At 51.8% G+C, this 57,671-nt stretch carries 44 protein-coding genes, 1 tRNA gene and 1 rRNA gene (1 of these 46 running past the window's edge); 25 read left to right on the top strand and 21 right to left on the bottom strand.

The window, feature by feature from the left end:
• The 3 genes in view from leuC to leuA are tightly spaced (at most 21 nt apart) and all read right to left on the bottom strand, a layout consistent with a single transcriptional unit that may run on beyond the window.
• A protein-coding gene (leuC, locus tag BZG20_RS09050) for a 3-isopropylmalate dehydratase large subunit (RefSeq protein WP_077578792.1) crosses the window boundary here: on the bottom strand, positions 1–364 show its start. 1,058 nt of this gene lie to the left of the window's left edge; 364 of the gene's 1,422 nt are visible here — the first part of the coding sequence; the start codon lies at positions 362–364; its stop codon lies off the left edge, out of view.
• Positions 365–385: 21 nt separating this feature from the next.
• Positions 386–1,480, bottom strand: coding sequence for a 3-isopropylmalate dehydrogenase (gene leuB / locus BZG20_RS09045; RefSeq protein ID WP_046074262.1), 1,095 nt, complete (start codon positions 1,478–1,480; stop codon positions 386–388).
• Positions 1,481–1,482: 2 nt separating this feature from the next.
• Positions 1,483–3,045 (bottom strand): 2-isopropylmalate synthase, encoded by a 1,563-nt coding sequence (gene leuA / locus BZG20_RS09040; protein ID WP_046074261.1) that lies wholly within the window; start codon positions 3,043–3,045, stop codon positions 1,483–1,485.
• A gap of 524 nt (positions 3,046–3,569) precedes the next feature.
• On the opposite strand from leuA, the gene BZG20_RS09035 reads away from it, so the two are divergent.
• The 5 genes from BZG20_RS09035 (at position 3,570) to ilvN (ending at position 9,826) form a co-directional block, all read left to right on the top strand.
• A complete protein-coding gene (locus tag BZG20_RS09035; RefSeq protein ID WP_046074260.1) occupies positions 3,570–4,106 on the top strand; it encodes a phosphatase PAP2 family protein in 537 nt (178 codons plus the stop codon).
• On the top strand, positions 4,106–5,233 hold the full coding sequence (locus tag BZG20_RS09030; protein ID WP_046074259.1) for an MJ1255/VC2487 family glycosyltransferase: 1,128 nt from the start codon (positions 4,106–4,108) through the stop codon (positions 5,231–5,233). Before BZG20_RS09035 ends, BZG20_RS09030 begins: the two co-directional genes overlap by 1 nt.
• A 171-nt stretch (positions 5,234–5,404) precedes the next feature.
• Entirely contained in the window at positions 5,405–7,192 is a 1,788-nt protein-coding gene (locus tag BZG20_RS09025) for a long-chain fatty acid--CoA ligase (protein ID WP_108743423.1), read from the top strand.
• A 418-nt stretch (positions 7,193–7,610) separates the two neighbouring features.
• Positions 7,611–9,329, top strand: a complete 1,719-nt coding sequence (locus BZG20_RS09020) for an acetolactate synthase 3 large subunit (protein ID WP_077578790.1) — start codon at positions 7,611–7,613, stop codon at positions 9,327–9,329.
• A complete protein-coding gene (ilvN, locus tag BZG20_RS09015) occupies positions 9,329–9,826 on the top strand; it encodes an acetolactate synthase small subunit (RefSeq protein ID WP_046074256.1) in 498 nt (165 codons plus the stop codon). Before BZG20_RS09020 ends, ilvN begins: the two co-directional genes overlap by 1 nt.
• A 60-nt stretch (positions 9,827–9,886) precedes the next feature.
• Here the strand turns inward: ilvN and treC are convergent, their stop codons facing one another.
• The 5 genes from treC to pykF all read right to left on the bottom strand — a co-directional run bounded on the left by treC (position 9,887) and on the right by pykF (position 16,629).
• Positions 9,887–11,551 (bottom strand): alpha,alpha-phosphotrehalase, encoded by a 1,665-nt coding sequence (gene treC / locus BZG20_RS09010; protein WP_077578789.1) that lies wholly within the window; start codon positions 11,549–11,551, stop codon positions 9,887–9,889.
• 58 nt (positions 11,552–11,609) lie between these two features.
• Positions 11,610–13,028: a PTS trehalose transporter subunit IIBC gene (treB, locus tag BZG20_RS09005; RefSeq protein WP_046074254.1), complete on the bottom strand. Its 1,419-nt coding sequence runs from the start codon at positions 13,026–13,028 to the stop codon at positions 11,610–11,612.
• A gap of 151 nt (positions 13,029–13,179) precedes the next feature.
• Positions 13,180–14,136: a trehalose operon repressor TreR gene (gene treR / locus BZG20_RS09000; RefSeq protein WP_077578788.1), complete on the bottom strand. Its 957-nt coding sequence runs from the start codon at positions 14,134–14,136 to the stop codon at positions 13,180–13,182.
• 284 nt (positions 14,137–14,420) lie between these two features.
• Positions 14,421–15,098, bottom strand: coding sequence for a hypothetical protein (locus tag BZG20_RS08995; protein ID WP_077578787.1), 678 nt, complete (start codon positions 15,096–15,098; stop codon positions 14,421–14,423).
• A 118-nt stretch (positions 15,099–15,216) separates the two neighbouring features.
• Entirely contained in the window at positions 15,217–16,629 is a 1,413-nt protein-coding gene (gene pykF, locus BZG20_RS08990) for a pyruvate kinase PykF (RefSeq protein WP_077578786.1), read from the bottom strand.
• Between the two features lie 633 nt (positions 16,630–17,262).
• Here pykF and BZG20_RS08985 point away from each other — a divergent pair.
• The 4 genes from BZG20_RS08985 (at position 17,263) to BZG20_RS08970 (ending at position 24,057) form a co-directional block, all read left to right on the top strand.
• Positions 17,263–18,654: a sensor domain-containing diguanylate cyclase gene (locus BZG20_RS08985; RefSeq protein ID WP_197075742.1), complete on the top strand. Its 1,392-nt coding sequence runs from the start codon at positions 17,263–17,265 to the stop codon at positions 18,652–18,654.
• Between the two features lie 233 nt (positions 18,655–18,887).
• A complete protein-coding gene (gene imuA / locus BZG20_RS08980; protein WP_077578784.1) occupies positions 18,888–19,577 on the top strand; it encodes a translesion DNA synthesis-associated protein ImuA in 690 nt (229 codons plus the stop codon).
• Positions 19,577–20,980 (top strand): DNA polymerase Y family protein, encoded by a 1,404-nt coding sequence (locus tag BZG20_RS08975; protein WP_077578783.1) that lies wholly within the window; start codon positions 19,577–19,579, stop codon positions 20,978–20,980. The genes imuA and BZG20_RS08975 overlap by 1 nt, the downstream gene beginning before the upstream one ends.
• 11 nt (positions 20,981–20,991) lie before the next feature.
• Complete coding sequence (locus BZG20_RS08970; protein ID WP_077578782.1) at positions 20,992–24,057, top strand: error-prone DNA polymerase; 3,066 nt, start codon at positions 20,992–20,994, stop codon at positions 24,055–24,057.
• Here the strand turns inward: BZG20_RS08970 and BZG20_RS08965 are convergent.
• The 4 genes from BZG20_RS08965 to BZG20_RS08950 all read right to left on the bottom strand — a co-directional run bounded on the left by BZG20_RS08965 (position 24,054) and on the right by BZG20_RS08950 (position 28,170).
• Positions 24,054–25,304 carry a multifunctional CCA addition/repair protein gene (locus tag BZG20_RS08965; RefSeq protein WP_077578781.1) on the bottom strand — a complete coding sequence of 417 codons (1,251 nt, stop codon included), beginning with the start codon at positions 25,302–25,304 and terminating at the stop codon, positions 24,054–24,056. The genes BZG20_RS08970 and BZG20_RS08965 overlap by 4 nt on opposite strands.
• Before the next feature lie 157 nt (positions 25,305–25,461).
• Positions 25,462–26,094: a TIGR04211 family SH3 domain-containing protein gene (locus tag BZG20_RS08960; RefSeq protein WP_152796022.1), complete on the bottom strand. Its 633-nt coding sequence runs from the start codon at positions 26,092–26,094 to the stop codon at positions 25,462–25,464.
• A gap of 110 nt (positions 26,095–26,204) precedes the next feature.
• Complete coding sequence (locus BZG20_RS08955; protein WP_046074246.1) at positions 26,205–27,461, bottom strand: inorganic phosphate transporter; 1,257 nt, start codon at positions 27,459–27,461, stop codon at positions 26,205–26,207.
• Positions 27,462–27,489: 28 nt separating this feature from the next.
• A complete protein-coding gene (locus BZG20_RS08950; protein ID WP_046074245.1) occupies positions 27,490–28,170 on the bottom strand; it encodes a TIGR00153 family protein in 681 nt (226 codons plus the stop codon).
• A 223-nt stretch (positions 28,171–28,393) separates the two neighbouring features.
• Here BZG20_RS08950 and BZG20_RS08945 point away from each other — a divergent pair, with 223 nt between their 5' ends.
• The 3 genes from BZG20_RS08945 (at position 28,394) to glnE (ending at position 34,814) form a co-directional block, all read left to right on the top strand.
• Positions 28,394–29,917: an inorganic triphosphatase gene (locus BZG20_RS08945; protein WP_077578780.1), complete on the top strand. Its 1,524-nt coding sequence runs from the start codon at positions 28,394–28,396 to the stop codon at positions 29,915–29,917.
• Between the two features lie 342 nt (positions 29,918–30,259).
• Positions 30,260–31,861 (top strand): methyl-accepting chemotaxis protein, encoded by a 1,602-nt coding sequence (locus BZG20_RS08940; protein WP_077578779.1) that lies wholly within the window; start codon positions 30,260–30,262, stop codon positions 31,859–31,861.
• Positions 31,862–31,958: 97 nt separating this feature from the next.
• Positions 31,959–34,814 (top strand): bifunctional [glutamate--ammonia ligase]-adenylyl-L-tyrosine phosphorylase/[glutamate--ammonia-ligase] adenylyltransferase, encoded by a 2,856-nt coding sequence (gene glnE / locus BZG20_RS08935; protein WP_077578778.1) that lies wholly within the window; start codon positions 31,959–31,961, stop codon positions 34,812–34,814.
• A gap of 47 nt (positions 34,815–34,861) precedes the next feature.
• On the opposite strand, the gene lpxL is transcribed toward glnE, so the two are convergent.
• On the bottom strand, positions 34,862–35,791 hold the full coding sequence (lpxL, locus tag BZG20_RS08930) for an LpxL/LpxP family Kdo(2)-lipid IV(A) lauroyl/palmitoleoyl acyltransferase (RefSeq protein WP_046074241.1): 930 nt from the start codon (positions 35,789–35,791) through the stop codon (positions 34,862–34,864).
• A 195-nt stretch (positions 35,792–35,986) separates the two neighbouring features.
• On the opposite strand from lpxL, the gene hldE reads away from it, so the two are divergent.
• Entirely contained in the window at positions 35,987–37,414 is a 1,428-nt protein-coding gene (gene hldE / locus BZG20_RS08925; RefSeq protein WP_046074240.1) for a bifunctional D-glycero-beta-D-manno-heptose-7-phosphate kinase/D-glycero-beta-D-manno-heptose 1-phosphate adenylyltransferase HldE, read from the top strand.
• Positions 37,415–37,492: 78 nt separating this feature from the next.
• On the opposite strand, the gene tolC is transcribed toward hldE, so the two are convergent.
• Positions 37,493–38,803 carry an outer membrane channel protein TolC gene (tolC, locus tag BZG20_RS08920; protein WP_077578777.1) on the bottom strand — a complete coding sequence of 437 codons (1,311 nt, stop codon included), beginning with the start codon at positions 38,801–38,803 and terminating at the stop codon, positions 37,493–37,495.
• 273 nt (positions 38,804–39,076) lie between these two features.
• Between tolC and nudF the strand changes: the two genes are divergently transcribed.
• The 8 genes from nudF to idi all read left to right on the top strand — a co-directional run bounded on the left by nudF (position 39,077) and on the right by idi (position 47,346).
• Positions 39,077–39,715: an ADP-ribose diphosphatase gene (gene nudF / locus BZG20_RS08915; RefSeq protein WP_046074238.1), complete on the top strand. Its 639-nt coding sequence runs from the start codon at positions 39,077–39,079 to the stop codon at positions 39,713–39,715.
• A gap of 13 nt (positions 39,716–39,728) precedes the next feature.
• Entirely contained in the window at positions 39,729–40,175 is a 447-nt protein-coding gene (locus BZG20_RS08910) for a DUF1249 family protein (RefSeq protein ID WP_077459426.1), read from the top strand.
• 22 nt (positions 40,176–40,197) lie between these two features.
• Positions 40,198–41,022, top strand: coding sequence for a 3',5'-cyclic-AMP phosphodiesterase (gene cpdA, locus BZG20_RS08905; RefSeq protein ID WP_077578776.1), 825 nt, complete (start codon positions 40,198–40,200; stop codon positions 41,020–41,022).
• Positions 41,023–41,024: 2 nt separating this feature from the next.
• A complete protein-coding gene (gene yqiA / locus BZG20_RS08900; protein WP_077578775.1) occupies positions 41,025–41,603 on the top strand; it encodes an esterase YqiA in 579 nt (192 codons plus the stop codon).
• 180 nt (positions 41,604–41,783) lie between these two features.
• The gene (gene parE, locus BZG20_RS08895) at positions 41,784–43,676 is read left to right on the top strand and encodes a DNA topoisomerase IV subunit B (RefSeq protein WP_077578850.1); all 1,893 of its coding nucleotides are present in this window, start codon (positions 41,784–41,786) and stop codon (positions 43,674–43,676) included.
• 25 nt (positions 43,677–43,701) lie between these two features.
• Positions 43,702–45,951, top strand: a complete 2,250-nt coding sequence (parC, locus tag BZG20_RS08890) for a DNA topoisomerase IV subunit A (protein WP_077578774.1) — start codon at positions 43,702–43,704, stop codon at positions 45,949–45,951.
• A 97-nt stretch (positions 45,952–46,048) separates the two neighbouring features.
• Positions 46,049–46,783, top strand: coding sequence for a 1-acylglycerol-3-phosphate O-acyltransferase (locus BZG20_RS08885; RefSeq protein ID WP_046074234.1), 735 nt, complete (start codon positions 46,049–46,051; stop codon positions 46,781–46,783).
• A 14-nt stretch (positions 46,784–46,797) separates the two neighbouring features.
• Positions 46,798–47,346, top strand: coding sequence for an isopentenyl-diphosphate Delta-isomerase (idi, locus tag BZG20_RS08880; protein ID WP_077578773.1), 549 nt, complete (start codon positions 46,798–46,800; stop codon positions 47,344–47,346).
• Positions 47,347–47,467: 121 nt separating this feature from the next.
• On the opposite strand, the gene BZG20_RS08875 is transcribed toward idi, so the two are convergent.
• The 7 genes from BZG20_RS08875 to BZG20_RS08840 form a co-directional block, all read right to left on the bottom strand.
• Positions 47,468–47,860 (bottom strand): RidA family protein, encoded by a 393-nt coding sequence (locus BZG20_RS08875; protein ID WP_069361728.1) that lies wholly within the window; start codon positions 47,858–47,860, stop codon positions 47,468–47,470.
• A gap of 68 nt (positions 47,861–47,928) precedes the next feature.
• Positions 47,929–48,417: an arginine repressor gene (locus tag BZG20_RS08870; RefSeq protein WP_077578772.1), complete on the bottom strand. Its 489-nt coding sequence runs from the start codon at positions 48,415–48,417 to the stop codon at positions 47,929–47,931.
• A 175-nt stretch (positions 48,418–48,592) separates the two neighbouring features.
• Entirely contained in the window at positions 48,593–49,597 is a 1,005-nt protein-coding gene (gene argF, locus BZG20_RS08865) for an ornithine carbamoyltransferase (RefSeq protein ID WP_046074230.1), read from the bottom strand.
• A gap of 27 nt (positions 49,598–49,624) precedes the next feature.
• Entirely contained in the window at positions 49,625–50,587 is a 963-nt protein-coding gene (arcC, locus tag BZG20_RS08860) for a carbamate kinase (RefSeq protein WP_077578771.1), read from the bottom strand.
• A 56-nt stretch (positions 50,588–50,643) separates the two neighbouring features.
• Positions 50,644–51,864 carry an arginine deiminase gene (arcA, locus tag BZG20_RS08855; RefSeq protein WP_046074228.1) on the bottom strand — a complete coding sequence of 407 codons (1,221 nt, stop codon included), beginning with the start codon at positions 51,862–51,864 and terminating at the stop codon, positions 50,644–50,646.
• 539 nt (positions 51,865–52,403) lie between these two features.
• Positions 52,404–53,846 carry a YfcC family protein gene (locus BZG20_RS08845; protein WP_046074226.1) on the bottom strand — a complete coding sequence of 481 codons (1,443 nt, stop codon included), beginning with the start codon at positions 53,844–53,846 and terminating at the stop codon, positions 52,404–52,406.
• Positions 53,847–54,356: 510 nt separating this feature from the next.
• Positions 54,357–54,848, bottom strand: coding sequence for an RDD family protein (locus tag BZG20_RS08840; protein ID WP_077578849.1), 492 nt, complete (start codon positions 54,846–54,848; stop codon positions 54,357–54,359).
• 217 nt (positions 54,849–55,065) lie between these two features.
• On the opposite strand from BZG20_RS08840, the gene BZG20_RS08835 reads away from it, so the two are divergent.
• From BZG20_RS08835 to BZG20_RS08820, 4 genes are all read left to right on the top strand, one after another.
• Positions 55,066–55,152, top strand: a tRNA-Leu gene (locus BZG20_RS08835).
• Positions 55,153–55,310: 158 nt separating this feature from the next.
• A complete protein-coding gene (locus BZG20_RS08830) occupies positions 55,311–56,768 on the top strand; it encodes a PLP-dependent aminotransferase family protein (protein WP_227486529.1) in 1,458 nt (485 codons plus the stop codon).
• 72 nt (positions 56,769–56,840) lie between these two features.
• Positions 56,841–57,053 carry a hypothetical protein gene (locus BZG20_RS08825; RefSeq protein ID WP_077578768.1) on the top strand — a complete coding sequence of 71 codons (213 nt, stop codon included), beginning with the start codon at positions 56,841–56,843 and terminating at the stop codon, positions 57,051–57,053.
• A gap of 412 nt (positions 57,054–57,465) precedes the next feature.
• Positions 57,466–57,671 (top strand): 16S ribosomal RNA (locus BZG20_RS08820); the annotation flags it as partial.

Here is a 57,671-nt window from a genome sequence, read left to right as displayed (position 1 = left end):
CGGGGCCCATCACATGCACAATGCCTTGGTAAGGGTGATTCAAGTCATACAGGGTGACACCGAACTCTTCGCAGTTTTTGGCCAGTGTTTCCATTTGGATACGCGCCATTTCTCCTGACGCGTTAATGTCTTTGGTTTCGGTGGAGACATTGTGATCCATGGTGGCGAAGGTTTTACTCACTTGGCGTACCGGACGCCCTTTTTCCCGCAGGCCATCAAAGGCTTGTGGTGAGGTCACTTCGTGCACCAAATGGCGGTCGATATACAGCAGCGGCGCTTCGCCGGGCTGCTCGGTGACAATATGGGCTTGATGAATTTTTTCGTACAAGGTCTTGGCGCCTTGCTGGGTGTTTGCATTCGACATAGCTCGTATCCTTACGGGTAATTATTCTGCGCCTTGGCGGATATAGGCGGCGATACGATCGCCCATTTGTTCGGTACTGAGGGCAGGATGGTTGCCCGCCAGATCAGCGGTCAGCTCACCGGCCGCCAGTGCTTGGCTGACCGCATGCTCAATCGCACAGGCCGCGTCTTCTTCGCCTAACGAGTAGCGTAACATTAGCGCGGCGGAGAGAATTTGCGCCACTGGATTGGCGATATTTTTACCCGCAATATCGGGCGCAGAGCCGCCGGCGGGCTCATACAAACCAAATTTACTCGCGTTCAAGCTCGCAGATGGCAGCATGCCCATTGAGCCGGTGATCATTGCGCACTCATCGGAGATGATGTCACCGAAAATATTCGAGCACAGCATCACATCAAATTGCGACGGGTCTTTAATCAGCTGCATGGTGGCGTTGTCGATATACATATGGCTCAAGTGGACATCCGGATAGTCTTTGGCCACCTCTTCCACCACTTCACGCCATAGCATTGAGCTTTGCAACACATTGGCTTTATCGATTGAGCACACTTGCTTATTACGCAACTGAGCCGATTGGAAGGCAATGCGGGCGATACGCTCAATTTCATAGCGATGATAAACTTCCGTATCAAACGCTTTTTCCTCGCGGCCTTCACCTTCACGTCCTTTGGGCTCACCAAAGTAAATCCCACCGGTTAGCTCTCGCACCACCACGATGTTAAAGCCTTTGTCGGCAATGTCGGCGCGCAGCGGGCAAAAGCCTTCGAGACCAGTGTGGATTTGTGCCGGACGCAAGTTACAGAACAGCCCAAAGTGTTTGCGCAATGGCAGCAAGGCACCGCGCTCCGGTTGCTCGGTTGGCGGTAAATGCTCCCACTTTGGGCCGCCCACTGAACCAAATAAAATTGCATCGGCTTTTTCACACCCAGCCAAGGTTTGTGCGGGCAGCGGCGAGCCATGGGCATCAATCGCGGCACCGCCCACAGGATAGTGGTGACGTTCCAAAGTGAGTGAGAATCGCTCGCTAACCGCATCAAGCACCTTCTCGGCTTGCGTCATGACTTCGGGGCCGATACCGTCACCGGGCAAAATAGCAATCTGATGTGCGCTGGCCATGGTTATACTGTCTCCTGTTTTAAGTGGGATTGTTCCTTAATCTGGGCGATTTTGTCGGCGCGATAAATGGCATTGATCACATGCAGTAGCGCTTCACCTGAGGCTTCGATAATGTCGGTCGACACCCCGGTGCCGTGATATTTACGGCCCTTGTAGTTAGCAATGATGTCGGCTTGGCCGAGACCATCTTCTCCTTCCCCTTTGGCGGTCAGATCGAATTTATCCAGTTCAATGTCATAGCCGGTAATGCGGTAGATGCACTGATAAAGGGCATCGACGGGGCCGTTACCAATCGCCGCCTCGCGTTTCTCTTCGTCGCCACATTGCAACTTGATGCTGGTGGTCGCCATTAGGCTGCCGGATTGCACGCCTAAATAGTTCAGCTTGTAGAAGTCGTCCTCTTCTTTGAGGTTGTTGAAGAACATCAAGGCTTCTAAGTCATAATCGAACACCTGACCTTTACGATCTGCCAGCTGCAAGAAAGATTGATACAAGGTGTCTAAATCGTAATCTTGTTGGTCGTAGCCAAGGTTATCCATGTGGCTTTTCACTGCGGCACGGCCGGAACGGCTGGTCAGATTAAGCGCCTTTTTGCCCAAACCAATCGACTCTGGGGTCATGATTTCGTAGGTGTTTTTGTTTTTCAGCATGCCATCTTGGTGGATGCCGGAGGAGTGGCTAAAGGCATTGGCACCGACCACGGCTTTATTGGGTTGGATTGGCATGTTGCAAAGCTGACTAACTAACTTGCTGGTGCGGGCAATTTCGGTGTGGTTCAATCCTGTTTCTACGCCTAACAAGTCAGCGCGGGTTTTCAAGATCATCGCAATCTCTTCCAGCGCGCAGTTCCCCGCACGTTCACCGATGCCATTGATAGTGCCTTCCACTTGGCGAGCGCCGGCTTGAACCGCGGCAATAGAGTTGGCCACCGACATCCCTAAGTCATCATGACAATGGACAGAGATCACGGCTTTGTCGATATTCGGTACGCGGTTAAACAAGGTCGCAATGATATCGCCGAATTCACTCGGCACTGTGTAACCCACCGTATCTGGGATATTGACGGTGGTCGCACCGGCATCAATCGCCGCTTCGACCATACGGCACAAGTTATCTATTGGGGTGCGCCCGGCATCTTCGCAGGAAAACTCCACATCGTCCGTGTATTGGCGTGCATGCTTAACGGCGCGTACCCCCATCTCGACCACGTCATCGTAGCTGCGGCGAAGCTTATCTTTGACATGGATGGTTGAGGTGGACAAAAAAGTGTGGATACGAAAGGCGTCAGCGGCTTTGAGGGATTCGGCGGCCACATCTATGTCTTTAGGAACCGCGCGAGACAAGGCACAGACACGTGCATGTTGCATGTGCTCGGCAATGGTGCGCACGGATTCAAAATCGCCCGGTGAGGAGACCGGAAAACCGGCTTCAATAATGTCTATCTTCAAGCGGTCCAAGGCTTGGGCGATCTGCAATTTCTCTTTGACGGTTAAACTTGCTGACAGCGCCTGCTCGCCGTCGCGTAAGGTGGTATCAAACAGAATGACTTGGCTGTTCTCGCTCATGGGTGACTCCCTGTTGTGTTTGCTTGGCCGCCTTGAAGGGCTCTTTAATTGGCGCTTGATATTATTTTGGCGACGTTAGATACAAAAAAACCCGCGTCTGGCGCGGGTTTTTGAGATTTGGCATTCACTGTTTTCTGCCCAAAACCTACCCGCGCGACTGGGTCACGATAAGGAGGAGGATGAGGCGTAGGTGAAACAGTGTCATGCTGATGTCCGTCAGTAAATATTCTGTTACCAGAAATAACAGAGCGATGGGGAAAGCGTCAATCTGAAAAAAACAAAACCCGTTTTCTGCGCAATATAATGGTAAAAAACTGGTTAATTAAACTGGTTTTAAAACTAAAAGTTAGATTTTTGTACTGTGCTCTGGCGCGGCTTTGTCCAGTCTTCATTATTTTTACTTGTCCCAACGTGCCTGAGCTCAAGCGGCGACGTAAATTCATCGAGATGACCCAATAACGTCACCGACCTGTCATACCGGCTGACTAGAGTTTAACCATCAGCTCGCCGCATTGGGAGGCAGGATGAGAAGCTTTACCGCGATTCAACGCTTCGACCACACGGTGTCGACACTGTGTTTATCTCACCGCTTTAGCGCTGGCACAGCGAAAATAGCCCGTGCCGTTTCCCGTTCAGGTGACGGGCCACTCTATCTGGTGATTGGCTTTACTGCATGGTGGCTTCATGAGGCGGTCGGGCTCTGGTTTTTGCTCACAGGATTGACGGCTTTTGCCATCGAACTCCCGATCTATTGGGTACTTAAACGCAGCTTTCGGCGCGCACGTCCTTCGCAGTTACCTGCCTTTATCACGCCTTCCGATCTTTACAGTATGCCATCAGGCCACACGGCCGCCGCTTTTCTGATGGCCTCATTGCTGAGCACCTTTTTTCCTTCGTTAACCCTTTTGGTGTTCATCTGGGCCAGCCTAATCGGTATTTCGCGCGTGTTACTGGGCGTGCACTTTGTGAGCGATATCGTGGTTGGCGCTGGGTTAGGGCTGCTGTGCGCGACGTTGGCACACAGTATCACTTTCGATCTTTACGGAATAACAGGTATTTAATGAAGCTTTTATACGGTGTTCAGGGAACCGGTAACGGGCATATATCGCGAGCCCGCGCCATGGCTCGTGCCTTGGCAGGATATGATGTCGAGGTCGATTTTGTTTTTTCTGGGCGGCCAGCCGAGCGTTATTTTGACATGGCGCCATTTGGTGACTATCGCACGTTTACCGGCATGAGCTTTGTCAGCCGTGATGGCAAAATTGATATGTTAGCCACCGCGCGACACAATCGTTTTACACAGCTACGACGCGATATTCGCCAGCTTGATGTATCAGGCTACGATAAGGTTATCTCTGATTTTGAACCCATCAGTGCGTGGGCGGCGCGCCGGCAAGGGGTGCCATCGGTGGCCATCAGCCACCAAGCGGCGTTTTCTCACGCGGTGCCCAAACATGGGGAAACGCTGATCAATCGCATTATCATGCGTTATTTTGCGCCAACCGACTATGCCATTGGCTTGCATTGGTATCACTTTAACCAACCGATTTTACCCCCAATTATTGATACCACTCCGGTGGATAAAGCGGTGGCATCGTCCACTGCGGAGAGGGCGGTGCTGGTGTATCTCCCCTTTGAATCTTTATCTGCAGTCAGTGAGCTGCTGTTGCGCTTTAGTCAACCTTTTATCTGCTTTCACCCCGAGGTTAATGCCCCCTACCAACGTGAAAACCTTACGCTAATGCCCTTAGGCAAAGAAAGCTTTCACACGGCGCTGCATCAGTGCCAGGGCGTGATCGCAAATGGGGGATTTGAGCTTCCATCGGAGGCATTAAGTTTAGGGAAAAAGCTCCTTTTAAAGCCATTGTCTGGTCAGTTTGAACAGTTGAGTAATGTCGCAACACTTTCTCAGCTTGGGCTAGCACACAGTATGGATAGCTTGAATGCGAGCGCGGTACGTGAATGGCTGCAGGCACCGGCGGTGGGCGCGATTGGGTACCCAGATGTTGCTCAAGCATTGGCGGAGTGGCTGGTAAAAGGAGAGTTAAGTCAGACACGTAGCCTGTTTCACCATCTATGGGCTCAGGTTGACTATCCAGAAACGGTTGAGGAGTCGATTTTGGACTTTAATCGCTCATCAATGCGCATGGATCCACACCCACTCAGGTTGCAACGCTTGATTCGGTAGTGCGATGTGCGGCGCGCGCCGATAAGCTGCTTCCACAAGGCTGAATCACGTTTTTACATTTTTGCTAGAGCATTCACTCAATTTCTCTTGAGTTTGATGGTGCGCTCGGTAAACTCGCTGTCATTATTGAGCGTACATGTGTTCGCCAAACGGCGAGCCAAGAGAGACTCCGTGAACACCCAAAACCATATCGTCACGCGCATTCGCGATCAGATTGCCGCCCAAAATGAACGCGAAGCAATCCGCTTCCAACAAGACACGCAATGGATAAGCATTAGTTGGCGCCAGCTAGGCGAACGCATCGATCAGCTGTCACGCTGCTTACTCAACGCTGGCTGTCAGGTGCAGCAAACCGTCGCCATTTTTGCGCCGAACAGCGAAAAATGGGCAATGTTGGACTATGCCGCGTTGCAAATTCGCGCCGTACCTGTGCCGATTTACGCAACTAGCACCGCCCAGCAAGCCGCACACATTATCAATGATGCAGACGTGCAGTGGATTTTTGCCGGTGACGAACAACTGGAGAGCGCGGTTGCTGCCCTTGAACACTGCCCCAACGTCAAAGGGGTGGTTGCCCTAAGTCAAGAGACGGCGGTTCCCGCGCATCCCAAGGTGTGGGATTGGGCCAGCTGGCTATTGCAAGACGATCGCGGCTATCAAGCCGAGTTAGACGCGCGCATTGACGGACGATGCATGGACGATCTGACCACCTTGATTTATACCTCCGGTACTACGGGCGATCCGAAAGGGGTGATGCTGGATTATGCCAATGTGGCGGCGCAGTTGGATGTGCACGATCAAGTATTGGCACTAAGCCCCGATGATGTCTCTTTGGCCTTTTTGCCGCTTTCTCATGTGTTTGAGCGCGCATGGAGCTATTACGTCCTTCACCGCGGGGCGGTCAATTGCTATCTCTCCAACCCGCTTCAGGTGCGTGATGCATTGGCCGAGGTCAAACCGACGGTAATGTGTGCGGTACCGCGTTTTTATGAAAAAATCCATGGCGCTATCCACGACAAACTCAGTCGGGCCACCGGCGTTAAACCGCATTTATTCCGATGGGCACTGCGCCAAGGTGAGCGTCATGCTGCGCAATTACGCACCGGCCAGTCTCCGTCTTGGTGTCAGCAATGGCAATTGGCGTTGGCCGACAAGCTGGTGCTCAGTAAGTTACGTGCGCTACTAGGTGGCAAGATGCGTTTGATGCCGTGCGGTGGGGCGCGTCTTGATCCTGATATCGGCGCGTTTTTCCACGCGATAGGCATTAACGTCAAGCTCGGTTATGGCATGACCGAAACCACCGCCACGGTTTCTTGCTGGGACGATACCCGCTTTGATCCCCAATCGATTGGCCATCCGATGCCAGGGGCAGAAGTGCGAATTGGGACGGACGATGAAATTCAAGTCCGTGGGCCGATGGTAATGCGGGGTTACTTTAATCAGCCTGATGCGACTGCCGCCACCTTTACCGAGGATGGCTTTTTGAAAACCGGCGATGCGGGGTATCTTGATGCCAAGGGCAACGTATTTATCACTGACCGAATCAAAGAGTTGATGAAAACCTCAGGCGGTAAGTACATCGCACCACAGCGGGTGGAAGGCGCTTTGGTGCGCGATCATTTTATCGATCAGATTGCGGTGGTGGCCGAGGCGCGTCATTTTGTATCGGCCTTGATTGTGCCTTGCTTCGATGCCTTAGAAGAGTGGGCGCGGGCGGCCAATATCGAATATCAAAATCGCAAAGAGCTGCTAAAACACGCCGATGTCGTGGCCTTGTTTGAAAAGCGTTTGCAGAGCTTACAACATGAATTGGCCAAATTTGAGCAAGTCAAACGCTTTACCTTGTTGCCACAGGGCTTTTGCATGCACAGTGGCGAGCTCACGCCGACCATGAAACTGCGCCGCAAAGTGATCCTTTCACGTTACCAACATCACATTGACACCATGTATCAACGTTAGTCCTGGTGCATCAAAGCGGGGGAAGGTTTCTCATGGCTGAGAATCTTCCTTTGTTTTCGTTATTTGTATGCCTTTTCCCCCTTTTTCCTCCCCACGCCTGAATAGCAAATCTGGCAAAGTGTCGATTTTATAGTGGATGTTTCCAATTTCTTCCCCCGTGGTCAGCGTAAACCAGCAACATTCACTCAACATTTAGATTAAAAATGTAAATACTGATTAGCTAATAGACAGTTTTGCAAATAAAACGTTACATTGATTGCAGCTTCATCCGAAGCAGGCCAAGTGACAATCTAACGCCGCCTTACCGCCAGTATTTGGTTCAGATGTCCGCGTGGTGAGTGACCACCAGTACATCCAAGAGTAAGGGGCAGGATTAGGCTAAAAGTAAGTCCTAACTATGCAAACAGGGAGGCGTAGAGTGGAAATGTTATCCGGTGCCGAGATGATCGTGCGTTCCATGATCGATCAAGGCGTAAAACATATTTTTGGCTATCCAGGCGGGTCGGTACTGGATATTTACGACGCATTACACGAAAAAAGTGATATCGACCATGTGTTGGTGCGCCACGAACAAGCCGCGGTACACATGGCCGATGGTTATGCGCGTGCCACGGGGGAAGTGGGCGTGGTTCTGGTCACGTCAGGCCCAGGGGCAACCAATGCCATTACCGGCATTGCCACCGCGTATATGGACTCGATCCCCATGGTGGTGTTTTCTGGCCAAGTCATGAGCGGCCTGATTGGTAATGATGCCTTCCAAGAGTGTGACATGGTGGGGATCTCCCGCCCGGTGGTCAAACACAGCTTTTTAGTCCAGCGCGCCGAAGATATTCCCAATATTGTAAAAAAAGCTTTTTATCTTGCCGCGACAGGACGTCCCGGCCCTGTGGTGGTGGACATCCCCAAAGACATGCTGAATCCGGCGCAAAAGCATCCGTATCAGTATCCTGACAGTGTGCGTATGCGCTCTTACAACCCGACCACGTCAGGGCACAAAGGTCAGATCAAACGTGGCTTAAAAGCGCTACTGGCAGCGAAAAAGCCGGTGCTATACGTCGGTGGTGGGGCCATCATGGCCGACTGCGGCGAGCAAATTCGCCAGTTGTCAGAAAGTCTAAACATCCCCGTCGTTAGCACCTTGATGGGCCTGGGGGCGTTTCCCGGCACCCATGATCACGCGCTGGGCATGCTGGGCATGCATGGCACCTACGAAGCGAACATGGCGATGCACCAAGCCGATCTGATTTTTGGTATTGGTGTTCGTTTTGACGATCGTACCACCAACAATCTAGAAAAATACTGCCCCGATGCCACCATCATGCACATTGATGTGGATCCTTCCAGCATTTCTAAAACCGTGGCCGCAGATATTCCCATCGTCGGCTCGGCGGATGCGGTATTAAATAGCATGCTCAAATTGCTGGTGGAGCAAGGTGGCAATAACGACAGCGATGCGATCAGCACCTGGTGGCACAATATTCAGATTTGGCGTGAGCGCCAATGTCTGCAATATGTCGCTGATCCTGAACGGATTAAACCCCAGCAAGTGATTGAAACCTTGTATCGCCTCACCCATGGCGAGGCGTATGTGACCTCAGACGTCGGCCAGCATCAAATGTTTGCGGCACTCTATTATCCGTTTGATAAACCACGTCGTTGGATTAACTCCGGCGGCTTGGGCACCATGGGCTTTGGGCTACCCGCCGCCATGGGGGTGAAGTTTGCGCTGCCGGACGCGCAGGTGGTGTGTGTCACCGGTGATGGCAGTATTCAAATGAACATTCAGGAGCTGTCCACCGCACTGCAATACGACATTCCGGTGGTGATCGTCAACCTCAACAACCGTTTCCTCGGAATGGTCAAACAATGGCAGGACATGATTTACCAAGGCCGCCATTCGCACTCTTATATGGACTCGGTGCCGGACTTTGCTGCGATCACAGAGGCTTATGGTCATGTGGGGATGCGCATTAGCCATCCGTCCGAGCTGGAAGCGGGCTTAGAGGCAGCCTTAGCGATGAAAGATCGCTTGGTCTTTGTCGATATCAATGTTGATGAAACCGAGCACGTTTATCCGATGCAGGTACGCGGTGGGGCGATGAATGAAATGTGGTTGAGCAAAACGGAGAGAACCTAATGCGCAGTATTGTATCGGTTTTAATGGAAAACGAGCCAGGTGCCTTGTCGCGCGTGGTGGGCTTATTCTCTCAGCGTGGCTACAACATTGAATCACTGACGGTGTCACCCACCGATGATGCGACCTTATCGCGCTTAAATATCACCACCTCGGTGGTGAGCGACGCGGACCGCGAGCAAATCGAAAAGCACCTGCACAAGCTGATTGATGTGCTGAAAGTAAGCAATGTGACTGAAAGCGATCATATTGAGCGCGAGCTGGCGTTGGTGAAGGTGAAAGCCAGCGGCTTTGCCCGCGCGGAGGTAAAACGCACCGCCGATATTTTCCGCGGTCAGATTGTGGATGTGACGCACTCGCTCTACACCGTACAGTTGACGGGTGACAGTGACAAGTTAGATGCCTTTATTCGCGCGGTCGGTGAGATCACTGAGATCATTGAGGTGGCACGCAGCGGTGTGGTTGGCATCGCACGCGGCGAGCGAGCGTTGCGTCAGTAACCAAAGCCACTGGTCGAGGTAAGGAAAATGGCACGCCAAGGCGTGCCATTTTTGTGTCGGTTAAGCGGGATGAATCAAATACACCAAGGCCTCATAGGGTGCCAGTTGCATTTCTGGCATTAAGGGCTTGGTTTCTGGGTAATTATGGCTCACCAAGTCTGCGGTCGGGGCAGGGGCGAGAGGCAAGGTCGCCGTGACCGGTTCGCCATAAAAATTACACACCACCACCAGTTGGCTGTCGCCATTGTCGCGACGATAGGCGAGCAGTTGTGGGTGGTCAGGCAACAAGTCCTGATAATCGCCTTCACGGATCACGGGTAAGGTTTTACGCAGGGAAATCAGCTTTTTGTAGTGATAGAACACCGAGTCTTTATCCGCCAGTGCGGTGTCGACATTGACGTCAACATAGTTAGGCGCAGGCTTGAGCCACGGTGTGCCTGTGGTAAAACCGGCGTTTGCTGAACTGTCCCACTGCATAGGCGTGCGTGAATTATCGCGCGAGCGTGCCGCCAGGATGGCCAACACTTCCCCTTCTGGCATGCCTTGGTCGCACAGCAGACGGTGCATGTTGCGACTCTCAACGTCTTGATAGTCATCGATACGCTGATAGCCAGGGTTGGTCATGCCAATTTCTTCCCCTTGATACACGTAAGGCGTGCCTTGCTGCATATGAATCGCAGTGGCAAGCATTTTAGCGGACGCGACCCGATACTGGCGGTCATCACCAAAGCGGCTGACCACACGCGGCTGGTCGTGGTTACACCAAAACAGTGCGCCCCAACCTTGATTATGCAGGCCGTGTTGCCAAGTGCGGAAAAGCTGTTTTAGGGCCAAGAAGTCAAACGGCGCCAGTCGCCACTTCTCGCCGCCCGGATAATCGACTTTTAAGTGGTGGAAGTTAAACACCATGGAGAGCTCTTTGCCATCCGGCGCGGAGTATTGCTGACAGTGCTCCAGAGTGGTTGAAGACATCTCGCCCACGGTGACGCTGCCGTAATGCTGAAAAATATCCCGGCTGATCTCTTGCAAGTACTCGTGGACGCGGGGGCCATCGGTATAAAAACGGCGACCATCGCCTTGATGATCGTTGGGAAAGGACTGATCTTTGGAGATCAAATTGATCACATCGAGGCGAAAACCATCCACGCCTTTCTCGGCCCAAAAGGCCATTACGTCTTTGACGGCTGCCCGCACCTCAGGATTTTCCCAGTTAAGATCGGCCTGTTCGGTGGCAAATAGGTGGAGGTAATACTGGCCGGTGGGTTCGTGCCATTGCCACGCGCTACCACCAAATTTTGATTGCCAGTTGTTAGGAACACCGCCGTTAACCGGATCTTTCCAGATGTAGTAATCGCGATAGGGACTGTCTTTACCAGTCAGCGCTGATTGGAACCAGGGGTGCTCGGTCGAGGTGTGGTTAATCACAATATCCATGATGATGCGGATATCGCGCTTATGCGCCTCGGCGAGCAGGGTGTCGAAGTCGTCCATGGTGCCTAGGCTGGGGTCAATCGCGTAATAATCGGCAATGTCGTAGCCGTTATCGACTTGTGGTGATACATAAATGGGGGTTAGCCATAATGCATCGATGCCCAAGGTCGAAAAATAGTCCAGTTTTTCGATAATGCCCGGCAGATCACCTGTCCCTGTTTGTGTGGTATCACGGAAGCTTTTCGGGTAAATCTGATAGATGGTGGCCGTTTTCCACCAGGGATGTGCGTGCATAATGTCTCTCTTAACGCTAAAAAAGCGGGGAGCGTACTCCCCGCGGACGGAATGGGAATTAGACGACCGCCAATTTGCCTTTGCTGGCCTGGCGGCGATACATAAAGGCGGTGAGTGCGATTGGCACCAAGATGGCGATTAACATCGCGACTGCGTAAACACCCCAGAATTGTGGCTGGATAGATAAGATGCCTGGTAGACCCCCGACACCAATACCGTTGGCCATCACACCGGAAAGACCACACACAATGGCGGCCAGCGCTGAGCCAACCATCGCGCACAGCATTGGGAATTTGTAACGTAGGTTAATCCCGTACATGGCCGGCTCTGTCACGCCAAGGTAGGCGGAAATCGCCGCGGGCACAGAGATTTCACGTTCGTTTTCTTTCTTGCTGACCCAAATAATGCCAACCACCGCCGAGGCTTGTGCAATGTTGGACAGGGCAATCAGCGGCCAAATAGGCGTGCCGCCCATTTCCTGCATCAGCTGCAAGTCCACCGCGTTGGTGGTGTGGTGAACACCGGTAATCACCAAAGGTGCATAGAGGAAGCCAAATAGCGCTGCGCCGATAAAGGCGAAATCACCGGTCATCGCCGTGCGAGCCAAGAAGGCGACGCCGTTGCCGATTTCACGCCCAAAGGGACCGATAAGGGTGTGCGCCAGTACCACTGAGGTGAGCAGCGCGACAAACGGCACCACCACAAGATAAAGGTAATCTGGAATAATACGTTTTAACTGGGTTTCAATAAATGCCAGTGCCATCCCCGCAAACATGGCTGGGATCACCTGTGCTTGGTAGCCGACTTTTTCAATTGAGAACCAGCCAAAGTCCCACACTTCGGGCATCTCTTTACCGATAAGGTAAGCGTTCATCAATTGGGGTGATACCAGAGTAATACCTAGCACGATACCCAAAATGGGTGTGCCGCCCATTTTTCTCACCGTCGCCCAACATACGCCGACAGGCAGGAAGTGGAAGATGGCTTCGCCAAGCAGCCATAAGAAGCCGTGAGCGGTGGCCCAAAACTCACTGATTTCGGTCAGGGTTTTGCCATCGAACATGCGTATATCGCCGATCACATTACGGAAGCCGAGGATTAGACCACCGGTGATAATCGCGGGTAAAAGGGGAACAAAAATTTCCGCGAGGTGTGAGATGGCACGCTCAGTCAGGCTCATATTTTGGCGCGCGGCTTGTTTGGCCTCGTCTTTTGACTGGCCTTCCACCCCGGTTTGTTCTTCTAGTAGGGCGTACACTTGGTCGACATTGGTGCCGATCACCACCTGAAATTGGCCGGCGCTGGTAAAGCAGCCTTTGACCATGGGGAGCGCTTCAATCGCGGCCACGTCCGCTTTTTCCGGATCGTTTAGCACGAATCGTAAACGGGTGAGGCAGTGGCTAACGGTGGCGATGTTGTCTTTGCCGCCAATATGAGTGACCAATTGGTCAATGGCTTTTTTATCTATCTGGCTCATAAGCAATCCTGTATTGCTGTAGGGTATTCATTGGTAACGTTCCCACTGATTATGGATCGTACTAATCCGATTATCAGTGGAATCGTTCCCATTGTTTGAAAACCATCACACAGAAATTTGTAACTGCCTGATTTTTGGTGTTGGTTGAAGGTTAGGGTGTCACTAGGTGGCAAGGTTGTGTCCAGTGGCTAACCACGGGATCGTCGTCATCCAGCTGCTTGAGTAGCAAGTCGGCCGCATGTTGCCCTGCTTGGTGGTAACCTAGCTCCACACTGACGGCGCGTGGAAACATAAAGCGTAGCATGTCGTGATTGCCAATGCCGCCAATAGCGATGTCTTCTCGCCCAAGTGTTTGTAGGCGTTTCGCGACCCCCAGAGCGAGGGTATCGGACGCACAAACAATGGCATCGGTCTGTGTATTGATGAGGCTATCTGTGGCGTTGTAGGCGGCATGTAAGCTCATCTCACAGCGGTGTAGTCGTGGTGAGATCTGGTGGGTTTGGCAAAAATGTTGGTAGGCACCAGAGCGGGCGAGACCTGTGGTTTCATCTCGCTCATCAATCCCTAAGAAAGCAATATGTCGACACCCTTGATGATAAAAGTGATCCATCACTTGTGCGACCGCGCCTTGGTTGTCATAGCTGACGCTAACGTATTGATCACTATCGACGGCTAGCACAACACAGTTAGGGGCGAATGGCGCTAGCGCGTTGAGATCACAGCCAGAAAAACCAAAAAAGATAATACCGTCGACATTACGGCGTTTCAGCACATCAAGGTGAGCTTGTGCTTTTTGTTGTGAGAATTGGCTTTCCATGATGGCGGCGTCATAGCCTTTGGCATACAAGGTATTGAGCAGGCCAGTCAGTGCAGTGTTTTCTGAATTGGAGCTGAGTTTCGCCACGATCACCCCCACGACGCCACTGCGTTGTGCACGCATTGCACGTGCGGATTTAGAGGGCATAAAGCCATGCTGATCGATCACGGCTTGTACTTTCTCGCGTGTGCTGTCTTTGACCCGTGGATCATCGTTTAGCACACGAGATACGGTTGATTTTCCCACCCCGGCTAAGCGGGCGATATCCAAAATGGTCAATGCTTTTGTCATCTTGCTCTCTGCAGTCACACTAAATCAGCAGCTTAGTCGCCGCCTGTTGGGGGGGTGATGATAACAGGCGTGATTGGCGCTTGCGATTTATTGATTAATTTGTAAACTATTGCCTGATTTTTGAACAGACTTCCCGCTTTAGACTGAAATGATGATGAGTCACCCATTACTACAAACAATCAATAAGTGCCTAGTACGCGTTACCACCCTGACCTTGGCGGTGATGGCCGTCAAGTTTAGTGCCATCTATTTGGTACCGTTAGCGGTATTGATAAAAACCCACTTCAAAGAAATTGTCCACTGGTAAAGGTGCCGATCCTGTCTCCGACCACAGTATTTAGCCCCAGCCAATAGTGTTGATAAGCGCGGCTGTGAGCTTGTGGTCGCGCAGAGACAAGCCCGCGCAATACTGGCATTAAGCGCTGCCAACTGGTTGCAAATTCAAAGCCGATATCAGGATGAGTGAGGTAGCGTAAATGCTGGGCGACAAGCGGCTGTATTGCGTCTGCGAGATACGGGTTGATCCCGGCAAAGAGCGTGTAATGAAGCTGCTGATGCCAGTGCGCCACGGCCGCGACGTCACGATAATCCTTGGCTGGCAGATTCTGTAGGCTGTGCAGTAAACCCAGTAGGGTCAATGAGGTCGGCTCATCCAACCGAGGCGGCAGCCTATCCATGAAAGCGCCAACCATTGCCTGTATGCCAGACGCGAGAGGTTGCCAGTCTGTCTGACTTAAGGGCATTAACTGGTATCCGAGTTGGGGTTGGTAGCTGATGCGTCCCGCCATGGCGAGTAAATGCAAGCCATCACGTGCCGTTGCTGTGGTTAAACCAAGTTGCTCGCATAAGGTGGCGACGGTGAGTGAATAATTGCCGTGCGCATTCGGTGTTAATGTGAGCTGGCGGGTTAATACTGCTGCCCAAATATGCGCCATGGCTTCTTGTGCTTTGGTTGGTTTCATTGCGCTTCCTGCTGTGCCTTCTTTTATCATGCCACTGAACGGGTGATAAAAAAACGCCCCGAACGAGTCGGGGCGTGATGGTTTGTAAAAACCGCTTAGGTCTGCAGTAAACGTCTTATTACAGAACGTGTACAGAGGTGGTGTTGGTGGTACCAGACGGCACGAGTGCGCCTGAGACCATGACCACGATATCGCCTTTGTTCGCTAAGCCTGACTCTAGCGCGATGGTTTTACCACGACGGTAGAACTCATCGGTGCTATCGATGCTTTCGATCATCACAGGTGTCACCCCTTTGGTCAGACACAAGTGGGCGGCTGTTTTCGGGTTAGTGGTGACCGCAACAATGTTCGCGGTTGGGAAGTACTTACGCACTGAGCGCGCTGACTTACCTGCTTCAGTCGCAACGACAATCAACGGGGCACTGAGCTTTTGAGAGGTATCGACCGCGCCTTTACAGACCGCTTCGGTGATACGTAGGCGGTCGCTATCAAGGCGAGAGCCTAAGGCTGGAGACATTTGACGGTCTGTGCGCTCACAGATTTGTGCCATAATGCTCACCGCTTCTAATGGATACTTCCCTTTTGCCGATTCACCTGACAGCATCACCGCATCGGTGCCGTCCATGATAGCGTTGGCCACGTCACCTGCTTCTGCGCGGGTTGGGCGTGGGTTTTTGATCATCGAATCGAGCATTTGTGTCGCCGTGATAACCATCTTGCGTGCACGGTTACATTTTTCGATCATCATCTTCTGCGCGAAGATCACTTCTTCAACGGGGATCTCTACACCGAGGTCACCACGAGCAACCATGATGCCGTCAGATGCTTCCAAGATAGCGTCAAAGTTGTCGACACCTTCTTGGTTCTCAATTTTAGAGATGATCTTGATGTCGCTACCGCCGTTTTGCGCCAATAGCTCGCGGATTTCTTCTACGTCTTCTTTCTTACGAATAAATGAGGCAGCAACAAAATCAACGCCTTGCTCGCAACCAAATTTCAGATCCGATTTATCTTTTTCAGCCAGCGCAGGCAAGCTGACAGAAACGCCTGGCAGATTAACGCCTTTGTTTTCGCCGAGCTCACCGTTGTTGAGTACTTTACAAACCACTTCTTTTTCAGTCGTTTCTAGTACTTCCATCTCAAGTAGGCCATCATCAACCAGTACTGTATCACCCGCTTTTAAATCTTGCGGCAGACCAGCGTAGGTCACGGCGACGCGTTCTTTATTGCCCACAACAGAGGTATCTGTGGTGAATGTAAAGGTTTGACCGGCTTCTAGTAGCACATCGTCGCCACCTTCCAGTTTTACCGTACGGATCTCAGGACCTTTGGTATCCAGCAAGATAGCGGCTTGTTTGCCGGTTTGCTTCATCACATTACGCAAGTTGGCGATACGCGTACCATGCTCTTGGTAATCACCGTGTGAGAAGTTAAGGCGCATGACATTCATGCCAGCTTCAACAAGCTGAGTAAGCATCTCTTCAGATTCGGTTTTTGGGCCAATCGTACATACGATTTTGGTCTTTTTCATCGACACATTTCTCCGGTCAAAAATTGAAACATAAGCCTGATGCTTTCTCACAACACACCGAAAAGTGTAATTTTACCACGCACTTTTACTACTTAAGTGGCTGTGAAAGCGAATTTTTTTGCATTTTGCAATGACGTTACCGCAGCCAGGGTTGCTGTGGTGACGTCACTGTTTATCGATCGTGAGTATAGATTGTCTGCGGTGATCTGTGTTGATCACGGGCAATAAAGGCTTCATTGACAATAAAGCACTCAATAGTGCTCCTGTCTCATGAGTCTTCCCTTCCTTTAGGGCGCGTAAATTTACCACAGCTGACGATTTAAATCATTACAACCCGATGACAGCACACTGGTGAATCAAGATATTTTTATCATGATTACGCTTTCTGTTGATGTTTCCACCTTTACCATACGACGTATTCCTTTTTGCTGCTTTTATCGGCCATCAGTGGCCATTTGCATGCTTTCTGATGTGATCTAGCTTCCAATTTGAACTGGATCATGCTTTTTTATTAAGTCTTTTGCGTTCCCTTAGAATTTATCTACCATCAAGACTCTTTGAATGGACTGTCTAATAATGTTTGCGCGCACTTTTCGACTTTTGACAGGGATGCTGCTCCTGGCCTGCACGTATGTGAGTACGTTTGCATGGGCTGACGACGCCTATCTGTCAGAAGAAAAAGACATTTTAGTCGCCACTCATTCTTCGGTCTGGAAGCCTTACAGCTACTTGTCTGATAATGGCCAACCCAAAGGCTTGTTGGTCGACTTCTGGCAAGCCTACGGCCAATATAATCATGAGCCCGTACAATTTGTGTTACTCGATTGGGCCGACACGCTCGCTTATATGAAAGAAGGCGGTAACCGTGTTCATGCGGGGTTATTGAAGTCCACCGAACGCGAGGACTACCTCGATTTTGTTGCGCCTATTTTTAATATTGATGGTTCGTTATACATCCGCAATGAAGCGCGCGGCACCAAAACAGATACGCTTGTCGGCGGTAAGGCAGTCGGTGTTGTTGCAGGCAGTTATGAGTCAAGCTATCTCACCGAGCATTATCCGGACGTTGAACAACAGACTTACGCCAATAATGAGCGGTTATTTGACGCCGCTTTCAGTGGTGAGATTGATGCGCTAGTGGCGGATAGCCAAGTCGCTAATTTTTATATGCTCACCTTTGATAAGCCATTGACGTTTGTCGCAGAGCAAATCCTTTACACACGCCCGATTTATGCGGCGGTGCCCAAAGGCAACCAAGCCTTGCTCGCGCAAGTTCGCGAGGGAATGAGTAACATACCGGCGGAAGAGCTGTTACGCATCAAGCAAAAGTGGATCAATACCGAGCGCGTCGAGGCTTACCCGGCTTGGCTTATTCCCAGTATCGTGTTGTCGGTGCTGTTAGGCGCGGTGACCTATATCTTTATCCTGAAACGCATGGTGTATAAACGCACGGTCGCATTACGCCGAGCGAATGCACGTTTGCGAGAGTTTGCTAATACCGATCCTTTGACGCAGTTATTAAATCGCCGTGGACTCGAAACCTACTTTACCCGCTTAAAGCCGAAGCTGAGCCGCCAGCAGGAAGTAGGATTAATTTTGATTGACCTTGACCATTTCAAGCAGGTCAACGATACCTATGGACATATGCAAGGCGATAAGGTGCTGGTACATCTGGCGAGCTATTTAAAGCGATGTGTTAAAAAAGGGGCCGCTGCGCGTTTAGGCGGAGAAGAGTTTTGCATCTTATGCCCGACCCAAGATTTAGATGCCTTAATTGAAATGGCTAACCACATTCGCTGCGATATTGCGGACACGGTGTTTGAATTTGGCGGCGCCGATATTCGTGTCACTGTGAGCATTGGTGCCATTGTTTCCAGTGATGTGGTGGAGGAGATAAAGCAGCTAGAGCTAGATGCGTTGATCCATGCCGCTGATCTTCTCATGTATCGCGCGAAAGACCGTGGCCGCAACCAAGTGATGCTCGCTTCTTCGCAATCCGTTAATACCCCCATCGTCGAAATATAATACCGTTTACTGTCGGGTAAAGTGGGTAATACTTTACGCTGGGGAAAGCGCCTACTTATTCCCTAGCCGCAATGGCTAATGATTGCGCGCCATCCGTCCCGAAGCTGCTGCGGTGTCACGCATGTCTTTTTCTCTTTGATGCACCATCCTCCTCTTTTCTGCTTTTTTTGTTTTCTTTCCTTGCAGCGTTTTTATCATTAAATATACTGYATGTATATACAGGTATTTTGATAATGAAAACACTCGACCAATTAGCCCAACAACACGGCCTATGGCGCGCCAGTCAGCGCCCGTTAATGGCGGAATTACCCGATAAAAAAGCGACTGGTTACACTGTCTTTGATCAGCGCCTTGGCGGGCTTCCGTCTCCAGGTGTGACGGATATCATCAGTGACTATGGCGTCGGTGAGTTGCGGCTGGTGTTACCGGCGTTGTATCACGCGAGCGGCCAGCAGGTGGTGTGGATCCGGCCACCGGTTGAACTCAACGCAGCGATGCTACATCAGCAAGGCTACTCCACAGACAACACCTTGTTGGTGTCCCCCAAAAGCGATCAAGATGCGCTGTGGGCCGCTGAGCAAGCGGCGCGCAGTGGCGCGTGTCAGGCGGTAGTGTTATGGCCATCTTCGCTCACGGTTGGACAAGTGAAGCGCCTAAAACTGGCGGCCGAACATGGCCAATGTGCGGTGGTGCTGTTGCGCCGCCAGCAGACGTACTCATTGACATTACCGGTCGATTTAAGCGTGGCACTGGCGCCTTCCGCATGTGGCGTAACGGTCACGGTGCGCTATTGTCGCGGCCAATGGCCACCGGCCCCGTTTATCCTCGATTGGCACACGCAATGGCCCGCGTTGGTGACCAGGCCGAGTAATGCAGAGAATTTGCTTGCCTTTCCTTCACGGCAACAGCGGGAGCAAGCGTGATGTCATTGTGGCTGTATCTGCATTGCCCAAGCTTGTTGTTAGATAGCCTTTATGCGCCGTCATCGGTGCAAGCAGTGGGGCTGGTCAGCGAGCAAGAAGGCCGTTTAGTGCAGCTTTCTGTGGCGGCTAGCACGCACGGTTTGAATACCGGCATGGGATTAGGGGCAGCAGCGCTTATTTGTCATCAGCTCGCAGTCTATCCTTATTGCGCCGTGAAAGAGCAGTCCGCGCTTAAGCAGCTCGCCACACAGCTTTATCCGCTGGTCGCGGAAATCAGCCTTAATCCCCCTAAAGGTTTATGGCTACACGTGTCACCGATGTTGGCGCTATATCAGGGGTTTCCCCCGCTATGGCAGGCCGTGACTCAAACGCTGGTGGAAAGTGGTATTCGTTATCAGGCCGGGGTGGGCGAAACGCCGCGAGCCGCCGAGCTTATGGCGTATGGCCATGCGGGCAAGATCAGTACCGATCCTGAGCACTTACAGGCGGCTTTGCAGCAACTGCCGTTGACCGCAGCCCCTTTACCGGAGACGGTGAAAACCCAGTTTACGCGTCTGGGCCTCTCTCAGTTAGGTGAGCTTATCGCCTTGCCCACCGCTTCGCTGACGCGACGTTTTCCGCGCACTGTGGTGGATTATCTTGCTGAAGTGAGTGGCGCCCAGCCGACGCCGCTGCGTTATTTTCAGCCACCGCTGCAATTTTTTCAGCAACGGGTTTTATTGTTTGAGCTCAGTGAGCAAGCCCATTTATTGCCCATTATCGAGAATCTCGTCTCGGCACTGTGCCGCTTTCTTGAGCAGCGTAGTGCCTGCACCCCCGCGCTGACGTTGGGCTTTAGCTTGCGTGATGGATGTGAAGAAACCTTGCCGGTGATGGCTGCGCATGGCGAGAAAGACGTCGAGCGCTGGATGGCTTTGGTGCGTTTACGGCTGACGTCATGGCAAGTGAGCCAGCCAGTGACGGCAGTGAGTGTGCGCGCTACGCAAATTGATTGCCACCAGCCTGGACAAACCGATCTCTTTAGCGCGCAGCAAGGCGAGCAAAACCGTGATGAGTTGGTCGCGACACTGGCAGCCCGACTCGGGGAGGAGGCGGTTATGCGGTTAGCGTATGTAGATCATCACCGTCCCGAGACGGCCAGCCAACATGTCCCCCATCATCATAGTGCGTCACCGACGGCCTCGGCACCCACGCGTCCACGCCCAAGTTTATTGCTGCCGCAACCCACACCACTGGTGGGTAAGGTCACCTTACGTGAAGGGCCGGAACGAATTGTCACGGGCTGGTGGGAAGGTGCGCCTATCCAGCGCGATTACTTTATTGCCCAAAATGCCCAGCAACAATGGCTGTGGGTGTTTCGCACGCCAGAAAAAACCTGGTTTTTACACGGCTGGTTTAGTTAGACGGTGAAGCGATGAGTACGTATGCCGAGCTGGTATGTTGCAGCAATTTCACCTTTCTTGAGGGCGCCTCACACCCGGAAGAGCTGGTGGCGCAAGCGGCAGCATTGGGCTATCAAGCGCTTGCGATCACCGATGAATGCTCGGTCGCAGGGGTGGTGCGTGCGTATCAAGCCCAGCGTGATTATCCGCAGCTTTCGCTGATCATTGGCAGTCGCTTTCGCCTGCACGCGTTAGATGTTGTTCTATTGTGTCCTACCCAAGCGGCTTACCAAGAGTTGTGTCGGATTATCACCAATGCGCGGCGGCGCAGTCACAAAGGCGACTACCAGCTGAGCGAGTGGGACTTGATGTCGGTGCGTCATGGCTTGGTGCTATGGCTACCCAGTGGCGCGGAGAGTGATCATCACTGGGCAAAATGGCTGTTACGTTATCATGGCGAGCGCTTGTATCTGGCCGTGCGGCGCGATCTAGCGGATAACGACCATCCGTATCTGGCACACTGTCGCATGCTGGCAAGCCAGTATGAGCTTCGCGTGACCGCGTGTGGTGATGTGTTGATGCATCACCCTGAGCGGCTGGCGTTACATCATACCTTAACGGCGATTCGGCATCGCCAGCCTGTCGCTGAATTGGGAAGGACGTTATTACCCAATGCAGAGCGCGCCTTACGCCCGCTGTCTAAACTACGCTCTCTATTCCCCCCTGAGTGGCTGGCGGAAAGTGCCCACATTGCCGCTCAGTGTCAGTTTTCCTTGGCGAGCTTGAAATACAGCTACCCCAAAGAAGTGGTGCCGACTGGCGAGCCTGCGATGGCCTATCTGCGTGAGGCGGTCAAGCAAGGCGCACAGCAGCGCTTCCCTAAGGGCGTGCCTCGTGACGTGGGAGCCATCATTGAAAAAGAGCTCGCGCTTATCGAGGCGCTCGATTATCCGTATTACTTTTTGACCATTTACGATCTGGTGCGCTTTGCCCAATCGCGTGGGATCTTATACCAAGGGCGCGGATCGGCGGCGAACTCGGTAGTGTGTTATTGCTTAGGGATCACCGCGGTGGATCCATGCAAAGTCGATGTGCTGTTTGAGCGCTTTATTAGCAAAGAGCGCGACGAGCCGCCGGATATTGATGTGGACTTTGAGCACCAGCGCCGTGAAGAAGTGATCCAGTATTTGTATCAAAAATATGGCCGAGAGCGGACCGCCTTAGCGGCAACCGTGATCCGTTATCGGCTGAAAAGTGCATTGCGCGATGTGGGCAAAGCGTTGGCGATCCCCGCTAGCCAGATTGATTTTTTTATTCAAAACCTCAATCGACGCGATAAAACCCAGCCTTGGGAGCAGCAACTTCAGCACTTGGGCCTGGATCCTAAAAGCGCGAAAAGCCAACAATGGCTGTCGCTGACCCAGACATTGATCGGCTTTCCACGCCACCTTTCTCAGCATGTGGGTGGCTTTGTGATTGCAGATGGGCCTTTGTATGAGTTGGTGCCGGTGGAAAATACGGCGATGGCAGAGCGGACGGTGATCCAGTGGGATAAAGACGATCTGGAAACACTGCATCTGATGAAAGTCGATGTACTGGCACTGGGCATGCTCACCGCGATTCGACGTACCTTTGATTTGATTGCCCAAACCGGTGGCCCTCGCTTGAGTTTGGCGGCTATCACCCAACAAGGCGACGATCCGGCGGTGTTTGCACGCATTCAGCACGCCGATACCGTGGGAGTGTTTCAAATTGAGTCGCGAGCACAAATGAGTATGCTGCCGCGGCTCAAACCGGCTTGTTATTATGATTTGGTGATTCAAATTGCCATTGTCCGCCCCGGTCCGATTCAAGGTGACATGGTGCATCCGTATCTAAAGCGCCGTGATGGGGAAGAAGCGGTGAGCTACCCGTCCAAAGCGGTTGAGCAAGTGCTGGCGCGCACGCTTGGGGTGCCTATCTTTCAAGAGCAGGTGATCAAACTGGCGATGGTGGCGGCCGGCTTTTCCGGTGGGGAAGCGGATCAGCTGCGTCGCGCGATGGCCGCTTGGAAAAAAAAGGGCGGACTGGCGCCGTTTCGCGACAAATTGATCGCTGGGATGACCGCGCGTGGCTATCGCGCCGACTTTGCCGAGCAGCTTTACCGGCAAATCTGTGGGTTTGGTGATTATGGCTTTCCAGAGAGCCACTCGGCTTCGTTTGCGGTTTTGGCCTATGTATCAGCGTGGCTAAAGCATTATTATCCCGCCGCGTTTTATACCGGCTTGCTTAACAGCCAGCCGATGGGGTTTTACTCACCGTCACAATTGATGCAAGACGCCACGCGCCACCAAGTGCCTGTGTGGCCGGTTTGTGTGCAACACTCGGGGGCGGATCATTGTTTAGAAAAGATCGGCGATCAGTGGGGCGTTCGGCTGGGGTTGCGATTAGTCAAAGGGTTGAGTGCGGCGGCAATAGACCGGTTGCTGGCCCATCGTCCAGAGACGGGATTTGCGTCTTTGTCGGCACTGCAAGGGATAAATCTTGACCGCGATGCCTATCAAGCCCTAGCCAGTAGTGGCGCACTGGCATCGCTGGCTGGTAACCGCTTTCAGGCGCGCTGGGCGCTGATGGATCAGCAGCGGCAACTACCGCTACTGGCCGCCAGTGACGATGAGGTGGCGTTGCCTCATTCACCTTCCCAATGGCAGAACGTGATTGAAGATTACGCGGCCTTGGGGCTGTCGCTCACCGATCATCCTATTCGTTTGATGGCGCAAGCCGGCACGCTGGGCCGTTTTACTCGTGGTGTTGAGTTATCACAGTGTGCGCCACAAAGCTGGGTAGCGGTAGCGGGGGTGGTGACGGGTAAGCAATCCCCGGGTACGGCCAGTGGTGTAACCTTTGTCACCTTGGAAGACGATACGGGCAATATCAATGTGGTGGTTTGGGCGGGGACGGCACGGGCGCAATCCCGTGCTTTTATGCAAGCCAAGGTGTTGAAAGTGCATGGCATTGTCGAGCGACAGGGCGAGGTGGTGCACGTGATTGCCGGTAAGTTGATTGACCTGACTCCGACGCTCACCACCTTGTCGGTGACCGCGCGAGAATTCCGTTAACGCGATGCGCTAACCGCGTCGGGACAGGCGGGCGCCGGACACGCGGCCACCGCTTGAATACGCTGGCGATGCAGCTCATCACGAATCGCCGCCCCTTTAAAGCCGGCGTCGACAATCGGCTTAACCTCTACCTGTTGCGCGCAAGCAAAGCGCTCGCGTAAGGCATCGGCTTGTGGGTAGTGATAGTTTTCACGTCCCTTGCGGCCACGCACATCAGCTAAACACGCCAAGGCCAATTGCTCGACCCGTTCGGGTTTGCGCCACGCATCGATTTGATTAAATAGCGCCACCCAATGCTCGGGGCTGAGTTGATCGCACTTGTGAATTTTGGAGTGGTGCGAACTGACCACCAAGGCCAGATCCCGATAGGCGTTAGGGATACGTAGTCGCTCGCACAGATCTTTAATAACGGGCAGTCCGCGATCACCGTGTCCGCGATGGCCAGGCAAAATAGAGACAGGGGTGAGGGCTTTACCGAGATCATGGACTTGTGCGGCAAAGCGGATGCCTTTGTCATCCGTCAATGAGGCGGCATAACGGCTGACCATTTCCGTGTGGATGCCGGTATCGATTTCAGGGTGCCAGTTGGCCGGATTCGGCACGCCGTACAAGGCGTCGATTTCAGGAAGCACCACCGCAAGGGCACCACAATCGCGCAGCACAGCAAGAAACACATCGGGACAATCACTGCCGAGCGCTTTTTCCCACTCGCGCCAAACCCGCTCAGGGGTGAGGTGGGCGAGCTCGCCCTTGGCGACCATCGTTTTCATCAGCGCTAAGGTATCATCGGCAATGGTAAAGCCGAGTGGCGCAAAACGGGCGGCAAACCGTGCCACGCGCAGTACCCGTAATGGGTCTTCGCTAAAGGCGGGCGAGACATGGCGTAGAATGCGGTTGTGTAAATCTTGCTGACCGCCATACGGGTCAATCAAGCTGCCCTCTTCATCTTGGGCGATGGCGTTGATGGTGAGATCGCGGCGTTGAAGGTCCGCTTCCAGTGAGATATCTGGCGAGAAGTCGCAAATAAACCCGGTGTAGCCCTGGCCTGATTTTCGTTCAGTGCGGGCGAGGGCGTGTTCTTCGTGTGTGGTGGGGTGTAAAAAGACGGGGAAATCTTGGCCGACTTGCTGGTAGCCGGCTGCTTGCATTTGTTTGACGGTGGCACCGACCACTACCCAGTCTTTATCTGTGACCGGCAAGCCTAATAGCGCATCACGTACAGCACCGCCGACAAGATAATGTTCCACACCAAACTCCTTAATGACAAAGAGAAGACACAATCACGTTTGTGTCGCGAATGGGTTTAAGTATACATAGAGCCTAGCAGCACGCCCACCGTGTGCTTAGAAGGCCGCTATCAGGATCGCAATAAAAAAGGCTGCCAATGCAGCCTTTCATTCACGATTATGCCCAGCCGTCGCGGCGACGTTTTTTACGTGGGATAAGATGTGGCAGCACCAAGCCAAACAGTAAGCCACCGCCGGCTACCATGCCACCGTAGGTGAACCAACGCATCAGAAGATCATCTTTTTGGGTATCTATTTTGGCGCGTAAAGCACGGATTTCGCTTTGCGCATCAATCAGTTTTTTATTGAGTTCGCTGCTGTGTGCTTCCAGCTTCTCGATCTGCGCGTTGCGCTGTTTAAGGGATTCAGCCAAGCCTTTTTGTTGTGCTTTAGCATCATCTTTTGCACTGGCCAGCGCGGACTTCACCTTTTTCAGCTCTGATTCTAGCGCCGGCACGCGTTCTTTTAAGCCAGGTTGTGTGGTCACGTAGTCACTTTTTACCCAGCCTTTACGGCCACGGCTATCAACTACTTGGGTATAGCCCTCATCGCGATTGCGTTTTAGCACAGTGACTTTATCACCCGCATCGACACTGCCGATAATACGATATTGTGTGCCCGGGCCTGAGTGCATATAAGTGAACAAATCATCAGAAATATAGTTTTCTGCCATCGCTCGAGGCGCGGCAACGAGAACGAACAGCAATACGAGAGCAGAATACAGGTGTTTCACGTCTGGGGTCCTTTGCATAATTTCAGTGTGGGACACATCGGCTTTGCTGGGCATAGTGCCATAGGCGTAAAAGAAAGGGGAGCCATGCCCCCCTTTTTTTGACTGTGATTTGACATCACCGGCGCTTGTTACGCAAATAGCGAGGTCATCACTTGGTAAAAGATCACAGCCAACAAGGCCCCCGCGGGTAAGGTGATCAGCCATGAGGCAACAATATTACGCACCACACCCAAGTTGAGTGCGGCAATACCGCGGGCAAAGCCAACGCCCAAAACGCCGCCGACTAAGGTTTGTGTGGTTGAAATAGGGAGGCCAGTGCCTGAGGCGAGCACAACCGTACTTGCGGTCGCCAGTTGCGCGGCAAAACCACGACTTGGAGTAAGCTCAGTAATGCCCGAGCCCACGGTCGCCATGACTCTGTGTCCCATGGTGGCAAGGCCGAGTACAATCCCCGCGCCACCCATCGGTAAAATCCACCAGGCGATTTGTGCTTTTTCCGCTACTGCACCGAGGTTTTGTACCGTGGCCACAATGGCGGAGAGCGGACCAATGGCATTGGCCACGTCATTCGAACCATGTGCGAAGGCCATCGCACAGGCGGTGACCACCATCAATAGGCTAAATATCCGCTCAACCCCCTGAAACCCTTGATTTTCATCGCCGCGATACTTTCTAGAAATGTAATAAACACCAAAAAACATCACCATGGCAGAGAGCACGATGGAGGCGCTCACGGACTCTAAGGTCGTGAGGTGGAGGCCAACATGTTTGAGACCTTTTTTGATGGTGACCATCGCGATAATAAACGCGGTGAGAAACATATAAAGCGGCACGAAACGTTTGGCATTAAGCACAGGGCGGTCGGTATCAAAAATCAGTCGTTGTGCACTTAAGAATATAAAGTAAGCGAACAAGCCAGAGATAAAAGGAGTGATAATCCAACTGCCAACGATGCCTTGCACCGTATGCCAATCGACTGCATCTGCGCCAACCGATAGGCAGGCAAAGCCAATAATCGCACCAATGATAGAGTGGGTGGTGGAGACGGGCCAACCCATGAATGAGGCAAGTAATAGCCAAGAGCCAGCCGCCAGTAGCGCGGACATCATGCCAAAGACTAATTCCAACGGTTGGTCAGCATAAAAACTGGTGTCAATCACACCTTTGCGAATGGTGTCTGTGACCTCACCACCGGCTAAATATGCGCCGGCGAATTCAAAAATCATCGCCACAATAATGGCTTGCTTCACGGTGAGTGCTTTTGAGCCCACAGACGTGCCCATCGCGTTTGCGACGTCATTGGCACCAATACCAATCGCCATTAAAAAACCAAAAGCCGCGGCGACCATGATCAGTATGGTCCCGTGATTCATCAGGATTTCCATTGTAATACCTTGTTGTTACATCACTCGGTTAGGAACGGGAAAGCATGACCTCTAAGCGCGCACCCACACGTTGCGCCTGGTCAGCAATTTCACCGACCCACTCGAGGATTTTGTACAAGAACATGACGTCAACAGGGTTGTACTCCTGCTCAACGGCCATTAATGCTTGGCGAAGTTGGATTTGCATAGAATCGGTATCGTCTTCAATCACATCCAACTGATGAATCATTTCGGCGACTAAGGTGACTTCGCGCCCTTTAAAGCCAGTCTCAAGTAGCTCTTCAAGCTCGTTGATCACGCGGCGTGCTTGTGCGGCAGCATCTAAGCATCGCTGCACATAGGCGATAAAGGCATCATTCATTGAGGGGGGCATACGAAGCTGACGGCCTATCACGCGGCCGGCAATATCTTTGGCTAAGTTTGCCAGCTTGTCTTGCTGGGTGAGGAGCTCGAGCATGTCCGTGCGATCGACGGGCATAAAGAGACCTCGTGGTAACTTAAGCCGGATATTGCGCTTTAGGGTATCAGCATCTTTCTCAATATCTGAGATTTGCTGACGGAGTTGATTTGCCTTATCCCAATCTTGTTGCTCGCAAGCATGAAAGAAGGGGATCAGTAACTCACAACAATCGTTTACACGATTTACGTGACGCTGCAGTGGTTTAATAGGGCTTTTTGCAAATAGCCCAACAATTGTATTGACTGGCATAGCCGTAATCTACCTGGTTGCCTCGAGCCCAGAGGGCAAAAAAGAGAGGCGAAAAGTTCAACGATGGTATATCGGAGCGGCGATGGTAGCGCAGAACATAGGCTAAAGAAATAGCTTTTGTGATCTCTGCCTCAGTGCGCGTGATCAAGCCTGGTAGTGATAGCGCTTGCCGACAGGATCAATTGTTCATATCCTTGTCAGGCAATTGGCTATAGGTAACCGTATGGACACTGAGATAGAGCTCAAATTTTTTGTCTCTTCTGACTTTTCTCATCGCATTCGCGATAAAATTGTCAGTGTAAAACAGCTACAGCAAAGCCAGCGTGAGCTGGGAAACATCTACTTCGATACGCCAGATTTTACCCTACGTAAACACGATATCGGTTTGCGGGTACGTCGTTTTGATGGTGTGTACATTCAAACCCTCAAAACGGCAGGTCGGGTCGTGGCTGGGCTGCATCAGCGCCCAGAATACAACGCCGAGCTTAACGGACCTGAACCTGATCTTTCTTTGATCCCAGTCGATGCATGGCCCGATGATCTGGATGTTGATGCACTGAGCCAAGCTCTCCAGCCGTTGTTTTCCACCGATTTTGTGCGTCAGCAATGGCTGTTAGCAACGGATGACGGTAGCCAAATCGAATTGGCGAGCGATCAAGGCGAGGTCTCTACCGAAGCTGGCGACAAGGATGTGATTTCTGAGGTGGAGCTGGAGCTGATTTCCGGACAAACCGACGCCTTGTTCTCGCTGGCACGCAGCCTGGCGGATGAAGGTGGCCTACGCCTCGGAAATTTGAGCAAGGCGGCGCGTGGCTACCGCCTGGCAACCGGCTATCAGGGTGATCCGGTTAAAGCCTTATCCATCGTTAAACTCGGCGCTGATGATAGCCAAGAAAAAGCCCTGATTCGGATCCTCGAGCATGCGTTGAATCACTGGCATTATCACGAGCAAATCTACATTGAGCGTGAGTCCCTTGAGGCGTTACAAGAAATTCGCTATGCCGTCTTGTTGATCCGACAGGCGTTTGTCTTATTCGGCAGTGTGGTGCCGCGCCGAGCAAGCAGTTTACTCCGTCAAGAGCTGCAATGGTTTGAGGGTGAACTGGCGTGGCTCGATGATGCTCGGACGAATGCCCGGCTGTGTGAAGACAAAGGCCAATATCTGCGTAAATTAAACGCGCGAAAAACCTTGGTGAAAAGCTTGAAGGTCGAACAAGCGAGGTTGCCTGAACGAGAGGACATTGTCGCGCTGCTACATACATCGCGGTATTGCAATTTACTGCTCGATTTAAGTCGCTGGATCCTCTCGAAAGGTTGGCAACCGTTTTTAGATGATAAAGCGGCGGATAAGCTTGCCCAACCGATTCAACGTTTGGCCGACAAAGCACTGCCAGAGTCTTGGCACGAGTTGCTTGACGCATTTGATGAAACTAAACCACTGACGCGGCACGACTACTTTGACCAATACCCTCGCTTGCAACGCAATTTGTTGCTAGGCACTTGCTTGGCCTCTTTGTATGACAAAAGTCGGCGTAAAGCCTTCCGCTTGCCTTGGCTCGATATGTTGCAAGGCATTGAAGAGCTGCGCTTGCTCGAGCCGGTGCGTGATCGAGTGGTCGAGATTGACGATGAAGAGGATAAAAAACAAGCAGAGAAGTGGTTGGCACGTAAAGAAGAGTCACTGTTTCATGCGATGACGCAAAGCCGTCAAACGGGATTGCGTCTTACTCCTTATTGGCAAGAGTAAGCGAACGAGAGTGATAAAAAAGCAACCTGGAGGTTGCTTTTTTTATGTGTGCCTTTATGCGGTTACCTTGCTTGAGTATCCAGTTTCAATGTCTGAGGCGATTCGATAAAACCGCCTCTAGGATCAATATATTTGGCGCTTTTTTACGTTATAAACAGGCAAGATGCGTGATGATAATTTGATTAACTTATCATTATGGGCATTGTTTATGGGCAAATTTCACAAATACGGTAAACAAGGATTCAGTGAGGGTGACGTTTGCCGATATAACATCACTCAGTATTAATAATCGCCCGTTTGGCAGTCAGTTGGCTTAATAACGGACATGGAGCTTTCAGGATTATGGCTAAACATAACTTTTATACGTGGGAAAAACCCGTTACCAATCTGCGCTTGATCCCAAAACTCGTGATTCTCATGGTCTTTAGTACCATTATTCTGGTCGGTAAGCAGATGTGGGATGCGAACACGTTTCGCCAGTCCGTGATTGAGTTCACCCTGAATCAGACCCAAGAATTAGCGCGATCCAGCGCTGCAATGACAGGTGCCCTCATCGATCAGCCGGATGGGGAACGCTTGATGCGAGAGGCGGTGGATACCATGAACGCCGAATTCAGCGAAGGGGCGTATTTATATTTGGTCAATGGCACTACTCGCCAGGTCTGGTCTCACCCTTCAATGCGCCAGTTTGACGCGTTGCGCGTGCCGGATGAAAGCACCGGAACCGATGTCGCTGACTTGTTTCTCAATCAGTCAGGCGCGTTTAGCTATACCGTTTATGACGGTGGCCGTCATGGCTATGCCGTGCCCGTAGGCGGCAGTGATTGGTGGCTCGTGGCATCACAACCGACGTCTGAGGCGCAGGCGTATTACCAAGATTATATGATTCAGGTCGCGTGGCAAACCGCGCTGATGATTGTCTCTTTCATGGTTATTTTGTTGGGCGGCTCCAATATTATGCTGCGGCAAATTAATTATCTTACCGATAGAATTCGGGCGCTCGCCAACCGCGATCTCAGTGAACCGATTGAGATGAATAGCCGGGACGAGTTTGGTGATTTAGCGCGTGAGCTGGAAAGATCGCGTCAGCAATTGGTGGATGTGATTAACGCGCAGCGCCAAGCGTCGGATGATCTTTCTTCTCTGGCTGAGATTATGACGATCAGCATGTCGGAAACCAAAGAGTCATCGCAAGAGCAATTCTCTGAGATGGATCAGCTTGCCTCGGCGATGAGTGAGATGAGTGCGACCGTGCAAACCGTCGCTGAGCATACTCGAGAGGCGGCCAAAGCGACCGAAACCTCTAGCCAACAGGCGAACAGTGGTCAAGAGCACGTGAGCAGTACCATCAAAACCATCAATGAGCTGTCCAATGACATCAGCGAATCATCCCAGGTCGTGGGGCAGGTCGATGCCCAGGTGGAGAAAATCGGTACTGTCGTGGTCACTATTCAAGGAATTTCAGAGCAAACCAATCTACTGGCACTCAATGCCGCGATAGAAGCCGCACGCGCGGGCGATACGGGGCGTGGTTTTGCGGTGGTGGCGGATGAAGTACGCAAGCTGGCGCAACACACCCAAGAAGCCACGGTGGAAATTCAAGATATGATCACCCAGTTGCAGCAAAGTGCGCAAAAAGCGGTGGGCTTGATGGATCGCAGTGTTTCCGAGGCCAAGACAGGCGTCGAGTCAGTGAGCCAGGCTGGCGGAGAGCTTGAGCAAATCGTCACGCAAATCCAATCGCTTAATGACATGAACTTCCAAATCGCCTCATCGGCGGAACAACAAGCGTCAGTAGCCGGTGAGATGAACCAAAACCTCACCAATGTTAAAGATTTGGTCCAGGCATCGGTGACAGTGGCGTCTGAGCTGCATGAAACGGCAGAGATGGTTGAACAAAGTGCACAATCACTCAAAGATAAAATTGAGGCCTTTAAAGTCTAACCACGTTTGAGGTTTTATCCGTAATCAACAACGGCTCGCTGCATCGGTGAGCCGTTTTTGTTAGTGTCGATACAGGACGATAGCAAAAGGACTGCCCATGGTACTCTCTGACTCTCTTGCCGCTTGCTTGCATCAGCACTGGATACGATTAAATGAATTTGCCCCTGAGGCCGTGCCGCAGTGGCAAGGCACGGCGCGTGAGCAACTCGAGCAGGCTTTAGCGTGTAGCGAGTTTGTCGCCAAGGCATTAACCCAAACCTCTGGACTTCTCGACTGGCTGTATCAGCATCGCCAGCAAGCCTCGCGTGAGCAGACATACCAAGCGGAGTTGAGCCAGGCGTTGGAAGCGGTGACGGATGAGAGCGAGTTTCACCGTCAACTCCGCCAGCACCGCCAGCGTGAGCTCGTATGGATTGCGTGGCAGGAAATCCACAATCAATGGCCGGTTGAGCAAGGTTTACAGCATCTATCAGCCCTTGCGGAAGCGCAAATATTATCAGCTTATCAATGGCTCTATCAGCGCGGCTGTCACGACTGGGGCACACCCATGAGCCCCGAGGGGGAGCCGCAGCCGATGCTGATTTTGGGCATGGGCAAACTTGGTGGTGGCGAGCTCAACTTCTCTTCAGACATCGACCTGATCTTTACTTACCCTGAGGCGGGAGAAACCCAGGGCGCGAGAAAAAGCATCGCCAATGCCCAGTTCTTTACCCGGCTAGGGCAGCGCTTGATCAAAGCGCTTGATCAACCCACGGTGGACGGTTTTTGTTATCGGGTTGATATGCGTCTTCGTCCCTTTGGGGATAGTGGCCCTTTAGTGATGAGCTTTTCCGCACTCGAAGATTACTACCAAGAACAAGGGCGTGATTGGGAGCGCTATGCGATGGTGAAGGCGCGCGTCATGGGGAAAGAGCAGTATGACTGCTATCAAACGCTACGGCAGATGCTACGCCCGTTTGTCTTCCGTCGTTACATCGATTTTAGTGCGATTCAAGCGTTGCGGCGGATGAAACAGTTAATCCAACGAGAGGTACGTCGGCGTGGCTTAACGGATAATATTAAGCTTGGTGCGGGGGGGATTCGTGAGATTGAATTTATTGCTCAGTCGTTTCAGCTTATTCGTGGCGGCCGAGAGCCCAGTTTGCGTCAGCGCGGCTTGCTCGACACCTTAGATGCGATTGCGGAACTGGAATTATTGCCTACCGCTGAGGTGAGCCAATTAAAGGCCGCGTATTGCTATTTGCGTCGCGTTGAAAACCTCCTACAAGCCATTGATGACAACCAAACGCAGACCCTGCCCGATAACGACCTTGATCGTGAGCGGCTTTGTCACGCCATGGGGGTCAATGACTGGACGCGCTTACAGGCCGACATCACCCAGCATATGCAAGCGGTTAATCAGGTGTTTTCCGGCTTGATTGGCGAAGATGAGCAAGAAACAGACACGGACGTCGATACTGAGTATCACGATCTATGGGCGATGGCGCGCGATGTAGAAAACGCCCACTTGATCTTAGCAGGCTTAGATTTACCGGACACCAATATTGCTGAGCAGTTATTAGCGTTTAAACAAGAGCTGGCTAAGCGCACTGTGGGCCCTCGAGGACGTGAGGTGCTCAACCGTTTGATGCCCGTCATGTTAAGTAAGCTACTGACGTTACCGCAACCACAGCAGGTGCTGCCACATATCACCCACCTGTTACTGAATATCTCGACGCGCACCACCTACTTAGAGCTGTTGGATGAGCACCCCGGGGCGATTGATCAGCTGTTACGACTTTGTACGGCCAGCCCGATGGTGGCAGAAAAGTTGGCGCGCTACCCTTTGCTACTGGATGAGCTGCTCGATTTAACCCATTTGTACCAACCCTTGGCGCCGGATGCCTATCGCAGCGAATTACGCGATTATCTTGCTCGTATCCCCGTTGAGGATATGGAGCAACAAATGGAGGCGGTGCGTCAGTTTAAGCAAGTTCAGTTATTAAAAATTGCCGCGGCGGATATCGCTGGTGTGCTACCTGTGATGCGCGTCAGTGATCATTTGACTTACTTGGCTGAAGCGATTGTGGAGGCGGTGGTCAATCAGGCGTGGCACCAAATGGTGGAAAAATATGGCCAACCGACACACTTGGGCGAGCGCGAGGGCCGAGGTTTTGCGGTGATTGGCTATGGCAAGTTAGGCGGATGGGAGCTGGGTTATAATTCTGACCTCGATGTGGTTTTTCTCCATGACTGCCCCGCGGATATTGAGACTGACGGTCGTAAAGTGATTGATGGTCGGCAGTTTTATCTACGTCTTGCTCAGCGTATCGTCCATCTTTTCTCTACGCGTACTCCCTCTGGGGTGCTCTATGACATTGACACACGCCTTCGCCCTTCCGGCACCTCCGGGATGCTGGTGAGCACGCTCGAAGCTTATGCTGATTACCAACAAAAAGAGGCGTGGACATGGGAGCACCAGGCACTGGTGCGTGCACGCATGATATATGGTGATCCTAAGCTAGAGTCCGGCTTTACCCAGGTCCGTCATCGCATTCTCACCACGCCACGAGACATCGATACGCTGCGAGAGCAAGTCAGTGGCATGCGTGAAAAAATGCGTCAGCATAAAGCGACAGGACAAAAAGATACCTTCTCCATCAAACAAGACGCCGGTGGGATCACTGATATCGAGTTCTTGGCGCAATACTTAGTGCTCGGCAACAGTGCCAGTCAACCGGCGCTTACCCGATATAGCGATAACGCGCGTATTTTTGAGCAAGCCGGAGAGCTGGGAGTGATGCCACTGACGCAGGCGGCGGGATTAAAGTCGGCCTATACCCGGATGCGCAATGCGCTCCACCGTAGCCACCTAGCTGGTGAAAGTGGGCAGGTGGAGGCTGATGCCTTTATCGATGAGCGCGAAATCGTGCAGCAAGCCTGGCAACAGTGGTTTGATGGGCAAGCAGACTAGCAGCGTAAGGCGCAATAATGAGGCCGCGATTGGCGGCCTATTTGGAGCTAGATTCCCTCGTATAAGGAAGGCTCACCCTCTGGGCGGGTTTTAAAGCGCCGATGCAACCACATATATTGCTCTGGGGCGCGTAGGATCAGTCGTTCAACCGCTTGGTTAGTGATCACCGCTGCGGCATGCGCTTCTTTAGGGAAATCCGTTATCGGTGGGTCGATTTTAACGCGGTATTGGCCAAGCCGTCGTTCTCTCACCACAGAAAATGGTACCACGGTGGCGTGGCCGGCATGGGTCAGCAAACTGGTGCCTGTGGTGGTACAAGCTTGTTTGACCGCAAACAGTGGTGCGAATGTGGAGCGGCGGCGACCATAATCGTGATCGGGTGCATACCACATGCGATGACCCTCTTTGAGGTAATGGATCATCGACTTAACGTCTTTGCGATCGACGCCAATATTGCGCTTCATCCGGCCACGGAACTGAAACCAGTCATACACAGGGTTGGTATTGGGGCGATACACCCCCACGCCAGGCGTTTGTTCGCTTAAGCCGCGCGCGCCAATCTCTAAATTTAGAGAGTGCACGGCAATTAAAAGCACCCCTTTGCCTTGTTGTTCAAGCTCAAGCAGAGTGTCTAATCCTTCAATGGTGACATGCTTGTTGATTCGCCATTTGGGCCAAAACCACGCCATACCAGTCTCGAACAAGGCAAGGCCGGCGTTGGCAAAATTTTCTTTCACCATCGCAGCGCGGTTAGCGGGCGTCATCTCTGGAAAGCACAGCGCTAGGTTACGATCGGCAATTTTAACGCGGCGTTTCATTAGTGTATGCATCAAGTGACCCAAGCTGCGGCCCATATAAAATTGGACGCGATAAGGCAGCCAGCTAGCCAGATACATTAACCCGACGCCGAGCCAGGTATGAAGATAGCGAGGGTGAAGAAACCCAATGCGAAAAGTGGGGGCTGAAAAATCGCTCATAGCGTTAATGACTCATGAAAACCAAACCAGAAAGAGCCGTGAGGCCCGCGCTATTGTAGAGTAAATTCTTGGCGCTGTCCTGCGCGAGTGTGTGCGGTAAGTGTTGAGATTGTGCGCAGCATACGCCTGTGAGCCCCCCATTTAGCCTATGGCTATGCTACTATCGCTCGGTAACGACAGTATTCGGAGATCCAGATGAAACTCAGCCTTCCTGATTATAGCCAAGCCAATGTTCTGGTCGTCGGCGATGTGATGCTCGATCGCTATTGGTATGGACCGACGGGACGCATTTCTCCAGAAGCGCCCGTGCCTGTAGTGAAGATCAATCAAACGGAAGAGCGCCCAGGTGGCGCCGCGAACGTGGCGATGAATATCGCAGCCTTAGGTGGGCATACCCAGCTGATTGGTCTGACCGGGAAGGATGAACAGGCTGATGCGCTCACACAAACCCTCGACTCGCTAAATGTTAACTGTGATTTTGTGGCGCTAGACTCGCATCCCACTATTACTAAGCTTCGGGTAATGAGCCGTAACCAGCAGTTGATTCGTCTGGATTTTGAAGAGGGTTTTGCGGGTGTGGATGTGGCACCCATGCTGGCTAAAGTCGAGGCGGCACTGCCCAAGGCGCAGGCGATGATCTTATCGGACTATGCCAAAGGGGCATTAGCCGAGGTGCAAACATTGATTCAGGCCGCCAAACAAGCGGGTGTCACCACCTTGGTTGACCCTAAAGGCACGGATTTTGAGCGATATCGAGGGGCGAGCTTACTGACGCCAAATATGGCAGAGTTTGAAGCGGTGGCAGGCACAGTGACGGACGATCAAAGCTTGGAAGAAAAAGGCCTGGCGTTGATCAAGCAATACGAGCTTGGTGCGTTGCTGGTCACCCGCAGTGAACATGGGATGACATTGCTGCGCCCTGATGCCGCGCCGCTGAACTTGCCAACGCTTGCCAAAGAAGTGTACGACGTCACAGGGGCGGGGGATACCGTGATATCGGTATTGGCGGCATCATTGGCCGCGGGCAAACCGATAGAGCAAGCCTGTGCGCTGGCTAACGCTGCGGCCGGCGTGGTAGTGGGTAAGTTGGGTACCTCAACCCTCTCTACTATTGAGCTTACCGAAGCGGTACACGGCTCGCACGAGTCTGGTTTTGGCGTAACAACCGAAGCGCAGCTGATTGATGCGGTGCACGTCGCCCAAGGACGAGGTGAGAAAGTGGTGATGACCAATGGCTGCTTTGATATTTTGCACGCAGGCCATGTGGCGTACCTCAATGAAGCCGCCAAACTGGGCGATCGCCTGATTGTTGCCGTCAACACGGATGCATCAGTCCAAGCGCTGAAAGGGCCCGGTCGTCCGGTCAATCCAACCGATCGACGGATGGCGGTGCTGGCAGGGCTGGGCGCGGTCGATTGGGTGGTTCCTTTTGGCGAAGAAACGCCTGCGCGCCTGATTGGCGAAGTCTTGCCCGATTTGCTCGTTAAAGGCGGTGATTATCAGGTTAACGAGATTGCTGGTGCCGAGGCGGTGCTCGCCAACGGGGGAGAGGTCAAAGTGCTTAATTTTGAAGATGGCTGCTCTACCACAGAAATCATTGAGTCGATTCGGCGTGGTCAATAGCGCCTTGCCCTTTCAACTCATGACAATAAAAAAGGTGCCCGTCGGCACCTTTTTGCATACTAAAGCCTCAAGCGTGAATCACTCTTGCTTAACCAGCCCTTGGTTAATATCGAGCAAGTCTTGCTCAGACAAGGTGCCCATGGCTTGGTGTAAACGTAAACGGCTTAGAATATAGTCGTAGCGCGCATTGGAGAGGTTGCGGTTGGCATCGTAAAGGCGACGCGTAGCATCCAACACATCGACAATGGTACGAGTACCCACTTCAAAACCTGCTTCAGTGGCTTCTAGCGCTGAGCGTGCAGAGACCACGGTTTGCTCATAGGCACGCAGCGCACCAATTGAGGCATTGATGTCGTTATAGAAAGCGCGCACATCTTTTACCGTGCTGCGGTATTTGGCTTCAAGACTTTGTGACGCGGCCACATACTCATGCTGCGCCTTTTCCACATTGGCCGAGGTGCTGCCGCCGGTGAACAGTGGCAAGCTAAAATCGAGGCTGGCAGTGCCTTCGTTGTAATCAACCGAGCCGGGAGTATGCTGATTATCGCTATCCGTCATCCCGTATTGTGCGCTGAAGGTCAGCGTGGGCAGGTGACCGGTTTTGGCCAGTTTAATCTGCTCTTTGGCGGTATCACGGGCAATGCGGTTGGCGAGCAACTCGAGGTTTTTCTCTTCGGCGACTTTGACCAGTGCTGCCGGTTGCTGCTGCGGGTTACTGGCACTAAAGCGGTCAGTGTCGAGCACGCGCAAGTCATGTGGGGCTTGGCCGGTGATCTCACGCAAGCCCTCATAGCTGTTGGTGAGCGCGTTTTCGGCCAAAATTTCATCGGCCAGTACGGCATCGTATTGCGCTTGGGCGTCATGCACATCGGTAATCGCCGAAAGGCCCACTTCAAAACGTTGCTTGGTTTGCTCAAGCTGACGGCCCACGGCCGCTTTTTCTGCCTGAATAAACTCAAGCTTGTCCATGGCGCGGAGCACGTCAAAATAGGCTTGTGCCACGCGTAGCATTAACCCTTGCTGCTGGGCCGCATAGGTCGCATCTAGCTGGCGCGCCTGCATTTCACTGATATCCAGGTTGACCCAGCTATCACGTTTGAAAATCTGTTGGCTTAAGCTGATATCGGCGCTGGTGGTGTCGACGTCACGCTGATCGTCGCTGTCATTGCGGGTAATGGCGTATCCCGCATTTAAGGCTATTTGCGGTAGCAAGGTGCCACGAGTGGCATCCACAGCAGAAAACGCTGCGTCGCGCTCGGCGGCCGCTTGATTAAGAGTGGGATCGCTTTGCTTCGCTTGTTGATAAATTTGGGCGAGATCATCGGCAAGGGCTGCACTGCTTACGCTGCCGAGTGCCAAGCTTAACGCCAAAGGGAGCAATTTTTTCATAGATGGAATCCCTGAATCTGTGCGATTAGATAAATAGACGGTCACTAGCTTACCGCAATTATGCTTGCGTGAAACTGACAATTTGTTAGGACATTGAGTGTAAACTATCCAATTTGCAAATGGGACTGAAAAATAGTTGTAACTTTTATCAAAAAAGTTAAGTTTATGGTTTGCTAGAAAGACGCGCGTTGCCGCTCGGCAYAGGCCAGTGGGTATAGGCGTGACTCAGCATTTCAATTCGTCAGCTCGTGTCATCGAGGAAAAGGAGCCCGCATGTCAGACTATCCGCCCGGACAATTCGATCGCGACGATATTGTGATCGAGGATATTTCTTCGCTTTATCAAGGTTTCTTTTCCATTCAGCGCTATCAGTTTCGTCATCGCTTGTTTGAAGGCGGCTGGAGTGGCTCTGTGGTGCGGGAGTTGTTTGAACGTGGCCATGCGGTGGCTGTTTTACCCTATGATCCCGTGCGTGATGAAGTGGTGATGCTTGAGCAAATCCGCGTGGGGGCGATGGCAGCAGGCGCGACACCATGGCAACTCGAAATTGTGGCTGGGATGATAGACAAAGACCAATCCCCCGAGCAGGTTGCCCACCGTGAAGCGCGGGAAGAAGCGGGGCTATTACTGCATCAAATGGAGCGTGTTACCCGTTATTTATCCAGCTCTGGTGGCTGTTCTGAACAGTTGGATGTGTTTGTCGCAATTGTTGATGCCTCGGAAGCGGAAGGCGTGCACGGCCTCGACAGTGAAAATGAAGACATTTTGGTGCATCGATTATCTCGCCAACACGCCTATCAAAAGGTGGTTGATGGTGAGATTGAAAACGCCGCCTCAATCATTGCGTTGCAATGGTTGGAACTCAATGCCAGTCGCTTGCGTCAAAGCTATAATGAACAAAACAGTAAATAGACAGTAGGTGTGCGTGAAAACAGAATATCGTGTCGACTTACCAGCGATGATGCGCTTGTATGAAACCAACTACGCCAAACTTGTCCGTTTGATGCCCAAGCGTGACGAGGTGGGACAGGTGTGTCGATACGATATTCAAGGGCAGGAATATGCCTTGGTCGTGCGTGAGTCAACTCGCTACACCACCTTACTGGATATTGCTCAGTTGAGCCCAGGCGCCGCGCCGGATTACTTACGTGCTAACCTGACAGTGCGCTTGTATCACGATGCACGGGTCGCGGAAGTGTGTACCACGCAGCAGATTTCACGCTTAAAACCACGTTATGATTACCCGAATCCGCGCATGCATCAGCGCGACGAAAAACATCAGGTTAATGCATTTTTATCGGATTGGCTTGGCCACTGCCTACGCCGTGGCGTGGTGGCGTCTGATCCTATGTATAAATCATCGTTAAACTAAACCAGCAAAGGTATTTTCAACGTTGCAGTCTTGCCAGATAGATAACGCCGACGGCGATTGTATTCGTCTTTTGCAAATCACCGACACACACCTGTTCGCGAGTGAGCAGGGTAGCTTGCTGGGTATTAATACGCTTCGCAGCTACCATGCGGTGCTGGATGCCATCAGTGCCACTGACCCGACTTTCGACGCCATTATTGCCACGGGGGATCTGTCTCAAGATCACTCCGCTTTGTCGTACCGCCGTTTTGTCGACGGTATCGCCCGGTGGTCACAGCCTTGCTTTTGGCTACCGGGTAATCATGATTATCAGCCAGAAATGAGCGCGGTATTACAGTCAAATACCCTTCGCTCTTGCTCGCAAGTCCTGTTGGGGGAGCATTGGCAAATGGTGCTGCTCGACAGTCAGGTGGCTGGTGTACCGCACGGCGAATTATCACAAGCGCAACTGAACCTTTTGGATACACACTTAAGCGCGCATCCTGAGCGCCATGCGTTGGTGTTGCTGCACCACCATCCGTTGGATGCAGGAAGCACTTGGTTGGATCAGCATAAATTGGCTAACCGAGAGGCATTCTGGCAAGTGATGGCGCGTCATCCTCAAGCGAAAATTGTGGTGTGTGGGCATATTCATCAGGCCTTGGATGTGCGTTATCAAGGTGCGCGTGTGATGGCGGCGCCCTCCACCTGTATCCAGTTTATGCCAGACTCACACGACTTTGCGCTCGATAACCAAAATCCAGGTTGGCGCTGGCTTGAGCTGTATGCCGACGGGCGCGTAGAAACGCAAGTGGCGCGTGTAACCGGTCAGCACTTTCGGCCAGACTTCGACTCCAGCGGATATTAATCATGCCATCAGCGTTGCTTTATCTTCATGGCTTCAACAGCTCGCCGCAATCGTTAAAGGCGAGACAGATGCAAGACTATTGCGCCCAGCATCGTCCTGATATTGAGGTGTTGGTGCCACAACTGCCTAGTCATCCTGAGCCAACCGTGCAGTTACTGAATGAACTGATCACGCGCTTTAGCGAAACCCATCAGCTGGGTTTGGTGGGAAGTTCGTTAGGAGGCTTTTTAGCCACCTGGCTGAGTGAGCGTTATCAACTGCCCGCTGTACTGGTTAACCCCGCGGTTCGCCCTTACGAACTCTTGCAAGATTATGTTGGGGAACAGGTTAATCCTTACACCCAAGAACGCTACACCCTCGAGGCTGCCGATATCAACGCCTTGCGTGAGATTGATGTGCCGGTCTTATCTCATCCTGAGCAATTTTGGTTATTGCAACAGGAAGGTGATGAAGTGCTGGACTATCGCCAAGCAGTGGCAAAATTCAGTGCCAGTCAACAAACGGTTGAGCCGGGAGGCGATCATAGCTTTGTCGGCTTTGAACGTTACTGTGGGGATATTCTCCAATTTCTTGGTATCTAGCGCGCCATCAGGCTAGAGGCATTGAAACAGAGGCACACAGACGCAAGCTCGTGCTATCTTAGCCGCTACGTCACAGCAGACGGATAGCAGCTCACAGAAACTTGTGGCAATCTGGCGCCGCGCTTGACAAGCGGATCCCCCTTGCTGACCATGTCATCACATTTATTAAGCCAATCGATTATGACAGAACAAAACTATAACGCAGGATCGATAGAAGTCCTCAATGGGCTCGAGCCCGTGCGCCGACGCCCCGGTATGTACACAGATACCAGTCGCCCTAACCATCTTGGGCAGGAAGTCATCGATAACAGTGTCGATGAAGCGTTAGCCGGCCATGCCAGCAAGATTGATGTGATTCTCCATGCCGACCAATCACTGGAAGTGATTGATGATGGTCGTGGTATGCCGGTTGATATTCACCCCGAAGAGGGCGTCTCTGGGGTTGAGCTGATTTTATGCAAACTGCATGCGGGCGGTAAGTTCTCCAACAAAAGCTACCAATTTAGCGGTGGTTTACACGGGGTGGGTATCTCCGTAGTGAATGCGCTGTCTCATCGGGTAGAGATTACCGTTAAGCGCGATGGTCAAGTGTATGATATTGCCTTTGAAAACGGCGACAAAGTACAAGATTTAACCGTGACGGGCACCTGTGGTCGTCGCAACCGTGGCACGCGCGTTCACTTTTGGCCAGATGGCCAATTTTTTGATTCTGACAAGTTTTCACTGGCCCGTCTTAAAACCATCTTAAAAGCCAAGGCAGTGCTGTGCCCGGGACTGACGGTCAATCTCACTGATAAAAACACCGATGAGACCACATCCTGGTGTTACCAGGATGGGTTGAAAGACTACCTCGCTGACAGTGTCAAAGGCTATGAAGTTCTGCCGGAAACACCTTTTATCGGCGAATTCAGTGGCCAGACCGAAGCCGCGGATTGGGCGGTTATTTGGTTGCCAGAAGGGGGCGAGCTAACGACAGAAAGCTATGTCAACCTGATCCCAACGGCACAAGGTGGCACGCATGTAAATGGCTTGCGCCAAGGGATGCTGGAAGCGATGCGCGAATTCTGTGAGTTCCGTAACCTTCTCCCTCGCGGCGTAAAGCTGACCGCCGATGATATTTGGGAGCGCTGTGCGTACGTGCTGTCGGTTAAGATTCAAGACCCACAGTTTGCGGGGCAAACCAAAGAGCGCTTGTCCTCTCGCCAATGTGCGGCGTTTGTGTCTGGGGTGGTCAAAGATGCCTTTAGCCTGTGGCTGAACGAGCGCCCACACCTTGCTGAGCGTTTGGCGGAAGTGTGTATTGCCAGTGCCCATCGCCGCATGCGTGCCGCGAAGAAGGTGGTGCGTAAGAAAGTGGCATCAGGCCCAGCGCTGCCTGGCAAACTGACTGACTGTGCGATGCAAGATTCAAGTCGTACCGAGCTATTTTTGGTCGAGGGGGACTCGGCAGGTGGCTCAGCTAAGCAGGCTCGGGATCGCGAATTTCAAGCGGTGATGCCGCTTCGAGGCAAGATCCTCAATACATGGGAAGTCTCCGCAGACCAAGTATTGGCCTCCCAAGAAGTACATGATATCTCTGTGGCGTTGGGTATTGACCCTGATTCTGGGGACTTGGGGAATCTTCGTTACGATAAAATCTGCATCCTCGCTGATGCGGACTCCGATGGCTTACATATTGCGACCTTGCTATGTGCACTCTTTATGCAACACTTTAGAGCCTTGGTTCAGGCTGGCCATGTGTATGTGGCAATGCCGCCGCTTTACCGCATCGATTGTGGCAAGGAGGTCTTTTATGCCTTGGATGAAGATGAAAAAGCAGGGATCCTTGAGCGTTTGAGCAATAAACGCGGCAAAATCAATGTGCAACGCTTTAAAGGTTTGGGGGAAATGAACCCGTTACAGCTGCGTGAAACCACCATGGATCCCAATACTCGTCGCCTGGTTCAGCTCACTATTGATGATGATGAGCAGACGCAGCAACTGATGGATATGCTGCTGGGTAAAAAACGGGCAGAGGATCGCCGCCATTGGCTGCAGCAAAAAGGCGATATGGCCGAGCTTATCGATATCTAAATCACTATAACGGGATCTTATTCGCATGACAGAGGTGACTTATGATGGGGTAGAGCAGCTTGCTCTGCGCCAGTTCACTGAGGACGCATACCTCAATTACTCGATGTACGTCATCATGGATCGCGCACTGCCGTTTATCGGCGATGGCTTAAAGCCAGTGCAGCGCCGGATCATTTACGCGATGTCAGAGCTGGGGCTATCCGCCACGGCAAAATATAAAAAATCGGCGCGTACTGTCGGGGATGTACTGGGTAAATACCATCCTCATGGCGACTCGGCGTGTTACGAGGCCATGGTATTGATGGCTCAGCCGTTTTCCTATCGTTATCCGCTGGTGGATGGGCAGGGTAACTGGGGCGCGCCTGACGATCCTAAATCGTTTGCGGCGATGCGTTACACTGAATCACGCTTATCGCGTTTCTCTGAAGTGTTGCTGCAAGAGCTCGGACTAGGAACCGTCGATTGGGGGCCTAATTTTGATGGCACCATGAAAGAGCCTAAAACCCTGCCGGCACGCTTACCGCATATTCTCCTCAATGGGATCACCGGGATTGCGGTAGGGATGGCAACGGATATTCCGCCACACAATGCGCGTGAGCTTGCCAACGCGTTGGCCGCAATGATCGATAAGCCGAGCTTGGACTTAGACGGTGTACTGGAGCATGTACAGGGGCCTGACTACCCTACCGAAGCGGAAGTGATCACGCCGAAGTCAGATTTGAAAAAGCTCTATGCTAGCGGACGGGGCTCTATCAAAATGCGCGCGCTTTGGCATAAAGAAAGCAATGAAATTGTGATTACTGCGCTGCCTCATCAAGTATCGGGCGCTAAGCTGCTAGAGCAAATCGCCAATCAAATGCGGGCGAAAAAGCTGCCGATGGTAGACGATCTCCGTGATGAGTCGGATCATGAAAACCCCACCCGGATTGTGATTGTGCCGCGCTCTAACCGTGTCGATTGTGATCAACTGATGGATCACTTGTTCGCCTCGACCGATCTAGAGAAGAACTACCGCGTTAACCTTAATATGATTGGCCTGGATGGACGCCCACAAGTTAAGGGGTTACATGGCATTTTATCTGAGTGGTTAACGTTCCGCCGCCAGACGGTGAGACGTCGCCTTGAGCATCGGCTGGAAAAAGTCCTCGCTCGCCTGCATATTCTAGAGGGCTTACTGGCCGCTTACCTGAACATTGATGAGGTGATTGAAATCATCCGCAGTGAGGATGAGCCAAAAGCCGAGCTGATTGCACGTTTTGGTTTGAGCGAGAAACAGGCAGAAGCGATCCTTGAGATCAAATTGCGCCAGTTAGCCAAGCTTGAGGAAATCAAGATCCGTGGTGAGCAAGATGAGTTGAGCAAAGAGCGCGATAAGCTAGAGAAGCTGCTCGGCTCAGATCGTCGCTTAAACACCCTAATAAAAAAAGAAATCCTCGCGGATGCGGAAAAATACGGGGACAACCGTCGTTCCCCGCTGGTTGAACGAGCGGAGGCCAAAGCGTTAACCGAGCGTGATTTGGTCCCCAGCGAACCCATCACTGTGGTGCTCTCAGATAAAGGGTGGATCCGCCATGCCAAAGGGCATGATGTGGATGCCACTGGCCTTAATTACAAAGCAGGCGACAAGTTCCTCGACGCGGCACCGGGCAAAAGTAACCAACCCGCGGTTTTCCTGGGGTCTGATGGTCGCAGCTATGCCATAGAGTCGCACACCTTGCCATCCGCGCGCAGCCAAGGTGAGCCGATTACCGGGCGAATTAATATCACCCCAGGCTCGTCTATCCGTCATGTATTAATGGCGGATGAGGGGCAGCTCACCTTGGTGGCCTCGGACGCCGGTTATGGTTTTGTGTGCAAGCAAGCGGATATGCTCTCCAAAAACCGCAGCGGTAAAGCCTTATTGACGGTTCCAGATCAAGCCGAAGTGATGCCACCGCGCCAGGTGGGTGATTTGGAAAGCGATTTGATTGTCGCGATTTCCAATGAAGGCCGCATGCTGGTGTTCCCGGTCCATGAGCTTCCGCAACTGAGTAAAGGGAAAGGGAATAAGATCATTAATATTCCTGGCGCACGCGCCAAGTCACGTGAAGAGGTGTTAAGCCAACTGTATGTGGTGCCAGCCAATGCCGGGGTGACCTTGCACGCTGGGAAGCGCAAACTGACCTTAAAACCGGATGATCTCACTCATTATCGTGGCGAGCGAGGTCGACGAGGCAGTATGCTGCCGCGTGGTCTCCAGCGCGTCGATCAAATCGAAATCCTGCCCGAACGCTAAGTTGCTACCGCCCCTGAACTCAGGGGCGGTGTGGGTGCATTTTTGCGCTGAATCGGTATACTGACTCGCCTTTCACGCCTGCTCTTTGGAGAGAGAAATGATTTTTGTCGTGCGACTGCTGGCTTTATTGATTGTCGCTGTTTTGCTGTTTGTTTTTGGAGGTTTGTATTGCTTGTTAAGCCCTCGCAACCCTCGTAATTGCTACCATATCAGTAAGTGGTTTGGACGCCTCTCTGGTTTGTTCGGGATTAGCCTTGAACTGCGCTTCGCAGAAGGGGCACCTCGTGAGCCTGGCGCTAGCGTGTGTATCGCCAACCACCAAAGCAATTGGGATATGGTAACCTTATCGAATGCGTTGATGCCTGGCGCGGTCACCGTGGGTAAGAAAAGCCTGTTATGGATCCCCATTTTTGGTCAGCTCTATTGGCTCACGGGCAATGTATTGATTGATCGTGCCAATCGCAGTAAAGCCATGGGAACCATTGCGCAGGTCACAGAGAAAATCCGAGCCAAACAATTGAGCGTATGGTTATTTCCCGAAGGAACACGTTCACGCGGGCGCGGACTATTGCCCTTTAAAACCGGCGCATTTCATGCGGCGATCGGTGCGAACGTCCCCTTGATTCCCATAGTATGTAGCTCGACGCATCACCTAAAAGCGAACCGCTGGAACAACGGCCATGTGATTGTTGAAGTGATGGCGCCAATTTCGTCAACAGGCTACGATAAAGACAATGTCCGTGACCTCGCGAAGCATTGCCACCAGGTGATGAAAAGCAAGCTCGAACAACTTGATGCAGAAGTGGCGGAGCGCAATCAAGGCGTTCGCTAATTGAGGATAGGTTTATGACTTCAACCCAGCGCCACCATGTGGTTTTGGTCTCACCGAGCGGTGAACCTCAAGGGATCGCTGAAAAGTTGGAGGCCCATCAGCAAGGATGGCTGCACATGGCCTTCTCAGTGATGTTGTTTCGTTGCAATGAGCTGGGTGAGCGTGAGTACTTGCTACAGCGTCGCGCGTTCGATAAGTATCATAGTGGTGGATTGTGGACCAATACATGCTGCTCGCACCCCAAACAAGATGAGCCGGTTGCGGCGGCGGCAAAACGGCGCCTGTATGAAGAGTTAGGGATAGCGCGCCCGCTTGATTTTACCATGGGACCTTGGTTTGAATACCGTGCCGAGCTGGATAACGGGTTGATAGAGCATGAATTAGATCAAGTCATCGCCTGTGAAGTCAACCATGTCGACATGATCCCTAACCCAGATGAGGTAGCAGACTGCCGCTGGTGGTCTGAAGATGAAGTCAAGCAGGCGATGGTGGACGCCCCCGAGCGCTTCACCGCTTGGTTTGCTGACGTTTTATCACGTATCGATGTGATGGCGCGCGGTTGATAAGTGTGCGCTATGCCATCACGACATAAAAAAGCGGCGCCTAGAGGCGCCGCTTTTGCATTAGCTCTTCGCTGGAATTAGCGTTTCGCTGAAATAGCTTTTCGTTGCCGTCGCTTACCAATTAGGCTTGGCGCACCGCAATCGCTTCAATTTCGATATCAACGTCTTTGGGCAGGCGTGCGACCTCAACGCATGAACGAGCAGGGTAGCTTTCCACACCGTGTTCATCAAAGAACGCACCATACACTTTGTTGACATCCGCAAAGTCTTCCATGTTTTTGACAAACACGGTGAGCTTAACAATATCATTCACTTTAAGCCCAGCAGCTTCTACCACCGCTTTGACGTTGTCGAGAGACTGACGTGTTTGTGCGGTGATTTCAGGAGAGATCTGGCCAGTCACTGGGTTGACGGGGATTTGGCCTGAGGTCAGCACCATGTTGCCAAGGTCAACGCCTTGCGAATACGGACCGATAGCTTCTGGCGCCTGCTCGGTTTGCAGTACTTGGGTCATTGTCTGTTCCTTTGTTATAAAAAGCGACACCTATAGTCTGCAACGGTTAGCTTGCCACGTAAAGCCGTTTACTCAGGGGCAAGGCGGTCTCGAACCACTTGCTCGCAGGCGGCAAGCTCATTGAGCTGGCGTGGTGCGACCAGGACAGTATCGTTCCCGCCTACCGTTCCTAAGATCAAAGGATGTCGGTGCAAGTCGAGTAAGCGAGCGATCAACTGGGCGCCGCCTGGGTGGGTTTTCACTACCACCATGGCTTGGCTACAGGTGATGTCATCGATTTGTGAGCCGACAGAAGACACCGCGTAGACAGGCTCCATATCTCCGCTGAGTGCGTAGACTTTTTGTCCATGCGCATTGGGTACTTTGGCGACCCCGAGCTTGGATAATAGGCGTGAAACGGTCGACTGGCTGACATCAAGATAGCCGAGTTGAACCAATTGCTGGCGAACGGCATCTTGGGTGGTAAAGCTTTGCGTTTGCAGCAGGTGTCGACACGCAGAGAGGATATCGTCCTCCGGAGTGGTCGTTTTTACCGATAGAATTGCATCATTAACCACGGGCAACCCCTTATAATAAACGGCATTTCACGTCAATATCAGCGCATAAAGCTAATAATGCGTGATTCAATCGCATATGCTATCAGTTGCTTTTAAATGAAACTTTGATGGGTGTCACTGGGTGGTGTCAATATTGAGAAGTAGGGCGCCACTCGGCGCCCTCGCTCAGGTGGCGTTAATCGCCAAGGGTGGCGACCATCACCGCTTTGATGGTGTGGAGACGGTTTTCTGCTTCATCAAACACAATTGAGCAGTCTGACTCAAACACATCTTCTGTGACTTCTAGGCCTTTTAACCCATACTTTTCTTCGATTTCTGCCCCCACTGTGGTTTCGTTATTGTGGAAGGCAGGAAGACAGTGCATGAATTTCACGTGCGGGTTGCCAGTGGCTTTCACGACATCCATATTGACTTGATAGGGCTTCATGAGCGCAACGCGTTCATCCCACGCTTCTTTAGACTCACCCATCGACACCCAGACGTCGGTATACAAGAAGTCACAATCTTTCACGCCTTCTTGTACCTCTTCGGTCAGCGTAATGCGTGCGCCGGTTTTTTCGGCGATAGCACGACACTGTGCGACTAGCTCTTCTTCTGGCCAGAATGCTTTCGGAGCCACTAAGCGGATGTCCATCCCCATTTTAGCGGCACCCACCATCAGAGAGTTCCCCATGTTGTTTCGGGCATCGCCTAAGTAAGCAAAGCGCATTTCGTGCAGTTGCTTGCCGCGTCCATGCTCGAGCATGGTCATCAAGTCCGCTAAAATTTGGGTGGGGTGGAACTCTGTGGTTAATCCATTCCAGACTGGTACCCCTGCGAACTCACCCAGCTCTTCCACAATGTCTTGGCCAAAGCCGCGGTATTCAATGCCGTCATACATCCGACCCAATACGCGTGCGGTGTCCTTCATCGATTCCTTATGGCCAATTTGTGACCCCGTTGGGCCGATGTAGCTCACTTGGCCGCCTTGATCAAAAACAGCGGTTTCAAAGGCACAGCGGGTGCGTGTTGACGCTTTTTCAAAGATAAGGGCGATGTTTTTGCCTTTTAGACGGGGCGTTTCGTAGCCATTGTATTTCGCTTTTTTCAGCTCAATGGCCATATCGATAAAGTGTTGGATCTCACGAGGAGTGAAGTCCAGTAATTTTAGGAAGTTACGGTTGCGTAGATTAAAAGCCATAGTGGGCAATCCTCTTTGTTATTGGTCTCAGGCCTGTGCAGGGGTAGGCTGGCCGTGAGAAATATTGTTGTTATTGACTGAGTGTGGACGAATACGTGTGCCAGCTTGGCCTGCCAAGATAGCAAGGCCATCTTCGAGGGCGCCAATACCTACTAGCTTGCCGCCTTGGCGAATAAACTCGCAGGAGGCATCGATTTTTGGCCCCATAGAGCCAGCATCGAAGGTATATTGGCTGAGATCATCGGGCGTTGTGTCGGCAAGTGCGCGTTGACTTGGCTCACCATAATCGAGGTAAACCGCTTCGGCATCGGTCAAAATAAGCAGCGCATCGGCATTGATTTGACGGGCGAGGAAGGCGGCAGACATATCTTTATCAATGACAGCCTCGATGCCTTTTAGCTGGGTCCCTTCTTGGATCACAGGGATACCGCCCCCTCCCGTACAAATCACTAGGTGCCCTTGGTCGATGAGGCTCGCGATAGCGTCGTCTTCGACAATCCCAGTAGGTTGTGGGCTGGGCACAACACGGCGATAATATTGGCCGTCCGGTTTAATATCCCAGCCATACTTTTCGGCCAATTGGGTGGCCTCTTGTTGGTCATATACCGGGCCTATTGGCTTGGTGGGATTCGCAAACGCAGGATCGTTAGGATCGACCGTCATCTGGGTCAGCATGCAAGACACGTGTTGGTCTGGCGCTAAGTTATGCAACTCTTGCATCAGCATATAGCCAATCATGCCTTGGGTTTCTGAACCTAGCACGTCCAAAGGATAAGGTGTCACGGATTTGTATTCGAGCCCCTGCAGGGCCAGTAAACCAACTTGAGGGCCATTACCGTGGACGAGCACCACGTTGTATTGTTCGCCGATAGCCGCAATGGTTTTGGCCGCTTTGGCGATATTGGCACGTTGAATGTCGGCTTCTAAAGGTTCGCCTCGACGAAGCAGGGCGTTGCCTCCGAGTGCCACGACGACAGTGGGTTTTTTCATAGTCTTACTCTCTACAGTCGGTGGGGGCTGAGCCAGGTGCCCAGCCCGCTCGGGGATTAAATGCCATCACGATGAATCGGGCAGCTCATGCAGCGTGCGCCACCGCGGCCGCGACCCAGCTCATCACCCGGAATGGATAGAACAGTGATCCCAGCTTTGTCGTATTTCTCATTGGTATAAGTGTTACGCTCGTAGCCGACGACGACACCTGGGCGCACGGTCAAGACATTGTTGGCGTCATTCCACTGTTCACGTTCCGCTTCGAAGCTATCGCCGCCGGTAGTGATCAGGTTCAGTGGGCCGACATCGAGGGCTTTTTCGATGGCGGTGAGGAAGTAATCTTCTTCGCGTACATTGAGATGGCCGCTACGGTCACCGGTCAGACTCCAGCATTTGATGTCTTTGCGAATCACTTCGGGGTACACCGAGAAAGTATCTTCACGCATATGGGTCATCACGGTATCTAGGTGCATGCAAGAGCGATGTTTTGGCAGCTCCATGGCAATTACTTGCTTGGCTTGTCCATGTTTGAACAGGCTGGACGCGAGGTTTTCCACCCCTTGTGGCGTGGTGCGTTCAGACATGCCAATCAATACCACGCCTTTCCCTAGGACAGTGACATCGCCGCCTTCAATGGTGGCATTGTCGTAGTCGATGTTTTGTGCACCAAAGTAGGTAATAAAGTCGCCGTTCGCAAAGCGAGGATGCCATTTGTAGATCGCACGCAAGTGGTTTGTTTCACGCTTACGCGCCGGTTTGGCCATGGGGTTAATCGACACACCACCATATAACCAGCACGAGGTATCACGTGTGAATAAGTGGTTAGGCAGGGGGTCAATGATAAAGTCCGATGGGGCATGCATCGCTTGTAACATGGAGGTCGTGGTAATCGGTAGCTCGGAGTACGCCAGCCCTCCTAAGAACATTGATGCGAGCTCGTGGTGAGGGAGATCATTGAGATAGCAGCGAATATCGTTCGCAAATGACGGACCAAAGGTATAGTCCGAGATCTTAAGGTTCATTAGCCAGGCTTTGGCTTCGGGTACATCCAGCGTCTCGGCAAGCAGGTTTTGCAGCAATAGCACCTCAACGCCCTGATCGCGTAGTGTTTGAGCGAATTTGTCATGCTCTTCACCCGCACGTTCAACTGACAGAACATCGTCGAAAAGTAAGTCATGACAGTTCGAGGGGGTGAGGTGGGTTAAAGCACGCTCGGGGCGGTGCAACATCACGGTGCGTAATTGACCAATTTCAGAGCCGACATAGAAGTTGTTCATCTTTCTTTCTCCGTATATCTCTGCTTGGCTTTTTATCGGAAGGGAAATAAAAAGTGCAGGTTTTTTATTGGGTACAAATTTATTCTAACGCCGTGAGCCGGTTGAACTTGAAGTTAGATCACATTGAAACCATTGCCTCTATTTCGTGGTTTTTACTCTGTGTTAATGGTATTTATGGCGGCATTAAAAAATGGTTTTTAATGCTTAGTCACTTTTATTGCGTGCTTAACGATATTATTTTTATGGTGCTAGGTTTTTAGCAGGGCATGTGTATTTTTTATGCCTTTTATGTTTTATTTTTATTTCACCTTATGCGCATTAAATGAATGATTATCTTTAGTGGTATTTATATTTAACAAATGCCGAGCGATTTTTGTTTCTATTTGTGATGACGATCGGTATTAAATCGCTTTGTGTTAATAATGTAATAGAGGTGTGAACGGGGTAGGGAAGTGTGCTGTTATAGCAGGGGACGTGAGAGAAATAAAAAAGCGCACTGCTTGATAGCAATGCGCTCTACGCTTAGTTGATGTCTGATGTTATAACATGACGCCAAGGCTAAGCATGGCCATGATCATAATGGTAAGAATGCCAAGCAACGGCGCGACCCATTTTATCCATTTCGCATAAGGCACGCGGGCAATGGCCAAGCCACCCATCACCACGCCGGAGGTAGGTGTAACGAGATTGACGAGCCCCGAAGCCGATTGATAGGCCGTTACTACCAATTCTCGCCCAACGTTCGCAAAGTCGGCCAATGGCGCCATAATTGGCATGGTGAGCACTGCCAAGCCAGATGAAGAAGGCACCAAGAATGACAGTAACACTTCCAGCCAATACATCACGTTAATAAAGACGAAAGACGACAAACCACTGACTAAACTCTCGGCACTATTGAGGATGGTGTCGGTAATCATGCCTTTATCCATAATCACCACGATCCCGCGGGCAATGCCGATGATTAGCGCCACACCGAGTAGGTCTCTCGCCCCATCAATGAAGCTGGTGGTGATTTCCTCTTCGCTCATGCGTGCAATCAGGCCAATGATGATGGCAGCCCCCAGGAAGACGGCTGAGATCTCTGCCATCCACCAATCAAGAGATGAAACACCATATATCATCACGGCAAAGGCACCGGCAAAGATAGTCAGTATCACTTTGCGTGTGGCCGTAAAATCAAGGCTTTGGTTGTCGTCGTGCTCGCCCAGGAAGTGTTTTTTATTACTTTCATACTGGTCATAAACGATCGATTGGCTCTGATCGGCTTGTACTTTGCGCGCATAGCGCATGACATAGACAACACAAATAAGCCAGCCAATGACTAAGATCGCAAGACGCAGGAGGATACCATCAGTGAAAGGGATCCCTGCGGCATTGGCTGCAATCACAGTGGCGAACGGGTTGATGGTTGAGCCTAACGTACCTATCCCTGCCCCAAGCAGTACCGTCGCCGCTGCGACTACAGGGTCAAAGCGTGCAGCCATCATCACAGGCACAAGTAGCGTATAAAAAGGCAAGGACTCTTCCGCCATGCCATAAATGGTGCCCCCGGCGGCAAATAAGCCCATCAAAATGGGGATCATCCACTCTTCGCGTCCCTCTAGACGCTTGGTGACGCGTTCAATCCCCGCATCAATGGCACCTGTTTTGGTGACCAACCCTAAAAAGCCACCAATGATCAGAATGAACAGCGAGACATCAATGGCGGCCGCTTCATACGTTTGGTGGTTATAAAAACCGTCAATGGGAGCCAGCAGGACATCGACAATGCCTTGAGGGTTACTGTCAACCTGTTCGTAAGTCCCTGAGATAGGAACGTCTCGACCGAGCTCTTCATTATACTCTCGTTCATACTGACCGGCGGGCACCACCCAGCTCAGGGCGGCGACGACGGCGATAAGAATGAATAAAATGGTATAGGCGGACGGGAACTTTAAGTTCGAGAACCAGCCTTTTTTTTCGGGAACACTGTGAGTACTCATACTTTCTCCTCATACCTCTTATTAGCATCTATAGTGCGCTACACGTATTGAGGTAATTCCGTTAATTTCACGTTATTTATTATTTTTATGCCGTGGTACATGGCTTTGCATTCATTGTAAAAGTGGTTCCCTTTTCACTTCTTAGTGATATCTCACAAAAGAAGAGGTGGTTAATGGAGCACCAAAAAGGTGAACTCCATAAAACTGAATGTGGTGTTGTTATTTATGCGTAGTTATTATTTTCTCTTTTTGTGTGGCTTGGGTTTTTATTGATTAAATGATGTTGGGCTCGCTTCCTCTACGGTGCTGAAAGCTGAGTTAATGATGAGTTTATGTGCGAGCTTTGATTATTTAGTCAATCAGTCGCTTTACGTGTGATGAATAAAACCTAAAAAATAACGGATAGGTGAATAGGTAGAAATCAACCCATTTATTGTCTTATATCAATTTATAACGGTGAGTCGATAGGTAGGAGAGGGCACGCAGCAGGTGCCCAGTCGAGAGAGGTGATTAGTCTTTTTTGTTCTTAGTGGGCTTGGGAAGCACAATCATGTCGCATTCGGCGAAGTGGTCTTGAAATGCACGGTTATTAATGTCGAAAAGAACAACCAGATTCCCGAGGCCAAAGCAGGCAGTGGCCAAACGAATAATGGCTTGAGTGGGACGAATGTTGCTGCCATCGGTATTTTGTAACCTAAGCCGCCACGCGCGCATGCCCAGCGTTTGTCCGGCTTTACACCAAAAGTAGCCATAAAAACCACCGATGACACAGGCCAGATACGCAGTATAAAGTGGATTGACTATCGGGTGATGGGTTAAGAAATCACTGATGTCTTGGTAAGGGGCAATCGACATGCCTAGCACTTGTGCTAGGGCGAGTATTGCCATCATTCCCCCTCCGGCGAGCATGAGCAAAGCCGCCACGACGAGGAGATCATAAAGCCAAGCGGCTAAACGCCGGAAAAAGCCTGCGGTTGGGCAAGCGATAGAAGAAGTTTGCATTTGATTGTTCACACCCCAGTACTCAATTCGGTGCTAGCCTAGCATAGACCGGCAGACAGTGAGTAAGCTTATACCTCGGTTTTGCGATGTCTTTTGGGGACAAATTCAGCACCAATGTGGCTGAATGGCTTGAATTGGTTAAAAATAGTGCGAACGAACGGATTTTTATTTTTATTACTTGCACTCCAAAGGTCGGTACGTATAATTGCCCCCACTTGCCGAGATGGCGGAATTGGTAGACGCAGCGGATTCAAAATCCGCCGCCTTAACGGGTGTGAGGGTTCAAGTCCCTCTCTCGGCACCAAATCCCAAAAAAGCCCCAGTCAAAAGACTGGGGCTTTTTTCGTTGTGGGCAAGGATTAGCGCTGATCAGGTCACACTCCGCTACATTCCATCCCGTCAATTGTTACTTGCCAAGGTATGATCGCCGTCTGGGCAATAACAGGGAGTAGTAGTGTGCAAATGCGTTATCGAGACATTGCCAGCTGGATCGAAACACAAATTCAGCAGCGTGTTTGGCAAGTCGGTGATCGGATCCCTTCGGTGAGGGAGATGAGTCGGCTTCAACACGTTAGCCCAATGACGGTAATGAGAGCTTATGAGCAATTAGAAGCCGATGGTTGGGTTGAGGCGCGTCCGCGCTCTGGCTTTTTTGTGCGGCCCCATTATAACAAGCTCGCGGTGGATGCATTGGCACGACCACAAGCGCAATCTCAGTGGCTCGACACCCACCAGGACGTGCTTGATGTGATCAGTGCTAGCCATAAAGGCGCGTACTACCCATTTGGTTCAGCTTTTCCTGATCCTCAGTTATTTCCCATGCAAGCGCTTGGCCGCGCGATGGCGCGAGTGCTGCGTCAATCCTCTCATCCCGATCACTTCACGATTTTACCGCCGGGCGATATCGGCCTACGTCGACAGATTGCACAGCGTTATCTCCGCCAAGGAATTAAAGTCAGTATTGATGAAATCATTATTACTAATGGGGCAATAGAGGCATTGAGTCTGTCTTTAGCGGCAGTGACGAAGCCAGGAGATAAGGTGATTATTGAAGCCCCCGCGTTCTACGGGGTGCTGCAGACACTCGAACGTTTACAGCTTAAAGCCGTTCCCGTCGCGGTTGATCCTGAAACAGGGGTCGATATCCATGCACTGGAGCATGCCTTAGCGTCCCACTCGATCAGTGCGTGTTGGTTGATGAGCAACTTCCATAACCCCACGGGCGCGTCGATACCAGCGCATCGCAGGCCAGATGTGGTCAGCATACTCGCTGCGTATCAAGTGCCATTGATAGAGGATGATGTCTATGGCGAGCTGTTTTTCTCAGAGGCAAGGCCGATGCCGCTTAAAGCCTACGATACGCAGGGTAGTGTGCTGCACTGTGGCTCGTTTTCGAAACAACTCGCACCGGGTTTTCGGGTTGGCTGGATAGCGGCAGGCTGTTATGCGATGCAAATAGAGAAGCGCCAGTCTGTATCGAGTTTGGCAGTCGGCGCACCTAACCAATTGGCGATTGCCGATTATTTAAAGCAAGGTGGGTATGACTCGCACCTACGGCGATTACGCGAAACATTGTCTTCCCGCCATGAGGTGATACGTACAAGGCTAAAAGCACTTTTACCTCCCTCTACGGTGATGAGTCAGCCTACAGGCGGCTATTTTTTGTGGATCATGCTCGATAAGGGCATCGATACGCGCGACCTCTTTCAAGCACTCAGGCCTTATGGCGTGACAATCGCACCGGGTGCACTATTTGCCAGTGACGGACGCTTTAATCACTGCTTTCGACTGAACGTCTCGATTGTGGGAAGGCAAAATGCCGAAGGGGTCAATGATAGTCAGAGCTTGGAGGGGCTCACACAGATTGCGAGCTCGATCTCAGCGTTATCTGTGCACTCAACTGTCACAGCTGAATACTGAACTATCTGTACTAATCTACCGTGCGTCTCCCTCGATAAACTCAACACGTACACAACATTGAGGGGGAAAAGGATGAAATCAGAATTGAGTATGATGGTCGTCGCGATAATCTGCGCGGCTTTATTGATCCTTGGCCATGTCATCATCATAGAGACACTTGCCTATTATACGTGGGCACAATGGACAGCCGGTGCGATACCTTTTGTACTCCTGCTGATGGCGTGGGGCTCTGTACGTTACTGCCGAGCTAAAGAACGCGAGGAAGAAAAACAGCATTCGCACTAAGAGTGATTGAAAATAAGAACGGGTGAAGACCAGCCACTTTCCGTTCTTGCTGACTAAAAAAGCGCCTTTTGTCTACTTTTGTTTGTTTTGTGAACAAACGAGTAGCAAGGCGCATTTTTTTTATGTTTAGGGGTTGCGGGAAAAACTGAGATCTCTATACTGCGCTTCCTGTTGACGGGGCAACGAGACGCAAGTCACGAAATGCCAACCACTCAGTCAACACGCTCTTTAACAATTTGACCTATGCAATCTGTGTGGGCACTCGTTGAGAATAGACAAAAAGATTTATTCGATGAACTGAGTGACCAAACGACAACTTTAATAGTTGTTCGGCACAGTCAATTCGTTTTTCTCTTCGGAGAGAAACAGTAATCAGTATTCATTGAGCTGAAACTTCGGTTTCGAAAAACTTAAATTGAAGAGTTTGATCATGGCTCAGATTGAACGCTGGCGGCAGGCCTAACACATGCAAGTCGAGCGGAAACGGCAGTATTGAAGCTTCGGTGGATTTACTGGACGTCGAGCGGCGGACGGGTGAGTAACGGCTGGGAACCTGCCCTGACGAGGGGGATAACCGTTGGAAACGACGGCTAATACCGCATAATGTCTACGGACCAA

Source organism: Salinivibrio sp. IB868 (assembly GCF_001995655.1).
Taxonomy (GTDB): domain Bacteria; phylum Pseudomonadota; class Gammaproteobacteria; order Enterobacterales; family Vibrionaceae; genus Salinivibrio; species Salinivibrio siamensis.
Note: the sequence above shows the minus strand (reverse complement) of the source record. Positions and strands in the feature narration are given on the sequence as shown.

Coding starts and splice junctions, on each gene's coding strand:
- glnE (WP_077578778.1), top strand. CDS start 31,959: ATGGTACTCTCTGACTCTCTTGCCGCTTGCTTGCATCAGCACTGGATA.
- idi (WP_077578773.1), top strand. CDS start 46,798: ATGACTTCAACCCAGCGCCACCATGTGGTTTTGGTCTCACCGAGCGGT.
- treC (WP_077578789.1), bottom strand. CDS start 11,551: ATGCACGCACATCCCTGGTGGAAAACGGCCACCATCTATCAGATTTAC.
- nudF (WP_046074238.1), top strand. CDS start 39,077: ATGTCAGACTATCCGCCCGGACAATTCGATCGCGACGATATTGTGATC.
- ilvN (WP_046074256.1), top strand. CDS start 9,329: ATGCGCAGTATTGTATCGGTTTTAATGGAAAACGAGCCAGGTGCCTTG.
- treR (WP_077578788.1), bottom strand. CDS start 14,136: ATGACAAAAGCATTGACCATTTTGGATATCGCCCGCTTAGCCGGGGTG.
- parE (WP_077578850.1), top strand. CDS start 41,784: ATGACAGAACAAAACTATAACGCAGGATCGATAGAAGTCCTCAATGGG.
- BZG20_RS08840 (WP_077578849.1), bottom strand. CDS start 54,848: ATGCAAACTTCTTCTATCGCTTGCCCAACCGCAGGCTTTTTCCGGCGT.
- parC (WP_077578774.1), top strand. CDS start 43,702: ATGACAGAGGTGACTTATGATGGGGTAGAGCAGCTTGCTCTGCGCCAG.
- BZG20_RS08830 (WP_227486529.1), top strand. CDS start 55,311: ATGCGTTATCGAGACATTGCCAGCTGGATCGAAACACAAATTCAGCAG.
- imuA (WP_077578784.1), top strand. CDS start 18,888: ATGAAAACACTCGACCAATTAGCCCAACAACACGGCCTATGGCGCGCC.
- BZG20_RS08845 (WP_046074226.1), bottom strand. CDS start 53,846: ATGAGTACTCACAGTGTTCCCGAAAAAAAAGGCTGGTTCTCGAACTTA.
- arcA (WP_046074228.1), bottom strand. CDS start 51,864: ATGAACAACTTCTATGTCGGCTCTGAAATTGGTCAATTACGCACCGTG.
- treB (WP_046074254.1), bottom strand. CDS start 13,028: ATGAGCCAGATAGATAAAAAAGCCATTGACCAATTGGTCACTCATATT.
- BZG20_RS08875 (WP_069361728.1), bottom strand. CDS start 47,860: ATGACCCAAGTACTGCAAACCGAGCAGGCGCCAGAAGCTATCGGTCCG.
- yqiA (WP_077578775.1), top strand. CDS start 41,025: ATGCCATCAGCGTTGCTTTATCTTCATGGCTTCAACAGCTCGCCGCAA.
- BZG20_RS08995 (WP_077578787.1), bottom strand. CDS start 15,098: ATGAAACCAACCAAAGCACAAGAAGCCATGGCGCATATTTGGGCAGCA.
- lpxL (WP_046074241.1), bottom strand. CDS start 35,791: ATGAGCGATTTTTCAGCCCCCACTTTTCGCATTGGGTTTCTTCACCCT.
- leuA (WP_046074261.1), bottom strand. CDS start 3,045: ATGAGCGAGAACAGCCAAGTCATTCTGTTTGATACCACCTTACGCGAC.
- BZG20_RS08950 (WP_046074245.1), bottom strand. CDS start 28,170: ATGCCAGTCAATACAATTGTTGGGCTATTTGCAAAAAGCCCTATTAAA.
- BZG20_RS09035 (WP_046074260.1), top strand. CDS start 3,570: ATGAGAAGCTTTACCGCGATTCAACGCTTCGACCACACGGTGTCGACA.
- BZG20_RS08945 (WP_077578780.1), top strand. CDS start 28,394: ATGGACACTGAGATAGAGCTCAAATTTTTTGTCTCTTCTGACTTTTCT.
- argF (WP_046074230.1), bottom strand. CDS start 49,597: ATGGCTTTTAATCTACGCAACCGTAACTTCCTAAAATTACTGGACTTC.
- BZG20_RS09030 (WP_046074259.1), top strand. CDS start 4,106: ATGAAGCTTTTATACGGTGTTCAGGGAACCGGTAACGGGCATATATCG.
- BZG20_RS08970 (WP_077578782.1), top strand. CDS start 20,992: ATGAGTACGTATGCCGAGCTGGTATGTTGCAGCAATTTCACCTTTCTT.
- arcC (WP_077578771.1), bottom strand. CDS start 50,587: ATGAAAAAACCCACTGTCGTCGTGGCACTCGGAGGCAACGCCCTGCTT.
- pykF (WP_077578786.1), bottom strand. CDS start 16,629: ATGAAAAAGACCAAAATCGTATGTACGATTGGCCCAAAAACCGAATCT.
- BZG20_RS08940 (WP_077578779.1), top strand. CDS start 30,260: ATGGCTAAACATAACTTTTATACGTGGGAAAAACCCGTTACCAATCTG.
- BZG20_RS08885 (WP_046074234.1), top strand. CDS start 46,049: ATGATTTTTGTCGTGCGACTGCTGGCTTTATTGATTGTCGCTGTTTTG.
- BZG20_RS08955 (WP_046074246.1), bottom strand. CDS start 27,461: ATGGAAATCCTGATGAATCACGGGACCATACTGATCATGGTCGCCGCG.
- leuB (WP_046074262.1), bottom strand. CDS start 1,480: ATGGCCAGCGCACATCAGATTGCTATTTTGCCCGGTGACGGTATCGGC.
- tolC (WP_077578777.1), bottom strand. CDS start 38,803: ATGAAAAAATTGCTCCCTTTGGCGTTAAGCTTGGCACTCGGCAGCGTA.
- hldE (WP_046074240.1), top strand. CDS start 35,987: ATGAAACTCAGCCTTCCTGATTATAGCCAAGCCAATGTTCTGGTCGTC.
- BZG20_RS08960 (WP_152796022.1), bottom strand. CDS start 26,094: ATGCAAAGGACCCCAGACGTGAAACACCTGTATTCTGCTCTCGTATTG.
- BZG20_RS08975 (WP_077578783.1), top strand. CDS start 19,577: ATGTCATTGTGGCTGTATCTGCATTGCCCAAGCTTGTTGTTAGATAGC.
- BZG20_RS08825 (WP_077578768.1), top strand. CDS start 56,841: ATGAAATCAGAATTGAGTATGATGGTCGTCGCGATAATCTGCGCGGCT.